This window comes from Undibacterium sp. GW821-FHT07F11, assembly GCF_059418665.1.
The window spans coordinates 115,344-173,014 of record NZ_JBWKQH010000012.1 but is presented as its reverse complement, the minus strand read 5'-3'; the positions used below and the strand labels follow the sequence as shown (position 1 = coordinate 173,014).

Here is a 57,671-nt window from a genome sequence, read left to right as displayed (position 1 = left end):
TGCCTGCTTCATTTTTTCCTGATGGTCTTGCGGCGCATGCCGGAATTTCCTGTGCAAGACCTGAACCGCCCTCTCTACTTCAGACTCTTTCAAGTCTTCCTTGACGTTTTCTATATCCTGCGCATCCAGACCATGGCTTTGCAGCTCCGCCAAAATACGGTTATTACCAAACCTAGCTTGCCGCCGGTTCACCAGCGACTCAGAAAATCGTTCGCCAGACAAATACTTGGCCGCCTCCAGAAAATCCAGCACGGCAGCCACGTCATCGCCTTCTTCTACATAGCGTGCCAGCTTGCGTTCCAGCTCCATGCGGCTATGCTCACGCATGGATAAGTAACGCAGGGCACGGGCTTTCAGACTAATGGCAGGTTTTTTCATACTTTAAAAGCAAAAAATGCCGGTTGGCAGCGACCAACCGGCATGATACAAAACTATGGTGCTGACAGTGTCGCAGCTTGGTGCTACAACTTAGTGCCTCAACTCAGTGTTTCAACTCAGTGTTTCAACTTACTCAGCCGTCGCCGCTGATGGCATCAACAAAGGTACGCCCAGATGTTCACGCACTTTGTTTTCAATTTCAAATGACAGTTCAGGACGCTCTTTCAGATAAGTACGTGCATTGTCCTTACCCTGGCCAATACGCTCACCGTTATAGCTATACCATGCGCCTGCTTTTTCTATGATCTTGGCATCGGCTGCCAGATCCAGAATCTCGCCTTCGCGTGAAGTGCCTTCGCCATACATGATGTCAAAGTGCGCTTCTTTAAATGGCGGTGCCACCTTGTTCTTGACAACCTTGACCTTGGTTTCATTACCCACCACTTCATCACCAGACTTGATAGAACCGGTGCGGCGGATATCCAGACGTACGGAAGCATAAAACTTCAGTGCATTACCGCCTGTCGTCGTCTCAGGGCTACCAAACATGACGCCAATCTTCATACGGATCTGGTTAATAAAAATCACCAGGGTATTGGTACGTTTGATACTGCCTGTCAGCTTACGCAAAGCCTGAGACATCAGACGTGCTTGCAGACCAGGCAAAGAATCACCCATGTCGCCCTCAATCTCGGCACGTGGCGTCAAAGCTGCGACCGAGTCAATAACCACCAGGTCAACACTGCCTGAACGTACCAGCGCATCGGTAATTTCCAGTGCCTGCTCACCTGTATCAGGCTGTGAAATCAGCAAATCAGACAGATTCACACCCAGTTTTTGAGCGTAACCAACGTCCAGCGCATGCTCAGCATCGATAAACGCACAAGTACCACCCAGCTTTTGCATTTCAGCAATCGCCTGCAGCGTCAATGTGGTTTTACCAGAAGATTCAGGGCCATAAATCTCAACAACACGGCCACGTGGCAAGCCACCGACGCCCAGCGCAATATCCAGCCCCAGAGAGCCAGTAGAGACAACCTGCACCTCTTCCACCACTTCACCGTCGGCCATACGCATGACCGAACCTTTACCAAACTGCTTTTCTATCTGTGCCAGCGCTGCTGCAAGTGCCTTTGCTTTTTCTGAGGCATTTTCTGGTTTCTTATCGTCCATACATTCTTTCATTCAATAAGCGGCGGGTGGAAAAAGGAATACAGGCTTAATTTCCTGCGATTTGCAGTACTGTATAAAAAAACAGTGATTTATGCAAGCGACTTTTTGCATTGATTGCTGAACGGGGGATTTTACAGCGAAGTATTGGCAATCATCCAATTATTATTCATTTGGCAAAATTTCTCGGCAGTCGATTTTGACAGCCGATAGATAAATCTGATCAAAAGAATAAAGTTACTGTCAGTTTCCACGCTCGCGTTCAACTGACGGCACCTCTCACTTGCGCTTTTGCACCTTGCACCCGCTAATTATGCTGCTGCAGCCTGTAACGAAGGCAAAGGCTGTGCTGTCTCATCGCTCACACTGACCATATTGACTACTGCTGCATCAAACTGGTAAGTACTCGCCTCATGCAGCTTCCATGCGCCGTCACCTAGCAAGTGCAGAACATGAGTGTGGTGCTTCAGCACGGCGGGGCGGTGGGCGATACTGATCAAGGTGACGCCGCTCTCACGCAGGCGTGCGTACAGGGCTGATTCGTTGGCACTGTCGAGTGCGCTGGTTGCTTCGTCGAGAATGACAATGCCAGGTGTATGGACCAGGATGCGGGCGAATGCCATGCGTTGCTGCTCGCCGACGGACAGCAGCTTTTCCCAGTCCTGCACCGCAGACAGGCCGCCTACACGCTCAGCCAGTTGTGGCAGATACACTTGATCGAGAATCTCCAGTAACTGTTCGTCGCTTAGTTCTGAGTCAGCGCTAGGGTAGATCAGTTGGCTACGCAGCGAACCCATCTGCAAATAAGGTTGCTGCGGCAGGAAAAAGAAATCTTCCAGCGGCGGATGATGGATGAGGCCGCTACCGGTGTGCCACAATCCGGCAATCGCCCGTAATAGCGAGCTTTTGCCGCAGCCGCTGTCGCCGGTAATGAGCAGTGCCTCACCTGGTTGCAATGCAAGGCTCAGTTCCTTGATCAGTACGCGTTGTGATTGCGGTGGATGCAGTGTGACTGATTCCAGTGCGAGCCGGGTGCCTGGGCGTAACTGGATGCGTACGGGCTCGACCTCTGCAGTCGGTTCGGATTTCGTCTTCGGTAAAACCAGGTCGGACAATGTCTGCAGCCGGCCTACGCCCGCCACAAAGCGGCTCAGGCTCTCGAAGTTTTCAACGATCACGCCCACTGCGCCGAGTACGGCAGCAAATGCCCCGACCGCCTGCGTCGCGCGCCCCACCTCCAGCTCACCTGACAGGACTTGCTGGGCAAGTATCGCCACTGGCAATACCAAAGTGAGCTGGCTGAACGTGCGCTGGTACAGATTAAGAGAACGCTGTTTCTTGATCAGCTTGTCGTAGTTCTGGATGACGCGGTGAAGCTTGCTGTCTATATGCGCGCGCTCCTGCGCTTCGCCGCGGTAGAAGGCGATTGATTCAGCATTTTCGCGTACACGCATCAGACTGTAACGGAAGTCGGCCTCGCGCCGAAGCTGCCAGAAATTCAGGTGTATCAAGGGGTTGCCAAATGCATACAGCGCTGCACCAGTACCGATAAGGGCGTACACCACCAATACGCCGACCAGCAAGTGGGAGATTGACCACAGCACGGCGCTGAACGCCACCAACTGCATGGCAGCCCCCAAAAAAATGAGCAGGAAGTTGATGGACCTGCCTGTAAAGGTATTAATGTCTTCGCTGATGCGCTGGTCAGGATTGTCGAGTTCGCTATTGGCACCGAGTGCGTAGTATTTACGGTCTTTAAGATAGCCGTCGAGAAAGCGCCCGCTGAGCCAGCGTCGCCACTGGTTGGCGAACAGGTCACGCATGTAATAGTAAAACGCATAAGTCGGCACGGCAAAGGCCAGCACCATCAGGCAGGTTCGCACGGATTCCCAAAAGCGCTCTCCTTCCTTAGCGGCCAGTGCCGACGTCATTTCTCCGGCCTGATCGTTCAGCATGACTGCAAACTTGGTTTCAAACAGCATTAACACGATCAGCAGCACCAGGAGGATCCAGGCTCTCTTCCATTCTTCGCCCAGCCAGTAAGGTTTGGCGACATCAATGAATTGCCGCCACGCAGAAAGTGAGAGAAAGGCAGTACGACGCCTCTTGGGTGGTGGGGGCACACCATCAGTTTCCTCGTTGGGACGCGTGTCGCTTAAGATAGTCATGATCAGATTCTGTGGATATAGGCTTTTCTTCAGTATGGGATCTGACGCGATATCGTTCTGTGCGGAAACAGACATAATCCTGCAAGGCAGGATGAAAAACTGAGAAATTGACGATACGAGGCACCGATATGTCCCACCCGTGCTACATGGCACGTCTGACTGCGGTCGAATGCAAATAGACGTGATTAGTAATTTGAAACCATAAAGTCAATCCGACTGTTGATGGGACATGCATGCTTCATATTTTCAACTTGCGATAGGAAAAGCAATGGCAGGGGAATTTTTAATCAAGGAATTGCAATCTTAAGATCAGAGCTGGTATAGCCACTATCTCCCCGAAAAAAGTGGTATAGCCCTTCAGCCAATTCAATAATTGACTCGAATATCCCATAAATTCTAACGCCGCCGGTACCTGGCGGGGGTTTCGCCTACAAGACGTGTAAATAAGCGGGAGAAACTGCTGACATCAGAATAACCAACCTCTGTAGTAATACGCGCGATGCTCCAGCTTGTGCTGTTCAACAACTGCTTTGCTTTTTCAACCCGTGCGAGTTGCAGCATACTTAGGGGTGATTGCCCTGTTTCGACTTTGATCCGCCTCAGCAAAGTACTTGGACTTATATGAAAAGTGAACGCCAGGCGATTAAGGTCATACTCGTCGGTCAATCGATCACTGAACCAGCGCTGCAATTGTTGCGAAAAAGCGGGCAGACCTCTCTCCATCAAAGCGCTATCGATAAATGGCGATTGGCTGGCACGCTGGTTGGGCAATAAGGCAACCCGTGCGGTGGCAGTTGCCACGTCAGCACCCAGCGTGCGCTTGATAAGCTGAATGGCAAGATCAAACGATGAACTGACTGCGCCGGTGGTCATGACTGCGCCGTCCTCCAAAAAAACAGCATCAGCCTGTAGCCTGGTCGCCGGATACCGCCGGGCAAGCTCTGGGGCAAACAGCCAGGCAGTTGTAGATTTGCGGCCATTTAAAAGACCAGCTTCGCCCAGCAGGAATGCTCCGACACATGCGGAAGCAACTGCAGTTCCCGCAGCAAAAGTCTTTTTGATGAAAGCAAGCTCGCGTGACAAAGAAGCCAGTTTTCTGTCCCAGTCAACATGGCGGTTTATTTCAAGCCCCGGCACAACGAGTAAATCGTATTTACCCGCAGGTCGCTTAATTCCAATAGAAATTCCACCAGCAATATTGATGCTTTTCCCCGCAAGACCAATCAGCTCTATATCGAACGCTGGCCTCTTGCGCGACTTGATACCCAGACCAAGATCCATTCCTATCCTCAGGACATCGGTGATGCCAAACACCTGAGACCCCATGCAGGCTTCGTACACCAATATAGCTATCCGCAAGGATGTTGAATCTGTCATGACGAGCATTCTGTAATTTTGACGAAATTGACCATAAAACAGCTGATATCCGCATGGTACGTGAAGGTGGAGAAGATAGACAATAAGTTTATCTGCAAAGCAGGAGCTGGCAGAACACCATTCATCTTCAAGGAAAGTATCGCCATGATTTCGCCTCAAATTATTCGGATTGCCATTGCCCCCTTCGGGATGATTAATTGTCACCTCATTATTGGTGAAACTGGCTGCATTCTGGTGGATGCTGGTCTGCCAGGATCAGAATCAAAAATAGAGCGTGCACTAAAAAAACGTGGCCTTTCATTTGGCGACATTAAACTCATCATCATCACCCATGCTCATGTAGATCATGCGGGAAGCGCTGCACGGATGCGCGAATTGTCAGGTGCTCCGATTCTTGCGCATGAGGGGGATCTTGATTATTACCAGCAAAAGAAGAAGATGACTTTTTGCGCGACTGGATGGTTTGGCCGGATATTTCTAAAGACAGGCCTAATTTTGCAGCCTTACCTTCCCTTTACGCCTGACATTCTATTGCAAGCTGGTGAAGTACTGGACTTAAGCTGCTTTGGAGCAGCTGGCACCGCCAGGCACACTCCTGGACACACAGCAGGTTCAGTTTCAGTCCAGCTAGATACCGGGGATGCAATGGTTGGAGATTTACTTGCATCTGGTGTATTGCTTGGCGGGCTGATCAGGACTGGTCATGCAATGCGCCCGCCATTCGAAGATAATCCAGAAACCGTATCTGTTGAATTAAAAAAAATGCTGGTTTCAGGCAGCAAGCGTTTTTACATGGGACACGGCGGACCACTGAATGCCCCGGAAGTTCATCGGCACGCGCAATGCTTGCAGCCATTGACAGCACTGAAAATTAATTCGGCAGGCTGATAGCTATTGCTAATCAGTTGGTGAGCAAATCAAGTATTTGCATTTGAGGCGATTACTGGTTTTTGTTAGTTTTCTCTGGATGATAAGCAGATGCTTGCATCAAATTCTGACACCATGGTTTGCATATGTTTTGAAGATCAGCTTGAGGCGAGTTTGACCTCTCTTTTTTTCTTGTTCACTTTTTCTTGTTCACTTTCTTGCTGCCTTGACTCTGCCAGTTTGATCCGGCTGTCACCAGGTCATACGGCTTTTCAAATCTTGGCCCGATCAGATCCGGATGAAGCTGTTTCAGTCTGCACATCAACAAGATCTAACTGCGCTTTACTCTGCAAATGCGGCAATGGCGCTGCGACTGGATGCGCTCTGTTTTGCTTTGTACATGGCGATGTCGGCTTCTTTGAGGAACTGCTCGGCGTTCGTCGTGGAATCATAGATACTGATGCCGATGCTGGTTGACATCATGATCGCTGAACCGGGCAAGGGCAGTTCCAGTGCAGAGACAATTTTCCGTGCAAGAACCTGGGCATGTTCCAAAACCCGTACGCCTTCGGCAAGCACCACAAATTCATCCCCACCAAGGCGGGCCATGATGTCATTCCCACGCAAGCAGCCAGAAACTCTTTTTGCAAATTCTTTCAGTACTTCATCACCCGTATCATGGCCGTTGGTATCATTGATTTTTTTAAACCCGTTCAGGTCCATGAACAATAAAGCCAGGCCATTGTTTTGCCGCAGTTGCCGGACTATCGCCTGATGCAGTACTTGCATAAAGTGCCTGCGGTTCGGGAGACCGGTCAGGCCATCTGACAAGGCCATTTCATTCAGTGTGGATTCCCATTTTTTGCGCTCGGAAATGTCGTGCAAAAAAGCCGTGAATTCGAATTGGCCCGCAATATGATTGACGTTCAAACTTACTTCGACCGAGAGCTCTTTACCGTCCCGGTCAACAGCGAGAAGCTCGCGCCTTGCGGTCGTAGATTTTTTTCCAAGCTTATCTAAATGCGTCAGGATATTGACAAAAGAACTTCTGAAAGCGGGTGGCACGATCAGATCCACAATATTGCGGCCCATAGCCTCGCTACAACTCCAGCCAAACAGGGATTCAGAAGAGCGGTTCCATTGCGTCACAATGCCAGCATTGTCGATTGATATCACCGCGTCGTTGGCATGCTCCAGGATTGTGCGTATTCTTTCTTCACTCGCACGTAGCTGTGCCTGCACACGAAACATCTCGTCAAAAGCTACCTGCTTTCCAAGAGCGGCCCCCAGTGCTGATCCCATCAGTTCCAGTGTTTGCAAATCTTCTTCGTCAAATCCATACGCCTGTTCCGACATGACTTTAAGGACACCAACTGGCAGACCACGTTCAAAAAGTGGCGTGCAAATCATTGAACGAACGCCCACTTTTTGGCAGGCATTTGCATCAACGCGTGGATCGGTTTCTGCATCATCACATTGAAGAATTTTTGCGCTACTAACACATAAGCCTGACAAGCTATTCGCTCTCAGCAGGCGCAGACCGACATGCTGGGATATCGCACCGCTGGCGGAGCGGTAAACCATGTAGTCGCCGTCGACCAGTTCGACTACCGCACCTTTGGCCTCTGTGAGTTCTTGCAGTGTATTTACAACAAGTTGCATGAACGCCACAAGATCCAGATCTGCCTGGGCGAGAAGTGATTGTGTTTCAATTATTCGCTCTAAGCGGTCAAGCTGTCTTTTATTTTTTTTCATTTTTCTATCCCTGACAGCTTTATACGTTGCATTTATTTTAGAGTATTTCTGATTGATGTCTCTTTCAATATATGGCGGATTCATCCTTTTTTTTGTTAATTATTGCGGCTTGATATTGAAGGATTTTTAATATCTATCTCATCAATGACAATAAGCGAGTGAGCCCTCAGCCAGCGCAAGCAAACCGAAAATCGGTATTGCGATTTCATTCTGCGATTTCCTGATTCTGAGTATCCTGGATTCCATAAAAATCGTGGTTACCAATTGTAGATTTTGGTAACAAAAATTCATTACGATTGTGAATAAATGCTAAATCTGCCAGCATTTGCTTTGCATTTTTTAACATGAAAACGCCCTGCGCATTCCTCCGGAAAACACTCTTACAAAAGGCAAAGTGATGTATAAAATTCGCAAGTCCGGATGGATTTCCTTGCTGCTGCAAGCCAGCATTGTCACGCTGCTATCTGCATGCGGTGGTGCAAACGACAGAGCTGGTTCAAATGCTCCGCAGGTACTCACATCAAGCCCGCCAGCTCTGGCCCCGGCAAAAGCAACGGTAACCAGCACCAGCCAGGCACCGCAAGTCTTGTACACCGATACACTCAGCGGGCCGACCACAGGCGGCGAGAACAACCAGGGTGCCTATCTTTCCATTTTTGGGAGAAATTTTGGTGCCGCCAGTGACCTGGGGACAAATACCAAGGTCTACATAGGCGACAACGAAGTTGCCAATTACCGCTATCTGGGAAACGCAAAATCAAGCGCCAGGACAGGCTTGCAGCAAATAACAGTGCAGGTAGGTTCACTTGCCGGCGCGCCTGCAGGTGGAGCGCTACCCATCAAAATCGTCTCCAACGGCGCATCGTCGAATACGGACAATAGCTTCACGCCAAGTTCAGGGCGCATCCTTTTCGTTTCACTGTCCGGCTCCGATACCAGCGCGGTGGCAAATAATATTGCCAAGCCCTGGCGCTCGCTGCAAAACATGAGCACCTTGAAAGGTGCCTACTTTGCCATGCAGGCAGGGGACCAGATCGTGATACGTGGCGGTGCCTGGCACGACACCAACGGCCAGGATAAAACATGGATGCGTTTCGGCAGCGGCACCTATGCCAGAAACGGCAGCCCTTCTGCGTGGATACATATCACTGCCTACCCTGGCCCCATCAACGGCAACGCCATAGAAGATGTTCACTACACGACGCCAGCCGGTGCATCAGGCGGTATCGCCGGGCCCTGGTCTGCCATTGCCGGTTCTTCAGGCGAGTTCATCTCGGTTTCCAATTTAAGGATGGATATCGCGGGCGGTGCCAACCGGGATGCTGCGCCTATCAATTTCCAATACACTGCAGGCCCATGGCGCGTGGTCAACAATGAGCTTGGCCCCTGGATTGCAGGCAACTCTGCCACGCTCAATGCAGCAGGGATTTCTGGTCACGGTAACGGCAACAAAGTTCTGGGCAATAACATCCATGATATTGCTGGCACGTCTGAACTGCAAAACCATGGCATCTACGCAGACACCACGGCACAGAACTGGGAAGTAGCCTATAACTGGATACACAATATCACTGGCGGTTCAGCCGTGCAGTTCAATGATAATGAAGGCGGTGCAGGCTCGGTGACGCTGCCTCACGGTGGCATCTGGCAGGGCTTTACCGGCATACGCATACATCACAACTGGCTGGAAAACGCCGCGAAATACGGCATCAATTTCAATGACCAGGGCAGCACGCACAAGGGCACTTATGAAGCGCAGAGCTGGAACAATGTCATCACCGGCACCAAGCTGTACCCGATACGCATCAACTCAACCGCCACCACACAAAACATGTGGTTTGCCTACAATACCGTGTATAACGCCATGACCGGGCCAGCCGGAAATAAAGCCTACATCATGGATGAAGGCTTTGGCAGTGGTGCAGGCATACGCAACAAGTTCTACAATAATATTTTTGCGTTTGGCCCTGACACACAATCTGGCACCACATGGTTGATTGATTACAGTACACCATCAACGACCACCAGCTACGACTTCAAACAGAACCTGTACTTCAGCAACGGTCAAACTGCACCATCGCCAGGGACGCTGGGCGACAACCTGGCAATCTCAGGTAGCCCTCAGTTCAGGAATGCGTCAGCGGGAGATTACACTTTGCTGGCGACCAGCCCGGCGGTTGATGCGGCTACCCAACCAGGGCTTTTTAGTGTCAATGACGACATGGTCAACGTCTCGCGCCCACAAGGCACAAGCAAGGACATCGGCGCTTTTGAGTTAAGCGGTGCCACCGTGCCCATTCCCACACCTGTCAATGGCATGTGTGGCAGCGCCAGCGGTCAGTCGTTCAGCACAGCACCGAGCAGCCAGCTTTGCTCATCCGGTATTGCGTCATTGGTGTCATTTACCGGCAACACTTGGGCATGGAGCTGTGCTGGCAGCAATGGCGGAACAACGGCAAGCTGCAGCGCGAACCTCGCTAGCAATCCTGACCCATCCACCCCGCCCAGTGTGCGCCAGCAATACTCTGGTGTCATTACAGCGGGAACGAGCAGGCATCAATTGTCCAGCGCTGTATCGGCAGGCAACTGGATACTGGTGACCGTAGGCGTGAACAATAATGCGCTTGGCGTGTCAGGCACATTATCTGACAATCAGGGGCATGCCGATATCAGTTCTTTCACCTCTCTGGGACGCATCTATGTAGACGGAATGGGTACTGATCTGTATGCGGCAAAGGCCACGACATCTGGTACATACGCATTGACCGTAGGCATTCCCAACCAGGGCAGCATACACATCGTGGAAATCCAGAATGCAGACGCGGTGAATTTGCTGGACGCTCCTTTAACAACCAGCTCAGGCCCACGCTTTGCATCTACGGCTCTGTCTTCACAAACGCAGACGAGCACAAGAGCGAATGATCTCGTGCTTGCACTGGTTGATTTGGGCATAGGCAATGCCATTCCATTCAGCCCGGACGGAACCTGGCAACTTGTCAGCCCGGCGGCGGGTACCTACATCACTTCGCGTATTTATGAGCAGCACCCAGCCGCCACTGGCACATTTGGAATTTCTGGTACGGTCGGTGGTAGTGGTGCAGGTTATCCAGGCTGGGAAGCGGCGCTCATTGTGATCAAGGGGCAATAAAATCGGCTTTGTCAGTCATTGATTTTTGAGGGACACCATGAGTGCCAGCCTGAGCACTGGCACTCATGGTGGACAGGACATCTATTTTTTTGACACCGTTCCATCTCCGTATTCTTCTACTGCAGGGTCCAGATTTTCCGGCGCATGCAGTATCGAAGGGCCTCTGGAACATGCCTGCCGGGTCAGGTATTCCGTCAAACCTTCGGCTAACACAGCGGGTGGAATAGTCGCCTGCATTTCGCTCAATAATTCTTCAGTGGCCCTGACTATCCATTCTACAGAGCGATACTTTGGCGAAACGATCTGGATGTTTTGCGAATCGGTCTGATCAAAGAAGCCATGCTGCAGTTTGTGCCTGACATAAGAAAGAGCGGTGATACCAGGAATGGTGCGCTGTTCCAGATAGGCTTGTTTTCCCTCCTCATCATAACGCACGACAATATCCGGAAACTCGTATCCCTCATCTTCCAGAAGTGCTTCGCTGACGATGTTTGGCAGCAGGGGCCTCGCGTCTTCGTGACCAACTTCAAACAAGAGTATCTTCTTGAGCTTCTTCATTTCCTTCTGTTCTTCCGTATCCGTCTTTTGAATCGCGATAGTCGGGAAGTAATCGCGGATGAAGGTATTGGATTTGTCGATCAGTTCATCCCTGCTGATCTCTGGCCTGTGCTGGAAAAACCGGTCGTCCATGTCCATCATCTTCCAGGCATGGTTCAGGTCGTGAATGAGAAATTCGAGTGGAGACTGCCAGAATTCATCCACATACACAGGCTCTGTTGATACCCCGATAAAATAGACTGGCGTGCCCCTTATCTTCATGAGGTCAGTCGCAGAAATATTATCGAAAGTCGGGATGATGATGACTTCAGGAATCCGGCGCATCAGCTCTTCATAACGGTACCAATATTTCTTTTGAAAATGGGTACTCAGGTTTTTGTCGGTACGGCATGCCACATCAAAGAAGCCGACAGCCTCAAACAGAATACGCAAGGTTGGCGCATACGGGCACATCGCACCGTTCTGTATGGTGACGTGATGAAATTTATGCAGCAGTTGATCACGCATAAAGGAAAGTGCTGCATTATCGCGGCACTTATCGTCCATCGCCGGGAGCATCATCTGGCTGCGGATATACTCGACCACGGGCAGCAATTCCAGCACTGCGGTATCCAGATTATTGTCATTGAACTCAAATCGCGAGCGCAATTCACGGTATAAGTCCACCGGGTTCCTGACCCACTCCCGTATCCATTCGTGATGGGAAATACCCTGTGTTTTTGTAAAATTTTTCGCAAGCAGCGCAGCGGCAATTTGTTTGTGATGACCAAAAGCAAAAGAGCCTTCTTTCGCATACGGTGTCATCATCACGCTCTCAGGCAGCCACCTGCCATGAACGTCTTCGGTGTCGGAAATTTCTACGAGAAATCCTATCGTATCGACGATGTGACGCGGGTCTGATGGGACGGCAATTTCTTTGAGATGGTCGCGGTATCCGTGAGTAACGGTTCTGTCCATGTAGATGCGGGCTTCGTTTTTGGCTTTGCTTTCTGCCTTGCTCCGCACAAAATAGTATTTGCGTCCGCCTGCTTCTGCAATCCCATATTCTGGCGCTGCAGATCCGAACACTTTGCTACCGGTTACCCGGAGTGCAGCAAAAATATTGGCTGGAATTCCAATTTCGTTTTGTTCATCTTCATCTTGCAGCAAGCCACCCGGCAGAGCGATGCCCTCAGGAAATACTGTTCTGTCCAGAGCCAGAAATTCCCTACCATTCTGCCCATCGCGCATCACAAGCACATCAACCGTCTTGCGAACCATGACACCCTGGTCAATGCGCTGCTTTGCCTGTGCTTTCAGCGTCTGATCCGACAATAAGGCTTTCACTACTGCTGATTGGCTGGTTACGTCCAAGTATCTGGCTACACAATCCTCAATGCTATTCTTTCGAACGGGATCACGCAGGCGATGGAACCAATAAATCATGTACAGCAACGATTCTGCATACAGGCTGGCTGGATAACTTTGCGTATTCAGGTTTACAGAGTACTCATTCAATATCTCAAAAACCATATCCGCTGCGTTATCTGCCTGCACATCTGAGCGCGGAGACGAAATTTTGTTGCTCATTCCTGGGGGCGGCACAGAGTCGTTCAATATCATGTTATTTTCCGTAAGGATTTTTCAGGTGTTGAGTATTTGCGTAAAACTTGACAGTCATTTGTAAAAATCTGCCAGGTATCAGCATTCCAATATTGCCAGTAAATTGCAACTGAAACCAGCTATCATACTCTTGATAAAGGTTCGCCCTGAATTCGCAGCATATGCTCGCAAGCAGATGGACAATTGCCAGCAAGTTCCGTCGTGGGTAGCTTGTACTGGGCTTCTGTTCTCTTGAATGGCAGAGACAACGCGTATACGCTGGCGTACAATAATGAAAAGCGCTCGCAAGCTTGTCTCGGGCTAAAATCGAACCAGGATGTTGCGCTAAAAAATATAAAAACGGGGGCAATACGTGACTTGTTTCGTATTGAATATCAAAAGCGCAAGATACCTTCTTCTGCTCGCGGCCTCCTTGTTATTTTTTGCCGGGACAGCCAGTGCACAGAGCCTGATCAGGACAGCGGCGCAAGAAGCGTCTGCCCCCAAATTCATCGCTATCGTACAAGATGGCAAACCTGCTGTTGGCGGTATATGTATTGACATCATGCGGGCCATAGAAGCGGTGGAGCCCGGCATCAAGTTTGTTGGCGATCAAAACTGGCTGCCACTGGTCCGTATCACTTCTGGCCCCATGGATGCCATTTGCGGCGTGCTGCATACCAAAGAGCGCGCCCTGCTCTATGACTATATCGATACCCCCATCTTCTCGGTCAATTATCTGCTGGCAGTGCGCGCTGACGACGATGTACAGGTGACCAGTTGGGATGACGTACGTAAGCTGGGCAAGGACGGCATCATCTTGTCCATGCACAACTATGCCATCAATGATCGCTTGAGGGACCAGGGCGGCTTGCTGGTAGATGCCAGTGCGGTGTCGTCCAAATCCAATCTGAACAAACTGCTTGCGCGCAGGGGCCGCTTTTATTGTCACCGCTCGCCTGGCATCGCTGCAGAAATACGGCAGGCAGGGCTGGAAGGCCAGATCAAACTGCTGCCCAAGGTAATGCTTAAAGATGAGCTTTACATGGTGCTGTCAAAAACCCTGGCAGTTGAAGATGCAAAGAAACTGAGAGCTGCAATCGTCTTGCTTGAGCGCCAGGGTACGCTGGCAAAATTATTTGAAAAGTACCAGGAGTGAGGCTATGTCTGGGCCAGCCTGAATAAGCTGGCTGACTCTGCTCCCCATCGCGCGCAGGTCTGCACCCGCATGCGCCATCATCTGACCCACTATCATTCCTGCGCATTACAAAAACCCTAATACCACTGTCGCAAATCGCCATGGCTGGTCTGATCATTGCCCGGCAAAAGCAGGGGATGTGCTGTTTACCTGATTCTTATTTCCATTGCATCTTGTTGCCTGTCAATTAAGTGGTATTTAAGTGGCAAGATAAAAACAAAACCAGTTGACGTCCAAATTCAAGGCCTACATGCTTGATTCCTGAGCGCTTGTTTGCAGCAAGGGCAAGCGTATCAAGAATGTATCTGGGGGAATAAACACATTTTCTGAATTCACAAAATCATGGGGGAGACAGCAGTGGAAAATACAACTTTAAGAAATCTGATTCAAAACATGCTGGTGTGTGCGACCAGTGGCAGTTTGCTGGTGGCATGCGGCGGTGGTAGCAGCGCGAGCACAGGCCAGGCAAACACACCACCACAAGCCCCGCCAGCAGTGGCTTCTACAGCCTGCTATGCGGCATGGGATGCAGCAACAGCCTACAACGGCGGTGCCTTGGTCAGTACAGGGGGCAATAACTATGTGGCGAACTGGTGGACGCAAAATGAAAACCCTGCGACCAATAGCGGCGCATCTGGAAGTGGCAAACCCTGGACAGGCAAAGGAGCTTGTGATGCCACGCCAACGCCCACTCCTACTCCTACTCCAACGCCCACACCAACGCCGACGCCGACGCCTACTCCGACGCCTACTCCGACGCCAACACCTACCCCAACACCCACACCTACACCGACTCCGACTCCGACGCCAACACCTAGCTGCTCTGCCTATGTCGCCGGCACTCAATATGCCGCTGGAAGAGTAGTCAGCAATGCGGGTGGCTTTTATCGTTGCGATGTGGCGGGCTGGTGCTCAACCGGTGCATCGGCTTATGAACCTGGTGTAGGCTGGGCCTGGACAAGTGCGTGGACATCAGTCACATCAAGTGCCTGCCCAACGCCGACACCTACCCCAACGCCCACTCCGACACCAACGCCGACGCCTACCCCCACACCTACTCCAACACCAACCCCGACTCCTACGCCAACGCCGACTCCTACGCCAGTCCCTGGCCTGGCCAAGCATGCGCTGGTCGGTTACTGGCATAACTTTACCAACCCTAGCGGTAATACTTATCCTATCGCGCAGGTCAGCAATGACTGGGATGTCATCGTCGTCTCGTTTGGCGATAATGCTGGTGGGGGCAACGTGAGTTTTACGCTGGACCCAGGTGCAGGTAGCGAGGCGCAATTCATTGCAGATATCAAAGCCAAGCAGGCACAGGGCAAAAAAGTGGTGTTGTCACTAGGTGGCCAGAATGGTTCAGTCTCGGTGGGCTCTGATGCAGAGGCGACCAACTTTGCCAACAGCCTGTACGGCATCATCAGCAAATATGGTTTTGACGGCATCGACCTTGATCTTGAAAACGGCGTCGCGCAGGGCGCATCTATCCAGACTTATCTGCCTATTGCCGTCAAAAAACTGAAGGCCAAAGTTGGCTCCAGTTTCTATCTGTCGATGGCGCCAGAATGGGTCTATGTGGAAGGTGGCTTTACCTCATACGGCTCGATCTGGGGTGCGTATATCCCTATCATCAACGCGCTGCGTGATGAGCTGACCATCCTGCATCCACAGTATTACAACAATGGCGATATCTATACACCTTATCAGTCTGCACCACTCAGGGCTGGGTCGGCAGACCAGCTGGTGGGTACGGCAAAAATGCTGATTGAGGGCTTTACGTATGGTGGTAACACTTTTGCCGGTTTGCGTCCTGACCAGGTTGCTTTTGGTGTGCCATCCGGGCGCAGTTCAGCCAATTCAGGCTTTACCACTTCGGCAGATGTCAGCAATGCGCTGAACTGTTTGACCAAGCTGCTGAACTGCGGCACCATCGTCCCCAAACAGGCTTACCCTGGCTTCAGAGGAGTCATGACCTGGTCTATCAACTGGGATAAACATGATGGCTATAACTTCTCGGCACCGACCAAGGCTGTCTTGAAAACCTTGCCTTAATGTTGAAATGCGTTGTCTGTCAGATGACAGGCAACGCATGGATAGCTGATACAAAAAAACTGCGCTCCGGCATACGCTGGAAGCGCAGTTTTCTTTTTATGAAAGACTGTTGCTCAGAAGTCGTGATTAGCCGGGTAATTGCTGAAGAAGTCATTATCCCAACGGAAATTTGTCGCAGCGATGGTGACAGAAATATCCAGTGATTCTACAAAATGCCACCAGCCCACAGGCAGGAACAATATCTCACCCGGCTCCAATATACATTCCAGTACAGGCACATCCCGCATCAGGGGGAAGCATGTCAGGTCGATGTTGCGCCCATCTACCGGCGTAAAGCAATGACGCTCATTTTGCAGCTTGGCGAGGTGGCATGGCGCGATGAGCTTGACGCGCTTGCGACCCATGATCTGCATCATGAAATTATTGGTCAGGTCATGGTGGAAAGGCGTAATCGTCCCCGCCGGACCAAACCAGAAAAAGCCTTGCTTGCCCTGATCTGTCTTCAGGTATTCGGGCAATGAGGGAACGTCTTCCCACAGTTCATTGAGTGCTTTGCGGTTGCTGGAATCATTATTGGCAGTCATGTACATGTCATTGCTATGGCCGCTTTTTTCCACCAGATCGACATAGTCACCAAAGCGCATCTGGCGCTTGTGGGCGATGCTGTTCATTTCATAATTGGCGTCGCTATTGCGGCCAAATTGCACTTCTACCTGACGTTCAGAAAAATGCTCACGGAACCAGGCCAGATTCCAGCGGCTGCGCGCCGGGCAATCATCCAGCACGCCGGTAATGATGACGGGACGGTTTTGCTGGTAATAGTCATGCAAAAACTGTTCGCCGGATAATTGATGTTGACGTTCCAGTGCAAGCGGTTCTATCTGATCGAGTTTGGCAGTGATGGCCAATACCCAGTCACGCTTGTCGAGCCGGTTCTTGAGTCTTTGCACCCCTTGAAAATAGGGGCTGGATAAAGCTGCACTGATTTCCAGCCTGGCTGTATGCAGGCTGAAGGAATTTTTTTGCAATACATTTTCCAGGGTTGCCGGATGTGCGCCGAGTAGCAGATTTTCTGCGATCCAGCGACGCCAGTCATCGCTCATGGACTGAGTTGCTTGCTTTACTTGTGCATGCAAACCAAGTTGTGCATTCATTTGCTTTCCTCTCGCTGAAAAAACTGCGGATGTGATTTCGTGTACTCATCACATCCGCAGCCCTACACTATTAGTGAACTATACCATTTCACTAATCAGGCTTATCGCCCTTTCCAGACTTCGCTACCCAGGGCACCGCTGGCATCGCCATCAAGCTCCCAGGTAAATGCGCCACGCAAGTTCTGGTCACGCACATACTTCATTTTAATGGCAATGACAGCCGGATCGTCATAACTCCACCATTCGCCATTATTGGTCATCAACATCAACTGCTTGGTCACAGGATGCAGGGTGCGCGTACCGGTCTTGTTCTTCAAGACCTTGTAGTCTTCTATCCCTGCTTCATAAGTGGCCGGTGCTGGCCCACCCGTTGCTTGATACAAGCCGTTTCCATTTGGCCCGGCACTGACGCTCTTCCAGCCACGCCCATAGAACGGGATACCCAGCAAGATCTTGTTGCGTGGCATACCGGCTGTGACCAGTGCCTGGATGGCGTCATCACTATTGTACTTGGCAAGCACACCCGTGGATGGGTCTGCACTGTCATGGTACAACGGTGAATGGAAGTTGGTGGTGTTTTCCCAACCGCCATGGAAGTCATAAGTCATGACATTCACCCAATCCATGTACTGGCTATACAGAGAAGGCTCAGTCTGAGCGATCTTTTCAGTACCCGCACCAATTGCCGCAGTCAAGGCATAACGCTTGTTATCCAAAGCCCCTTGTGCATCAAGTTGCGCGCGGAACTCTGCCATCAGCAAGGTGAAGTTATGCTTGTCATTGACAGTATCAAAGGTATTGTATGACTGCCCGCCACCGCCTGGATATTCCCAGTCGATGTCGATGCCATCAAACACGCCTTTGGCTGCTCCTGGCCCACCACGTCCATCCTGCACCGGCAAATCACCCGCGATAAATTGCTTGACGCAAGACCTCGCCAGTTGCTTGCGCAGGGCATCGGTTTTCGCCGCCGCAGAGAAATACCTTGACCATGTCCAGCCACCAAGTGAAATGAAGACTTTCAGGTTAGGGTGTGCCGCCTTGAGCAATTTCAGTTGCGCAAAATTACCGGTGAGCTTGGCGTCCCATGGTATGGTTTTTCCATCCACGGTGCGGGCGGGCTGACGCTGGTAATCGGCAAAGGCATCACCACCGGTACCGGCATCGGCTGGAGGTGGGTTGTTATTGCCTGTCTCTGCCTTGGTGACCATATCGCACTCATAGCCGCCGTTTTTGGCATACACATTGCCAAAGGCATAGTTAATGAAGGTCAGTTGATCAGCGATGCTGGTCTGCACGCCATTCACCGGCGTCTGCGTAGTGTGGATATCTGCTACTTCATAGCCACGACCGTAAACGCCCCACTGTGCAAAATACGAACCAACTTCGCGGCCACCGACAGGCGTTGGTGTCGGAGTAGGCGTCGGTGTCGGTGTCGGTGTCGGTGTCGGTGTCGGTGTCGGTGTCGGCGTTGGTGTCGGCGTTGGCGTCGGCGTTGGCGTCGGCGTTGGCGTCGGCGTTGGCGTTGTGCAGGAACTGGACGTTACCGCAGTCCATGCTGTGCTCCAAGCCCAACCTACACCAGGTTCATAGGCAGATGCGCCTGTCGAACACCAGCCCGCCACATCGCAACGATAAACGCCACCCGCATTGCTGACGACACTGCCTGCCAGATAGCTGGTACCGGCAACATAAGGAGCGCAAGCTGGCGTAGGAGTGGGCGTTGGTGTTGGGGTAGGAGTCGGCGTTGGTGTGGGGGTTGGTGTCGGAGTTGGTGTAGGTGTTGGAGTTGGCGTGACCGCGCTCACTTCCCAAGGGCCCCACTGTTCTGCCCCTGGCACATTCCCCTGTGTCCACCACTTGGCCTTGTATGTTGTGCCTTGATAGGTGACGCAATTACCTTGTGTATACACTTGCGTGTTACTCCATGCAGCACAACTGCTATCAGCCATCTGTGCCGGCGGCATTGCCATGTGCGCGCCAGTCTTGGGTGTGTCTGTCAGATTGCTGGTACTACTTCCACCGCCGCAAGCCGCCAGCATACTGCCGACCAGACCTAGCATTAGATGGTTAACGCGATTTCCAGTTCTTTGTCTCATCCTATTCCCCCTGAGGTGTGAATAAACGAATGCCCCAATTGTTCGGGGTCATTTTCGTGATTTAGGCTTCATTCTGAGTAGAAACCTTCGACAAAGATGTTGCTTAAATATCAGGCGGTCAAGTGGTTTTTTTGGAAAGAAAATATTGTTACAAAAGAAGAGTCCAATTGCGAAAGTTGAGCTTTGGAAAGGAAAAACTGAGGGGCGTGATGATAAAACAGGCATCAAAATTTAAATACCATAACAATACCAATTATTACAATTAACCAAAGTGGTACTATTACTGACAGCAGGGTTTTGGTCAAAAACTTTTAGCCTTGATGAGTAAATGACTGGTGTGGCAGCCATCGCATTAAAGGGGTCTATCCGACACAGCAGATTCGCAGCATGCTGACGTGTAGAAAACACTGATTTAAAAACTCACCCAATAAAACTGATCAGGCTCACTGCCCCTGAATAGCGTCCCCTCGCCATAAAACCCTGCAAATGATGCCGCATTCAGTGCTGGTCTGGGCAGCCATGCAGGTGCATTGATCAGCACATCCTCAGGTTTCCAGCCATAGAAAAAATACCAGCCTGAACATCTGGCATGGTGTACCTGGCCACATTGAAAACCGCTGGTGACAGGATCAAAGCGAAATCCCGCAGCTTCATACGCCCGCACATTAGCACTGTCATGGCGACTTGTACTGCCCAGGTCATTACTCAGGCGTGGGTCTCTATATTCAATATACAGGTATCGTCTGACAAGGCTAAGATCAGTCTCGCCCTTGCAATCAAGGAACTGGGTATGGTTATAGATACGGTAACTCTCGCGCGACGAGCCAGTTTTATGCAAGACATCACCAGGCAAGCGGGAACCGTCAGCTCTCAACAGGCCGGTCGCCACACCATCGCGCATGATATCGGTCTGACCGCACTCGTCCGGAATACAGATGTAGCGCCATACAAGACCCATGATCAAAAACAAAGCGATCAATATGAAAGTGCAACGTTTTAAAAACATCAATGGCATATTCGTAGCTTCATCAATCATTAAAGAAACTGATGCCGATCAATTGCAGATCAGCTTGCCACCAGCAAAAGCCAGCCCGGACCACATAGCCAGCACCAGTATGATTTCTGGCATGTGCGCTCGCACAGGCAGGCGTCGCACCAGCATCACCATGGCCGCCAGCATGGGCAAGAGCAGGCATGCTTCCATGATCAGGTTGCGCCAGAACGCGTAACTGATCAGCCCGGTGTGCGATGCCCCTGGCAACAACACCAGACGTAGAGAAAATTCGACAGGCATGAAGGGCCACAACAAAGGCAAAGACCGCCCCACCAGCATATCAAGCAAGAGATGCGAGCATGCAGCCAGCAGCAATATCCAGAAACCTGGCACAGCAGAGGATTGCCACCCCATGCGACGTACAAGGTAATAAGCCATACCGCTTGTCATCAGGCAAAACAGCAGCGAATGCGTGAAACGCTGTTCATAGCGCAAATGAAAAAACCAGATACCAAAATAATCAAAGTCAGGTGCAATCGCCAGCAAGACTGTCAAAGCCATGCTGACATGCAGCCGTGGCGGCTGACCCTTGCGGCAATAATACAGCGTCAGGCCAGCGGCAACATGGGCCAGCAAAGAAGACATCGGTGAACGTGGCCAAATGGCAGCTAGTGAAGATGCGCCAGCTTAGCCTTGCAATGTGAAGTGTGTATGCGCTGAGTGTGAAGTGCCAGTTCCTGAGGATTGCTCACACTTCAAATTTCCAAAAAATGTCAATTCAAAAAATAGGCATGAGGTAAATCAGAATCAATCTGCATCACGCGGCCCCGGCATGTCGCGGCCATTTTGATGCAGAACCAGGCCGCTGATCTTGCCATCTGCCTGGCGCTGGAAACTCAGTTGGGCATCGACGACTTTTAAAAAGAATTTATCTTTTGCCTCGGCAAAGACAGGGTTGCTGCCCTGGCCTGTGGCCTGGGCATACAGTTGTCCAGCCTGTTCGCTGATGATGAGTTTGAAGCCGGGTGCCAGAGTGTAGCTGCCTGCATATTGTTTGAGTTGTTCAGCCGGGATTTGTATTTCTGTACGTTTGGCGGCCTCGGGTGCGGTGTCGCTTATGCGTGGGGCGGGTGAGGCGTGGCCGTTTTGATGCAGTGTCAACGACTTGATCTTGCCATTGGCGTCGCGTTCAAATTGCAGGCTGGCTTCGACTACTTTGTAAAAGAATTCATCTTTCTTGCGCGAGAAAATTGCGGCCTGTGACTGCCCTGTCAATTGTGCCAGCAAACCATCTGGCCCTGCGCTGATGCTGAGGATGGCACCGGGTGCGAGTTGATAGCGGCCTGTGTATTCTGCCATTTCCTTGCTGGTCAGGCGCATGTCTTTGGCTTTGCTGGTGTCGCTCTCTGATGTGGCTGATGCGGCTGGCAGCAACGCTGTCATGCCTATGTCGTCAACGCTGACACTGGCATTTGCCAGTACCACGACACCACGCTGGCCATCAGCAGTGAAGCCGATGAAGGATGCATAACCGCCCGTCATGCCGTTATGCCAGACCACGGTTTGGCCGCGCACGCTTTGTATATGCCAGGCCAGGCCTATCTGCAAACCCGGCATGCCAGTGGGACGTTGTGGCTGTTGTACCAGTTGCAAACCTGCGGGCGTTTTCACGTCTGCACTACGCATGTGTGCCTGCAGATAGCGCAGCATGTCCTGTGTGCTGGAACACAGTGCACCTGCACCGGCCAGGGTGGGCATGTCCCAGTTGGAGGCTGGTTTTCCTTGCGCATCGTGACCTGTCGCCAGATTGCTTTGCATGGTGGCAGTCAGGGCGATGCCGGTGTCGGCCATACCTAGCGGTTTGGCGATGCGCTCCTGTACCAGTTCTGCATAAGACTTGTCTGCACGTATGGACAAGGCCTGGCCGAGCAAACCATATCCCAGGTTTGAATACTCATATTTTGCGCCAGGTGCGCGTGTCAGTTGATAGCCGCGCAAGAAGTCGCGCAGATTATTTTCTGTGTAATCGGCATAGGGATTATCAGCTTGCCTGGGGGCGAAATTGGCGGGCAGACGCGGCAAGGCTGAGGTCTGGCTGGCCAGGTCCAGCAAGCTAATGGCACGGCCCTGGTATTGCGGAATTGTGTATGTCGGCAGCAGCGTTGCCACAGCATCATCAAGCTTGACCTGGCCACGCACTTGCATGTCTGCCAGCAGTAACGCGGTAAAGGTTTTGCTGATTGAACCAATTTCAAAGACGGTATTGGCATCTGGCAGATGCGCTGGCGATTTACCATTCGAGACCAGGCCAAAGCCCTGCACTTTTTGCGATTGTCCGTTGATGGTTGCCACCACCAGGCCAGGAATAGCACCACTGCTGACGCGGGCGCTGGCGGTCTTTTGTACTGATGAAGTGACATCTTCTGCGGCAACTACTGGCCCCAGCACGAGGAGGCCACAAACTGCGAGCAAGGCTGAGGATATTTTCATCTGTAATCCCGAAAGGCTAAATGAATGACCAGCGGTATATTACACGAATCATCATGCAATTATCTAAAAAGCATGTTACTCCAGCGCTGCCAGACTTTACATATAAATCGCCTGCCAGCCAGTCGCCGGCATGATCAGGTTGCCTTTTTCTTTGGCGGCATCCTTGGCAGCAAATCTGGCGCAATGGACTTTGTTTTTAAGAGGATCAGTAGCGTCGCTATTTGCTGGCAGTTGTTGTTCTTCATTGCCTTTCACCAGTACAGTCTGGTTTTGCTCTGCATAACAAATCCCTATGCCATTCACCGATGGCATGAACAGGCGCAAGTACCAGGGCACGAGTTCTTTGATGGCCATTTGCGCGGCTTCGATGCTCTCGCTGATGTCGGCATATTTAAAGACATCTTGTGGCAGCTTGGGCAAGAGCAGGATATTGACTTCCATCGAGCCTTTTTTCTGATTGGTGACGAACTCTGCGCCATCGGCATAGGCGGCCTGATCCAGTGGTACGTTGACGAAACCGGTTGCGGATATTTCCAGTTGCTGATGGGTGTTTTTGCCGTCAAGGTAGATATTCAGGTTGGGTACCGGTGCATGGGTTTTGGTCGAGGTGATGCGTATCAATATCTGTACCTTGTCCTTGCTTGCTGTACGCACTTTGGACATCAGTTCATACGCCACTTTATACGGCATGATGGCGGGGTCCCGGATGGCTTTGACTTCTACACTTTGCAGCTCTTCGGCAGCACTTGCCGATGCGCTGGCGGACGCACTTGCAGGTGAGCTTGCTGATGAATTTGCAGATGAGCTGGCTGGCGCATTTGTCTGAGTCTGGGCGTGCGCCTGACCAGAAAACGTGGTTGCTGATGCCAGCATGATTGCCAGCGCAGCGATATATCTTGTGGGAGTAAAAGTAAAAACGAGCGTAGAAGCAGCAGGCATAATGAGCATTTCCTTGAATTATTATTCTGCTGGGCAGGAATAAAATTACCTCCTGCCCATCAGGCTATGCTTGCCATCCCATATAACCTTGATACTGAACAAGGAAGGGAGGGGCAAGCAAAACAGTATTTCAAAGTGTCGTCACTTTTGGTGATTGGTGCCATATTTTTGGACAAAGTACTGAAATATCATCCTCAAGGCGCTACATGACAGTACTAATTTGCAAATTTATTACTCATTATCAACACATAACCAACTCACTTTACCTCGATCGCCTCTACCCGGATCAATTCACAGGCACCTGCCCCGGTATCTTCGCGGGTCAGGGATGAGCGCCAGCGCCAGCCGTCGGCGGCCTTGGCCTCAACCAGCTGGCCGCGTATCCTGACGACCTGGCCGACGCGCACGTCTTTCATGATTTTTTCCAGCGCCGGTGTAGTGGGAATCAGATGCATGTTGGCACTGTGGGTAGCAATTTCTGCCGGTGGCCGTGGCGGTTCTTTTTCCCAGCGGTAGAAATAGAAACGGTTGCTCTGCCCTATCGATAACTGATTCAGCACGGCCGTATCTGACATGGAACCCCAGCCCAGGGCCAGGTCAACGGGGGCAAGTTCAGCTTCGCGGTCGGATGAATACGTCTGTTTGGACAATACCCGCGCTTCTACCGTAAAGTCTGCCAGCGCGGTCAGCTGGTAATTGTTTTGATCGTAAGTCTTGCCTGAGCCGGACGTGGTCTGAACTGGATCATTGGGCGCAATACTGCCCGGCGGCACCGGCAAAGGCCGGTTGCGCCAGTGTTGAACAGCAAAGATCAGGATGATTGCTGCGAACAGCCATTTCCATGAAAACATAAATGCCTTTTTCTATAAGTTGAATATTTCAAAAAATATTTAAGGCTTACATCTTATTTGAATTTGTTTCTCAGGTATATTCTTTGCATCTGAACTCACGCGGCGTCATCTTCCATGCGCGCCTATTTTTAATGCACCATGATGCAAGCTATTTATTTTTGCGGTGACACCCACGGCAATTTCCAGCATGTCATTGACGCCGTGCTGGAAAAGCGCCCTGCCGCCATTGTTTTTTTGGGTGATTTGCAAGCCCGCAAGCCGCTGGAAGTGGAACTGGCCGCCATCGTTGACCTGACTGAAGTGTGGTACATCCACGGCAACCATGACACCGATACTGATGCCGATTATGACCATCTGTTTGGCTCAGCCCTGGCCAGCCGCAATCTGCATGGGCGGGTAGCAGAGATTGCCGGTTACCGAGTCGCCGGTCTGGGTGGCGTGTTCCGTGGCCATATCTGGATGCCACCGGGTGCCAGGAAGTTTCAGACACAAAGGGAATACACGCTCAAGGCTGGCAAAGAGAACCGCTGGCGCGAAGGTTTGCCGCGCAAACATTACAGCTCCATCTTCCCGACTGACTATAATTATCTCGCCAGCCAGCGTGCCGATATCCTGGTCACGCATGAGGCCCCCAGTGCCCATCCGCATGGCTTCATCGCCATTGATGAACTGGCACGCAGCATGCGCGTGGGCCGCACTTTTCACGGCCATCATCACGACCGCATTGATTACAGCAAGCACCAGGAACGCCTGGGCTTCACAGCCCATGGCGTGGGTTTATGCGGGGTGACGGATATCGAGGGCAATGTCGTTGTCGCTGGCAAACATGATCATGAAGTGCCTTGGGCGACGTTGCACCGGCGTTAATGAACAGGCGCTAATTTCCCGAAGCCGCCAGCCTCTGCCTGACAGCATGCCACGACCAGTTCAAATTAACACCCAGGCTGGCCAGCACGATCAGCATCAGCCCAGCCATTTGTACCGGGCTGATACGCTGCCCATAGACCAGGTAATCCACACCTACCGCCGTTGCCGGATAGATAAAGGTCAGTACGGCAATGGCGCTGGTTGGCATTTTTGGTAGTGCGCCGTAGATCAATACATAGGCCAGCGCCGTGGGCAGCAAACCCAAACCGGCCAGCCAGGCCCACTGCTGCATCTGTATGCCATTGGTTGGCAAGCTGATGAAGGCCGCCAGCAAGAGCAAACCGACCAGGCAATGGATGAATGCGATCAGATGTGGCGGCATACTGAGCATGGCGCGGGTGGTCAGGGTGACGCCTGCATACGCGCATGCGCCTGTCAGTGTCAGCAGCAAACCTGTCAGGTATTGCCCACTCATATTCACTCCGCTCACTTGCAAACCGCAGGCCAGCACCAACCCCGCAAAGCCCAGGCATATCCAGGCCAGTTTATTGGCAACGATTTTTTCACGGAACAACACTGCCCCCAACAACAAAACGATAAACGGCTGTACATGAAAAACGATGGTGGTAACAGAAATGCCTATGCGCTGTATCGCCGCAAAAAAAGTGACCCAGTTCAAGACCATGAGCAAGCCACCAAGCACTGCCAGCGCCAGATTCTTGCGCGAGAAATTGGCAGCGACAAACATGCCTTTATAAGCGCAATACAGTGCCAGCGCGACGGCGGCAAACAGGCAACGGAAGAACACCGTGGTCACCGCATCCAGACCGGCTTCATGAATAAAAATACCCAGCGTCGCCAGCATCAGCATGGCGGCAATATAAGCCAGTGTGGCGCTGCGGCTATATGGAACGGTGACTGGTGATGCAAGCATGTTTTGCTCTCTGGTTGATTATTGCGCTATCATGGATTTTATCCATACATCAGACAAGCTGATTAAATTGAAGTCATACTTTCGAAAATATGAATCATGAGCTTCCCTGAATTAAACCTTAGCCAATTGCGCACCTTTGTGCTGGCCGCAGAACGCCTGAGCTTTGTCAGCGCGGCAGAAGCTGTGCACAGATCACAGGCGGCAGTCAGCATGCAGATCAGCAAACTTGAAGCCAGCCTGGGCCAGCCCCTGTTTGAACGGCATACCCGGCGCATAGTCCTGACGCTGGCAGGTGAAACCCTGCTGCCCTATGCGCGCCAGCTATTGCAGACAGAACAGGCCGCACTAAGCGCCTTGCGCACGCAAGAAGTAGTGGGCAAGGTGGTGCTGGGTTCCCCTGATGATTATGTGTCCTCGTTACTGCCAGCCGTGCTGGAGAGGTTTTCAAAAAGGTTCACCGGTGTTGAAATAGAACTGGTGTGCCTGCAGAGTGTCTTGCTGAAACCCTTGTTGAAGAAAGGTGTGATCGACCTGGCTTTTGTCACCCGCGATGAAGATCTGGATGGGGCCTTCATACGCCGTGAATCCATGGTCTGGGTGGCTGCAGAAAAACATGCCGCATGGAAGAAAAATCCGCTACCGGTAGCCTTATATGAAAAAGGTTGCGTCGCCCGCGAACATACCCTGGCCGCGCTGGAAAAAAGCACCCGCCCCTATTACTCAACCTATAGCAGTCCCAGCCTGCTGGGCATACTGGCGATGGTGGAAGCAGGCCTGGCGATTGCGGCCCTGGCTGAATGCAGCGTGCCCGCGCATCTGGTGCGACTGGGCAAGGCGGAAGGTCTGAAACCCATAGCGCCGCTGGATATTGTACTCATCAAGGGGCGAAAAAATAATTCGCCTGCGGCGGAGTGTCTGGCGAATGAGATTATGCAGGCATTGAGCGCAAAGCGTGGAGTGTAGTGCGTGCTAAGTCATTGCTGCGAAGTCATTGCCGCGACAACGGTGAGACTATCAACAAACTGCTCAAAGCGAATGATCTTGTCATCCTTTAATTGCCATAGATGGGCGACTCTGGCTGTGAAGGATTTCTGGCTCGCCTTGTGCATGCCGCTGTACGTACCATAGGCCACCACCTTGTCACCGCTGGCGACATAATCTTCTACTGTGAATTTGTAGTCTAGCCATTCTGAGGCGAGACGGTAGAAGACATTTTTTTCTATGTCGGCAAAGCCTGTGTAAGTTCCCGCATAGGGGAAGCCTTTTGCTTCTGTCCAACGGGCGTCCGCAGCCAGATAGTGCTGGAGGTTCTTGCCGTTTTCTTCCGAGCTCTTGCCTTCGTATGTGCTTTTGATGATATCGAGGTTACTCATATTTTTTTACGCTTCGCAGGTAGCAACATGGCGAACCATCGTTCGCCATGCTTAGAGACTGTCTAGTGAATTAAATAAACAAACTCACCACTTCATCTCGCCCTTATTTACCTTGGCACCGATATCCAGGGACAAGCCAGGTGGCGCATCAGGATAGGCTTTTTTCATGGCATCAATCAGCTCTGCACCTGTCTTGGTGGCCGCTGCATTTTTCTCAAACGACAGCAGATAAGCCTTGGTATAAGTGATTGCGCTGATATCAACCGCAGTACCAGACTTCATATGACCAGGCACGACGATTTTAGGTTGCAGGGCCGCCATCTCATCGAGTTGCGCTACCCAGGCGCTGCGTTCTGCTGCGGTTTGGGTGTCTGCTGTCCACACATGCAGGTTACCAAATACGCCTATGTTACCGACGATGGCTTTGATGGAGGGTATCCAGAAATAAGGGCGGTGTGCCAGCAGGCCCTGGTTGCCGCGTAATTCGACCACTTGACCATCAACGGTCAAGCTATTGCCGCTCAGAGCCTTCGGCAAGACCGGTGTGCGTGGTGCATTCGCACCCATTTTTGGGCCCCAGAAGGCGACTTTGCCTGCGACTTTGGCTGTCAGTTTTTCCAGCACGGCTGGAGTGGCGACAACATCGGCTTGCGGGAAGATTTCTTTGAGGGTTTCTACACCGAAGTAATAATCAGGGTCAGCCTGGCTGACGAGTATGGTTTTGAGTTGCTTGCCGCTATCGAGCACATTGGCGGCAATACGCAAGGCATCGGCGCGGGTGAAACCGGCATCGATGACCATGGCTTCTTTTTCGCCGTAAACCAGGGTGGAATTAACGTTAAAGCTGTTGCCGTCAGCGTTATAGACTTTGACTTGCAAGGGCGTTGCTGCCTCGGCAGAGGCGAAAGTGACAGCGAGGGTAGTGGCCAGGATGGTAGTGCGCAGCATGGTGGGCTCCAGATTTTAAGGGGTTTTGAATCTGTATTGATTCAGTGCTTGCAGTGTAATTTCATTTTTTAGTCAGATAAACCAGCTAAAATGCACATAACTGTTTCAATATTCGGGCAAATGGCATATAAATCATGGACAGACTGACAGCAATGCGAGTGTTTTGCGAGGTGGCGACCAGTGGCAGCTTTAGTGCCACGGCAGACAAGCTGGACATGTCGCGTGCCATGGTGACGCGCTATGTCAGTGAGCTGGAAAGCTGGCTCAATGCCCGCCTGCTACAAAGAACCACACGCAGCGTGACGCTGACTGATGCGGGTGAACAATGCCTGCGCCGCAGCCAACAAATGCTGGCGCTGATGGAGAATATTGAAGAAGAAACCCGCAGCGATGACGCAGAATTGCGCGGGCAATTACGCCTGACTTGCAGTACCTCGTTTGCCTTTGGTCACCTGGCGCGTGTCATCAGCAAGTTCCTGGCATTGCACCCATTGCTGAAGATAGATTTGCATGTCGGTGATGGCACCGTCAACCTGGTCGAAGCGCGCATAGACCTGGCGATACGCATCAGCAGCGAACCTGACCCGCTCTTGATCGCGCGGCCACTGGCGATTTGTGATTCGGTATTGGTGGCTGCGCCTGCCTATGTGCGGCAGGCGGGTTTGCCGCAGCATCCACAAGACTTGCCCACGCACCGCTGTTTAAGTCATGCCAATTATGGCCGCAATACCTGGCGCTTTGTGCGTGGGAATGAGCGTGGGGATGAGAGAGTGCAAATCGATATCGCCAGCCACTTCAGTGCTAACGACGCAACCGTGTTATTGCAGGCTGTGCTGGCCGGCTCAGGCATTACCCTGTTGCCGACTTATCTCATGGGTGATCATCTGGACAAGGGTGATTTGCAAATCATCTTGCCGGAATGGACGGCACCGCCCATGACCATCTACGCCCTCTTCCCATCACGCCGCCACTTGTCGCCTGCAGTGCGTGCCTTGCTGGATTTTTTGGTGGAGGAATTTTCCAGCCAACCGTGGTGAGTAACTGAACGACAAAGACTTGCGCTATGACGTTTCTTAAATCAGCATCACACTCCGCATACTCTCAGCCATTCGGTAAAAAACAAGCGTGCCTGATGTGCCAGGTCCAGCGCATGGGCAGCGGCCTGCTGGCGCATCTGTGTTACCGATAAATTCTCATGTGCCATTTCATAGGCATGACCAACATACCAGGCCTCCAGCCCTGATGCCGTGACTTCAGGGTGGCATTGAAATGCCAGCCCATGCTTGCCCCAGCTATATGCCTGGTTCTGGCAAGCCTCACTCGATGCCAGCAATTGCGCGCCCTGCGGCAAATCAAAGGTATCGCCATGCCAGTGGAACATATTGCAATGCCTTGCATCAAAATGCCGCACTGGTGTGTCCTTGCCCTCGTTCGTCATCTTGAGCGGCAACCAGCCTATCTCTTTGTCAGCCGCAGGATAGACACTGGCACCGAGCGCACGCGCCATGATTTGCGCCCCCAGACAAATACCCAGCGTGGGCAAGTCTGCATGCAGGCGTTGCTGCAAGAAATACACCTCTTGCAGCAAGAAGGGGTAATTGTCATCTTCATAGGCTCCGATGGGTCCGCCCAGCACGATGCAAACATCGGCCGCCAACGGATCCAGCGCGGCCCAGCCCTGGGTGCAGGCATTGACTTCCTGGATGGCAAAATCCTGCTCTTTCAGCAGGGCAAGAAAACTGCCTGCATCTTCAAAAGCGACATGGTGGATGATCAGGGCGGTTTTCATGCTGGCTCCTCAATATGACCTTGCTTACATTGTTCCTGCTGGTGCAGCTCCCATTTTAGCGCCACCTGATACTTGCGCTGTGGACACCTGTATGGACAAGTTAGTGTAAGTCCAATAAACAATATAGTCTTGAATTTGGTAAATTCAAAATGCGCTGTGTCATATTGATGCGTCGGGATGAGAGAAATTTCGCAGGTTGGGCCGGGCCTCGTTAGGCTATGCGTTGTAGGTTGGGCTACGCTTTACCAGCCCAACACTGGGCGCTTAAATGATGTATACCTTGGTTGAGGCCGAGTGTTGGGCTGATGAAGCGTAGCCCAACCTACAGTTCCCCCTTCACTTTCCCTTCATCCCCATCTTCTCCAGTGTCAAGGTCTCGTCCGCCCGGCCCCAGCCACCATCGGCCACCTCTTCCACCAACACCATGGAGTAAGGCCGTACGCCTTCGCCGAAATACTCGACAAACATGGCGGTGGTGCGGTGGATGATTTCTTCTTTGCGGCTGGCATCGATGATGCCTTCAGGGAATTTAAAATTAGCAAATGGCATGATTTTTTCCTTTAAAAATAAGTGACTATTGTTTAAGCGAAGCCGCCGTTAACACGCAATACTTGTGAATTTACCCAGGCACCATCGGGCCCGGCCAGAAAGGCGACGGCAGAGGCAATTTCGGCCGGGGTGCCTATGCGTTCCATCGGTGCCATCTTGGCGATGTTGCTGACCTGCTCTTCGGTCTTGCCATTGAAGAACAATTCCGTGCCGACCGGGCCAGGAGCCACTGCGTTAACGGTAATGTCACGCCCGCGCAATTCATTGGCCAGTACATGTACCAGACCTTCGACACCTGCCTTGCTGGCGATATAGGGGCCATAGGCAGGAAAGGATTTGGCAATCACGCTGGTGGACAAGGCGATGATACGGCCGCCTTTTTCTATGTGCTGTGCCGCCTGCGCCAGCACTAAAAACGCGCCGCGCAAATTAGTGGCGATGACTTTGTCAAACGCATCCAGGTTGCTGCCATTGATGGTAGTCATGGTCATACTGCCAGCACTGTTGACGACCACGTCTACGCGCCCAAATACTTCTTTCGCCCTGGCAAACAATTGCGTCACGTCTTCGGGCTGGCTGATATCGCCCTGCACCGCTATCGCCTTGCCCCCGGCTGCCTGTATGGCGCTGACGGTTTCTTGCGCCTTGGCAGCATTGCCAGCGTAATTGACGACGATAGCAAAACCATCCGCTGCCAGACGCAGGGATATGGCCTGGCCTATGCCGCGTGAACCACCGGTGACGATGGCTGTCTTGGTTGCTCCCTTGGTTGCTTCCTTATTTATTTCTTTGTTCATGATTCTCTCCTTGATCCAGTTAGTCCAGGCTAGCTCGCCTGTCTGGAACACACTTTAACCATTCAACCCAACAAGATAAATACTGATAAACTCAGAACATAATTCAACCCAGCTCAACAATCATGGACAAACTGGACACCCTGCAGCTATTCACCCGTATCGTTGAAACCGGCAGTTTCAGCCGGGCGGCGGATATGCTGGACATCCCACGGGCCAGTGCCACTCATGCCATCAAGCAACTGGAAACCCGCCTGGGCACGCGCCTGCTGGAACGCACCACGCGCCAGGTGCGAACTACCCTCGACGGTCAGGCTTTTTATGAGCGCTGCGTGCATATCATCAGTGAACTTGATGATGCCGAAGCATCGATGCGGCATGTGGCCGCCAATCCGCGTGGGGTCTTGCGAGTGGATATGCACGGCACCCATGCGACACAAGTGGTGCTGCCACGGATACATGAGTTTCGCGACCGTTATCCCGGCATAGACCTGGTGGTCAGCAGTGGCGACCGCCTCGTCGATCTGGTGCGCGAAGGTGTGGATTGTGTGATACGCGGCGGCAACCCACGTGATTCAACTTTGGTAGCGCGCCGTCTGGCGATGATGCCGCAAGTGATTTGCGCCAGCCCGGCTTACCTGGCCAAGTTTGGCACACCGCATCATCCGGATGATTTGATGCTGCACCAGGCTGTCAGGTTCTTTTCCAGCACGACCGCGATAGACTATCCCATCGTGCTGAATATCGATGGTCAGGTAAAAGAATTTGATGTCGGCGGCTGGATGACAGTCAACGATGCCGAGAACTATGTCACCTGCGCTGAAAGCGGCTGCGGCCTGATACAACTACCCCGCTTCCATATCGCCGACGCCTTGCACGATGGCCGCCTGGTAGAAGTGCTGGCCGACTGGCACAGCCCGCCCATGCCAATTACTGCGCTCTATCCCTACCGCCGCCAGTTATCACCGCGCGTGCGGGTGTTTGTGGACTGGTTGGTGGGTTTGTATGAGGAGAAGTTTGGGGTTTTGCAAGCATAACGATAATGCAGATTTCAGACCTTCAATTCGCATATTCTTAAAAGTGAAAAGATGATTTTTGGGATCTGTTCTGAATTGCCTGCAAACAGCATTTGAGATTATAGGTCGGGGGTAGCCCGACAGCTACTCACTTTTCTTGTCTCGCCAAGAAAAGGAAGTAGCCGCTGGTCTACCACCGGCCTGCAATCCTAAATACTGCTTACAGGTATTTAAAAGCAGGATTCAGCACCGCAAGTTGGGATACGTTTCATCAGCCCAACACTGTGCATTTAAAAGACGTATACGTTGGTTGAGGCCGAGTGTTGGGCTGATAACCCGTAGCCCAACCTACCAAGCGCGGCTCAACCTACGCGTTCAACCTACATGCCCTATACCGAACATATTCTGAACCCGGCATCAACTCAACAAATCACAACTCCACCATCACCTCAAAGCCGCCATAAATCATGCGCTTGCCGTCGCAGGGCATGGGGTTGGCTTCCTGGCTTAGGCGTGGGTCCGCCATGGCTTTTTCCCATCCGGTATTGCGCGCTTCTTTCGATGGCCAGGTCATCCAGGAAAAGACTACGGTTTCATCTTCCTTGCATTGCACGGCCAGTGGGAAAGAAGTCAGCTTGCCGGGTGGCACATCGTCGCCCCAGCATTCGACGATGCTGAGCACGCCGTATTCCTTGAAAACCGGTGAAGTTTTTTCCGAATACAGACGGTAGGCTTCACGGTTGGCATTGGGGACAGCGAGTACAAATCCATCGATGTATTTCATGGCAAAACTCCTGGTCTGGCGAGGGTTGTTGAGAGTATGGAGCTGATGGATTCCTGGGCTATCCACAGCTACAAAATGCGCAGCGGCATTTGTCGCTGTGGCTGAATTCTAGTCCAAAGTTTTCGACCGATGTTAAGTTTTTTTGACATCAGACGATCTGCATTTTTTACCGGACTTGCCCTGCGCAAATATCCTGTTAATCCCGTTCAAGCATCAGATCAGTCTGGTGCAAAACTGGTGCCAATACTGTACCAGCACTGACCTGGCATAGAACTGGCCCGGCTGATTCCCTTAACCTGATTCCTGATTCCCTTAACCTGATTCCTGATTCCCTTAACTTGATTCCTGATTCCCTTAACTTGATTCCTGATTCCCTTAACTTGATTCCTGATTCCCTTAACCCTCTATCCCGTCGCAACCCATGCGATGATGCGTGAGATAAAAAAATTTGGCGATTTTCAAAATTTGCGGCAAGATGATGCCTTGCGAATTTTGTCGTCTGTACCAAACCCACCGCGGGCGAATCAACACCACACAGCCCACCCCGATTTGAAAGAAACCCCATGCGTCTCGCCTACTCCACCTGGCCCGAAATCACGGCATTTCTGGCTGACTCCAAGACCGTCATCATTCCCATAGGCTCGAATGAGCAGCACGGCCCCATGGGCTTGCTTGGTACAGACTGGATGTGTCCTGAGATCATCGCCACCGCTGCCGAAAAAGTCGCCCGGCAAAACGGCCAGGCCATGATGCTGGCACCGACCTTCAACATCGGCATGGCGCAGCATCACCTGGGGTTTGCCGGTACGATTTCGCTGCGGCCTTCGACCTTCATGGCAGCGATTGAGGACTGGGTCTTGTCGCTGGCGCGCCATGGTTTTGACCACATTTATTTTTTGAACGGCCACGGCGGCAATATCGCCACCATCGAAGCGGCTTTCTCGCAAATTTATTCGCACTACTCGTACAACAACAAGACCTGCCCACTGACACTGAAACTGAAAAACTGGTGGGACTTGCCCGGCGTCATCACGCTGTGCAACCAGATGTTCCCGGTGGGCCATGGCTCGCATGCGACGCCATCAGAAATTGCCGTCACCTATGCGGCTTACCCGGATCAGGTACGCCAGGTAGAGCTGACACCAAAAATCCCGCCGACTGGCCCTATCCTTGATGCCCTCGATTACCGCGCCCGTTTCCCGGATGGCCGCATTGGTGCCGACTCCAGTCTGGCGACGATAGAGCTGGGGCAGCAGATCATCGATACTGCCGTGGCGGGATTATTGAGCGATATCAAGCTGTTTAGTGCAGAACAAAAACCTGCCTGACAGCTGTCACATTGATTCACAAAGCTGCTGAAAAAATCATCAACATTTCCGCACGGAAATCTGGTATTGTTTTCCTCGTGGCTGAGTGCTGATGGAAAAAGTGTGGTCTTTGCATTGCAAAACCTGCCTGCAAAGCCTACTCTGGATTCGTTGTTGCCTAATGTCAAAAATTTGATCAAACACTTGGTCAAAAATTTGATCAAACACTTGGTCACGCATAAAAACACCTACCGGAGACATCATGAGACACTTTTTCAAAAGCATCTTCCTGGCTTTATCCTTGTCCCTGCTAGCTCAGGGCGCAGCGTTCGCTGCTGAACATGCCACAGCACAAGAAGCGACTGACATGATCAAAAAAGTCATCGCCTACTATAAAGCCAATGGCCCTGAAAAAACCTATGCCGCAGTCAACGACCCAAAAGGGCAATTCATCTACAAGGATTTGTATGTGTTTGCCGGCACGGTCAAACCCGGCGGCGTGACCCTGGCCCATGGCGGCAACCCTAAATTGCTGGGCAAACCCCTGGGTGAATTGCGTGATGGCGATGGCGTTTTCTTCGTCAAGAAAATCAATGAAGTGGCGGGTAGCAAAGAAGGCAAAGGCTGGGTTGACTACAAATGGCCAAATCCTGTGACCAAGGCGCTGGAACAAAAAAGTACCTATGTAGAACGGGTAGACGAGATTTATTTTGCCTGCGGCATCTATAAATAAAAGACAGCAGCACCGTTTTTATCTTGCCGCTGTTCTGCTTTTGTTCTGTTTTGCATTTGCGCCGTGTTTGTATTACCAAGCTTCCTGCTGCCAGACTGGTCGTGATATTTTGCGGCGCGACCAGTCGCAGCAATCAAATCCCCTTCGCTGTGTGATGGTAAAATATGGCCCGGCCAAGCCACGGCCCGATTGTTTGTGTTCTTTTACCTCTCTGTTCCATCCTGGTCTGCACGCGCTTTGACTGCGTATATCCAGTCCAGATTTACGGGACATATTTACCCTCAATTTTTTTACCATTTATTTTTATGCCATATATCGGAGCAGGTTTTCATTTTCTCATCGCCCTGTTTTTTGCAGTACACGCAATGCGTAACAGACGCGAGATGTACTGGCTGATGATTTTATTCATGTTCCCCTTGCTGGGCAGCGTAGTGTATTTCTTTGCGATCTATCTGCCGGAGTCACGTCTGGAGCGCGGCATGCGCAAGACCGTGATCGCTGCCGCTAAAAGCTTGAATCCTGGCCGCGAACTGCGTGAAGCGCAGCAAGCCTTTGATCTGGTGCCGACAGCACAAAACCAGATGCGTCTGGCAAATGCCTATCTGGATGCCGGTGATACTGCCAAGGCAGTGCAACAATATGACATCTGCCTGCAAGGGCCTTTTGCCAGTGACGCCGTCATCCGTATGAATGCCGCAGAAGCAAAGATCCTGCATGGACAAGCTGATGAGGCCATCACTTTGCTCGAGGCAGTACGCAAAGACCAGCCCAATCACAGGCCAGAACAGCAAGCGCTGTTGCTGGGCAAAGCCTATGCCAGCGCCAGCCGCCAGCAAGAAGCTGGCGCTACCTTTGCCGACGCCGTAGCCCGCTTTGGCAGCATGGACACCCGTGTTGAATATGCAGTCTGGGCCTTGCAGGCAGGTGAGCAAGGTATCGCCGATGCGCAATACGCAGAAATCCAGCAAAACATGAGACACTGGAACAGCGATACCAAAGCCATGAACCGCGACCTGGTCAAGCGCCTCAACAGCGCTTTTGCTGGTCGCAAATGATGGGTGTCAGGTACGCCGTGCGCACCATTTTTAAAAATACGATTGCTGTTTATCAAAAACCGCTCGCACGGCGCAACCTGCCAGACTACTCACCTCAATAAAATTACACTGACAGCCAGCATCAGCATGACCCACACCAGCCTGCTGCGGCCTGTGATGAGGCTGAGTGCGATCAGTGCAACGCCAAAGGCCAGTGGATAAACACTGTGCAGATTGGCTGAGAATATGGCGCATAAAAAGAGCTGGAAGGCTGCGCTGAATATTTTGCCGTAACGGCGACCGTTGACTTTACTTTGCTCTGCGATGGTGTAGTTGTTTGCGTCTTCATTGCTGGCGGCTTTTTGCTCTCTGGCCTCTTTAGCGCCAGATGCAGCAGCTTTCTTTTCTTCTTTCGCGGCTTGCTTGACAGCCTTCTTCTCTTCCGCCACTTGCTGTGCCGTTTGCTCCAGAACAGGTGCGGCGGCTTCCTGCACCTGCCACCAGTCGAGGCCGTTTGCTCTTTGCGGCGTCTTGCCGCTGGCAACTTGCTGGCGTAGCGTTGGTCTTGCGGTGCGTGCAGGTGAAGATGCTTGTGCTGCGTGTTGCGCACGCAATGTCTTGATGCGTTGCAACCATGGCTTGCCTTTTATCGGGTTGACCATGCAGACATAGCGGGCATAACCTTCCAGCGCACCCAGCACATCGGTATTGCCGTTCCAGTGGTAACCAGCCGGACCATTCTTTTCTACCTGGTGCAAGGTGGCGCGGAAGCGGTGCAGGGTCTTGGCATCGATAGTCGGGCTATGATTGACGACGATGCCGGTGACCTCCTGCTTTTGACTGTGCCGCATGATGTGCTGCTTGTCAGGATGCAGGGTGAAACCTTCATCAGCGATGATTTGCTTGACGCGCCACAGGAGTTTGCCAACAGGTGGGCGTTCTTTTTGCTTGCTGGAAAACGTCAGGTCATCGGCATAACGGGTATACACAAAACCCAGCTTGGTCGCTGCGGCATGCAGGCGTTTATCGAGGGTGTGGCACAAAATATTCGTGATCATGGGGCTGGATGGCGCGCCTTGTGGCAGGCTGCGTTTTTTACCCGCGACAAAATATTTTTGCTTGTCTACCCGTACTTCTTCCATCGCCTGTTCAGTACACAGCAAACCCAGCAGGGTCGCAATCTGGTCGCCATAACCCAGGGATTTGAACACGCCTTTGACGCGTGGATATTCTATGCTGGGAAAAAAATCTTTCAAATCCAGATTGATGACCACGGCTTGCCCCACATGCGGCAAGGCATTGCTGAGGATGGAATGTTGCGGCAAGAAACCATGTGCAGCAGGATGGCAAGGCACCTTGGCAAGGATATGATCCAGCACCCAATACTGGCAACGCTTGAGGCGCGGCATGGGGGCAGAGATAAAACGCTGGCCGCCGGTCTTTTTGGGAATCGCGAAGCGTTGATAGTGGCTGACCTGGCTGACCTTGCGCTGGAAACTCATGAAGCGTAATTCCGCCAGCGGTATGCCGATCGCCGTTGCCAGGTCCAGGGATTTTTGCAGTGCCGGCAATTGATAACGGGCCAGCTTGTCCGTGTTCGTGCTGGTGTAGTTCAAGCCAGTGGAAACACCTTCACCCAGATAGCCAATATCGTTCTTGCGTTTTTCTTGCCAGGCCAACGCCCTGGCATGGCGCAATTGTGCATGCTTTTGTTTGGTCAGTTCGCGTTTTTCTTTGGCAGCCGCCATGCGTTGCTTGCGCATGTCGCGCAGGGCAGCCTTGGGGTCCTGGACACGGCGTAACTGGGCTGTCAAGTCATTCAACTCTTTACTGAGCTCTGCTTCACGCGTGATGAGTTCGTCGGTCACAGATGGCTTGCCACTGTCGGCAGGCCAGAAGCCAAGACGGCGCATCTCTTGCAAGACCACGGCATCTTTGGTGGTCGTGCGCAGGTGGGCATACAATTCATCGCGCGTCATCTGTGACAAGGGTTTGTCAGATGCGCTCTGTGCAGACGGTTGCTGTTGTTGTGTCATGACGCTGGTCTCTGTTTTCTTTTTGCCCGCTGATATCAACAAATATCAGCAAGTGCAAAAAGAATTCACGTTTTCCAAATAAACCAAAAACGGTGAGCCAGACAAAAGAAGGGAAAGCGGCAGGAAGCTCATCGAAGAGCCTTCAGACTGAGAGGCTCCACTCGACGCCGGAAACGACTACCGGCGTGATGGGGTTCACGGAATCCACATCGTCATCACGCCGGTAGTCGTTTCCGGCACAGTGAAGAGAAACTCAGTGATGCATAGCTAAGCAAAAAACATGGATGGCGATACACCATCCGGATTGCAAGAGCCTTCCTGCCTGCACTTATTCTAATGTCCTGCTCACCTCCTGTAAATAACTACGATGTAAAAACTTGTAATCAACAACTCACTTGCTATTGGCCACTTGCCTGATCGCCAGCATATGCTCACAAGGCCCGCGGAACATGCGGTTGCGCACGTAGTAATCGCAACTGCAATTGCCGTCCACCAGTCTGTCATCATTGTCCAGCCTGATCATGGTCTTGCTGAGTTTCTTGGTGTTCGTGATACTGGCGCTGACGCTGGCTTTCCATTCGATGCCACCACCGGCTACACGGGCAGACTGCAAATCGAGCAAGAGGTTTTTGTGTACGAGCTGCGCGGCCAGGGCTTCACGTTCGCTGGCGAAGCGCAGGCTGGCGACATTGATGGGTTCGCGCACCAGATCGCGCCAGCGGGCTACCTGATCAACGGCGTCATACACCACGCGGCCTGCCTGCATGAGGCCGGTCAGGGCAGATGCCACGAGCTTGCTGTCGAGCTGTAATTGCTGTGCCAGGCTGGCGGTGCTGGCTGACCATTGAGACGACAAGGCATGTGCCACGGCTTGTGCCGTCGTGTCATCAACATCAAGACGCGGTGCCAGCAAATCAAATTGCCCGGCACGTGACCAGTCATTGGCTGTCCAGCCGGATAATCCGAGTGTGTAATCCATGTCAGGCAGATGGGCGATCCAGAAGCTGGGCAAACCTGTGCCCATGAGCATGACGCTGAACTTGTCGGCAACAGCAATCAGGCGTTCCAGCGTCAGCAAGCGGCGACGCCCCCATATCCTGACCTCGGCTGCTTCTTTGCCGGTGAAGACAGAACGCTGGCACGCTAGCTTGATGCCCCAGGGCTCAAACAGCATGGTGATGGGCTGGCCTGGCTCAAGGATGAAACGTATCGAGCGTGGCCCTACCCGCTCAGTCTTGCGGCGCAGGATGTGGCAGATGCTGTGCACATCCATGGGGTGCAGCTCCAGCTTGTGGGCAGGCATGGACATGGCAGTGCTGACTTGCAAGAAGCCGCGCATCCAGCTGTCAGGCAAATCTATCTTGGCTTCATGGTATTGCTCATCATGGCCGGTCTGCACTTTGAAACCATCTGACTGGATTTCAAAGCGGGTTTCTTTATAGGCGCGTATCTTCTGGAATTCATCATACAGGGCTGACGAATAATCGATATTCGTAGTACCGCAGGCAAATTCACCCAGATGCTTGAAGACATTGTGGCGGCAACTCAGGCTGGCATAAGTCGATTCATCACGGCTGAAGCATTCAAAGAAAACCTTATCGGGATGCACGGTGATGACAGGGTCAAGCACTATCCACATGTCGCGGTTTTCTTTGTACAGGTAATCAAAGTATTCACGCTGGGCCTTGTAGAAAGGCTGCATGAGACCGTACTTTTGATTCTGCACCTTGGTGAGTTCTGCGCGCAGGGGCGTGATCTTTTCACGCAACTCTTTTTCTTGCGCCATGAAATCTGCCAGCAAGCTGGCTTCATTTTCTGCCAGCCAGGCGAAGTAGGCTGCCCTGTCCTTGGGTTGCGTACGCAGGTCAGACACCACCACATCATGCATGGCACTGATGGCTTCACGGTAAGCCAGCGCCAGCGTGGGTTGCAGGGTGGCGGCAAAATACGTGGGTGTGCGTAAAGTATCGGGCGCGAACTGCATGCTGGTGGCAGTGGCGCTGTCATTCACCTGGCTATTGCCAAAATAGCGGTATTCAAACTTCATACAGACTCCGCAGAAATAGTGGCTGCATCCTTGTGCAAGCGTGGGGCAACAAGTTGCATGGGCCAGTCATTTGATTCAGCCAGTGCCGGATATACGGCCTGCAATTGCGTCAAACCCAGGATGTATTGCGCCTTGTCCTGTATCGCCACGGTCAATACCTGACGCGTGAAAATCTGGGCAACAAATTGTGCATGGTCTGCGGACAGCAAACCCTGGTCCTGCAAGAAGCGGATCACGCGGTTCTTGACCGTGCGCGCCTTGTTCACATGCGACAACACACTGAGGAAGTAAGGACGCAGTTGTTGAAGATGCTGAAGTGCTGCCTGTATATCAGCATATGTCTGCACACCTTGCTCCAGCCACTGGCTGACAAATAACTGCATGTTGGCTGATGGATGCTGGGCGAGGCTCAATACATATTCGGCGGCATCTTCCACGCGGAAGTGACGGGTGATCAATTGCCTGCCCAGTCTTTGTATCGCAGCTTGCTGATGGTCGCACAAGGCCAGCAACTGGCTCAGCGACCATTCCTCAGCACTGATATGGCGGGCAAAATAATCTGCCGCAAAAGAACGGGTTTCTGGCCAGCGGGTATCAAGTATGCGCAGTGCATCATTGAGGTTTGCACGCACCTCAGGCACATGCTGGCTGAAGTAATGTTGGGCACGCAGCCGCACTTGCAAGATGGTGTGCCTGCCCAGCAAAGCCCATTGCAAAACTGACAGACTGCTAGCCAATGCACCATTCACCTGTATCAGCAACATGGCACCCAGTTCCTGCGCCCCCTTGCTGCGTGCCTGCAACAGACGCCATTGCATATCCACAGGCTGGGCCAGTGTCGCCGCCTGCAAAGGGCCACTGCACCAGTTGATGATGTCAGCATGCACACTCTCTTCACCATCGGCATTATCACTACGGAAAATGACGTCGATAAAGTGTGCCAACAGCTTTTCGGCAAAGACGGGGTCATTAGCGAGTTGCGTAATCACCGGCGTCATGGCTGCCCGCACACGCGCATCCAATGCTGTTGCCAGCGTGGCGACGAGATCAGGTTGCTGGCGCAATACATCGGCGGGCAAGGCAGCAAACAAACGGCTGCCCAGGCTTTGCCTGCCGGAGTCCGCATCCTGCAATAAATCCCTTAGTGTCAGCGGTGATACATGGGCGATGCCAGCCGGATGGGCCAACAAGATATCTGTCGCGAGTGCCTGCTGCCAGAAGTTGGTCGCCTGCAGCAAATCACACCAGACAGCAATATCCTGGTCCGGCAATTGTGCGACCTGCCCGGCCAGCACATTCTGGATCAGCCATTGCAAGTCATCGCGCAGGGCATCGACCTGGCTTGCGGCCATGGTAGTCTGCCTGACCCAGATGGACAAACGACTCAGGACGACCTGGCGTGTAGCAGCAGTCGTACCATGTGCCAGCAAGCGGCAGGTTTCACGCACGCGTTGTGACGGACTGGTGATCATCGCCACGATCAAGCCTGCTTCTTGCGCATACAGGTCCGGGGTTTTACTGATAAAGCCCAGCGCAAATTCAGCGGCAGGCACATAGTCTGTTGCCAGCAAGATCATCAACCAGTCAAGGCTTGGCACTTGTTCGGCAAAGCGTTGTTTGACGACGCTGAAAGCAAATTCCCTGGTCGGCAGGTAAGCGCTTTGCAGCAAGCCTTGCAATTGTTCCAGGCTTAGCTGCTGGCAGTACGCCTGGTTATCCACCAGCGCGCGTGCGGCAAACACATGCACGCCGTGGCACTGGCTGTGCTGCATCAGGTAGAGCAATTTTTCTGGTGCGGCATCCCATAGTTCAGGGAAGGCTTCCTGCCGTTTTGTGCGAGGCGGATAATCGAGATTATCTGTCGTCGCTGGTATCCACCACTTGAGTGCAGTGCGGCTGGTCTTGACTTCGCTATCATGCTGGTGCACAAGCTGGTTGAATACCATCCAGCTGGCATAGGGAGAGAGGTAACGCAGTTCTGTCGTGTAAGAACGGCTCTGGTAATTCCAGTTAACCAATCTTTGCATGTGCGCCTTTTCTGCATGCGTATCATCGCAGGCGAGCAATACACCGGTTGCCATGCTGGTGAAATCGGCACTTTCCAGCTCACCCAGACGGCGCAGTGTGCGCCAGGTACGACGGCGCAGGTAATCGCGGGTCAGGCTGGAATAGGCGACCCTGGTATTCGGTTTTTTGACTTCATCGGCATAGCTGACGTAACGCCTTTCCAGATACACATAGCTGGTATTGGAACTGAGCAAAAACAGCGGCCAGGCTTTTTCAAAGCGCTGGTGCAGAATGCCAAACATCTCAGCGTCAGCCCTGAATTCTGCAGTCTTGTACAGATGGCGGAAGGCGCGGAACACCAGCAAATTCACAGGCAGGTTGCGCAACTGTTGCAACAGCAAAGGCCGCGCCAATGGCGAGATACTGGCCTGGCCTATCATGTCCAGTTGCTCCAGCCAGTCATCATGACGCCAGTCCTTCCAGGCTTTGGCTGACAGCAAGGCCAGCAAGACTTCATCCATGCCTTTTTGCAAGTCTGCCGCCTGCTGCGCTTTTTGCCAGGCAGTTTGCAAATCAGTTGGCCACTGCACGAGCAAACCCTGCGCATATTGCTGCGCTTCTTCTGTTGTTGCCAATGTCAGCCAGGCTTGCCGCGCCATGTGCTTGACATGCGCATCTTTGGAGCGCTGGCTCAGCTCAAGCATGGCCTGTTTGGCACCGGCATCACCGCAACGGCCTATGGCATAGGCGATGCAGTAATCGAGCATGGCATCGGCACTGCCCAATAATTCGACCAGGCGTGGCACGGCAGCAGGCAGGCGACGCTCGGCTATGCGCCAGACGGTACGCGTGCGCTCTGCCCGCGACATGCCAGACCAGGCACGTGCTTGCAAACGATCAAGCAGGATTTTTTCTTGTCCAGATACCGACGCTGGCTTGCTGATTTTTTGCACCAGGGTTTGCGAAGAATGGCCCCATTGCATGGCATCGCCTTTGGCTTCATCCTGCGTTGCTGGCGTTGCTGGAGTGGCTGATGTAATTGGAATAGCTGGTGGTGCAGACATATCTGCAAAGCCCTGTTCCAGTTTGCTGGCCAGCACCTGTGCATACAGAGTTTCTGCCTGCCCCAGGATGACAGGGAAAGGTGTCCTGGTGCTTTCCTGCCATTCGGCATCGGGATGGCCTTCACGCACATTAACCAGGTATAAAGGGACTGACCCTTCACTCTGCGGCGCCTCAGACAACTCGATTTCGCAATGCCGCTCTGTGGGCTGCATGCGCACCAGCTTCACCAATTTAATCATGCCCTGCATAGCCATGCTCCGGAAAATGTCGCCAGCCGGAATCGTAAACCTGGTTCAGCATTTCCGGCATCATAAAGCGAAGCATTATGACATCGTTTATATTGCAGGCAATACATACTTACGTTTAGCTACAAAGATGATTTTTCGCTTTTTACACTATGTAATATGCATACAAAATGCACATGCTAGAATGAGTTAAAAGATATCAAAACACCACACAATACTCTTTCCACGAGGAACTTATGCACTATCGTCTGATCAGCCGCAATGAACAAAAAGAAATCGTCAAATCCACCGAAGCAGGTGATGATTTTATGGCCGCAGTCAGCCAGGGTGCGCATTTGCGCCATGAACTGAATGCCGCATATCAAGTCGACCTGATCTCTGTCACCCATGACGGGGAAGAGCACAAACTGGTACAACTCGGCGGATTCATCTGAAGCCGCGCATGAGCCATCAGGATACCGTATTGATTTTGCAGGGCGGCGGCGCCCTGGGTGCCTATCAGGCGGGTGTGTACCAGCAATTGCATGAAGCACAAACGCCACTGGACTGGATCATAGGCACATCCATCGGTGCCATCAACAGCGCACTGATTGCGGGCAATCCACCGGAGACGCGCATCGCCCAATTGCGTGCCTTCTGGGATAGCCTGGCACCCGATGCTGTCAGCCGTGGCAGTTTCTGGCCGACCTTCTCGCCATGGATGAATCTCACCAATAACCTTAATACCCTCAATGCCATTACCCAGGGCGTGAATGGTTTTTTCAAACCACGTTTTGGTGCCGCCTGGGATATCAATGCCAGGGTGCCGATAGAAGAAGCCGGTTTTTACGACACATCTCCCCTCAAGGCCACGCTGGAAAAATATGTGGACTTTGATTACCTCAACGATGGCCCGATACGCGTCAGCATTTGCGCCGTCGATATCGACAGCGGCCAGGGCGTGGTGTTTGACAGCAAGCGCGGGCGTCTGGGGCCAGAACACATCATGGCCAGCGGTGCCCTGCCACCCGGTTTTGCACCGGTAAAGATAGGCGAGCGTGCCTATTGGGACGGTGGCGTGTATTCCAATACACCGCTCGATGTCTTCCTGGATGAAGAGAGAAAAGAAGATGCCCTGTGCTTCATGATTGATCTGTGGGACCCGTCAGAGACCCGGCCAGAGTCAATCTCTGCGGCCATGACGCGCTATAAAAGCATACAGTATGCTAGCCGCTCGGCAGAACAGTTATTGATCTACCAGCGCATACAAGACCTGCAGCGTGCCATACGCACACTGACCGAACACCTGCCTGCAGCAGAGCGTAAAAAAGAAGAATTGAAACCGCTGATGGACATGGGTTGCGACCACACTATCAACGTTGTCCATCTCATCATGAAGGCGCTGCCGGACGATAATTATTTCAAGGATGTAGATTTCAGCATGGCCACCGTGGAAGCCCGCTGGGCCGCCGGCATCCACGATTGCAAACGCGCATTGCGCCACAAGTCATGGCAAAAACCGTTGCCACCGCATGCGGGGCTGGTGATCCACGAATTGCCGCAGAAGTAAATTGATTGATTGTTTGAATAATTTGAATAAACAGATGATGCTTCTTCACACTCGCAAAGGAGTCACACATGTCTGCAAGCAATCGCACCACCTGGGATTTTCTGGCTGATACTTATTGGTATGTGACTTACCCTGATCTGCCAGCTTTGCAGTTCTCAGCGGACGACAATGTATTGAGCTGGACGGGTGACCAGACCGTCTGGCATATCTCAGGCTACAAGAACGGTTATTTTTGGGGTGTATCGTCGGCCCTGATGTTTGACCCGGAATCAAGCGGCAGGACGGGGGCACCGCAACAGCGCAGCCTGGTGGGTACAGTAACCGCGAATGGACAGGTGCAAATCAGTTTTATCGGCAATAACCGCTTGCAGGAAACCGTTACCGGTTTTGGTCATATGAGCAAACTCGAAGGGCAATGGGTATTCCAGATGCAGATGACAACATCATCTGGCAACCCGACCCTGCATTGGGCCAACATGATGCAAACCACGGAGACTGATCCAAGCTGGGAAAATTTACCGGGTGTGAATTGCTCAGTGCCAGACATGCTGGAAGGTGCCAGCTATCCGCAATTTGATGATGCTTAAATATCCCTGCCACATTTGCAGTGGCAGGGATAAATCTTACACCGTACGCTTGCGCAAATGATGCAGGGCCAGTGCCAGTTGTGTGCCGACGACCGCATTGTTCTTGACCAGCGCGATATTGGTTTCCAGGCTGCGGCCTTCTGTCATTTGCTTGATACGGTTCAGCAAGAAAGGCGTGATGGCTTTGCCTGTAATGTCCATCTCATCAGCCAGCTTCAGCGCCTGCCGGGTGATGCTTTCGATTTCTTCTTTGGGCATGGCAGATTCAACCGGCACCGGGTTGGCAATGACGATGCCGCCGTTTAATCCCAGGTTCCATTTGGCATGGATAAACTCGGCCTGTTGTTCTGCCGTGTCGAGCTGGAAATCTGCCTTGTAGCCGCTGTCAGCCGTAAAGAAAGCCGGGAAGGATGGCTGGCCTACGCTGACGACGGGTACGCCATGGGTCTCAAGATATTCCAGCGTCAGGCCGATGTCGAGTATGGATTTGGCACCGGCACAGACCACGGCAACCGAGGTGCGTGCCAGCTCTTGCAAGTCGGCAGAAATGTCGAAGCTGGTTTCAGCACCACGGTGCACACCACCTATGCCGCCGGTGACAAACACTTCTATGCCTGCCAGTGCAGCGCAGATCATGGTGGCGGCAACAGTGGTTGCACCGAGTTTGTTATTGGTCAGTGCAAAGGCCAGGTCACGACGGCTGACTTTCATGGCGTCGGGCGAGTTGCCCAGCAGTTCCAGTTCTTCGTCATTCAGGCCTATATGGATTTTGCCATTCATGATGGCGATGGTGGCAGGCACAGCACCACCATCACGGATGATTTGTTCGAGCTCACGCGCAGTCTGCACGTTTTGCGGATAAGGCATGCCGTGTGAGATGATGGTGGATTCCAGCGCCACCACGGGCTTGGCCGCCAGGCGGGCAGCGCGGACTTCATCGGATAAGACCAGGTAAGATTGCATGATGTTTCCTTTTTTTTGAATATGGAATGAGTCCATATTTGTCACGTACTAAGCTTCTTCAAAAATAGTCGGGCTGATCGTTGCTGCCACTGTCGCATCGCTTTCCAGCGTCAGTTTGGCCAGCTTCAAGCCATATTCACAGGCCAAGCCCAGATCACCTGGCTGGCGGCATAAAGACCATGCTACACCAGCGGCAAAGGCATCACCTGCACCTGTGGCATCGCGCACGCTGGTTGCTGGCGCGGGCATATGCTGCATGCCATGTTCCGCAGCGCTGGTGGTAAAAGTTACGCCTGCCATTCCCTTGGTGACGATAATGTCCTGCACGCCACGCTGCTGTAGTTGTTTGCAAGCAGCGTCCAGTTCTGCCTGGTTTTGTATGCTGCGTCCAACTGCGGCTGCGAGTTCGCCCTGGTTCAATAACAGCAGGCGCAAGCCATGCAAATCCTGCGGCAGGCGCGCCATCTTGGGTTCAGACACGGCCACCACCATCAGGGGCATCGCCTGTTGATGCGCTTCTTGCAATAATAAGCCTATGCTATCTGTCGGTAAATTCAAGTCGATGATGGTAAACGCAGCATGGCCGCGCTGGGTCTGGCGGCTGTGCAGGTAATCTGGCGTCAGGGCATCACAGCATTCCATATGCGCCAATGCCAGCACCATATCCCCCTCATCATTGAGCAAGGCAGTATAGCTGCCGCTGTGCATGCCCGTTGCCTGCAGGCTGGCTTTGACATCGATGCCGACGGATTGCGCATGGTCGAGCATGCTGCGCCCGGCAGCGTCGTCACCGACTGCGCACAACAGGCGTGTTGGCATGCCCAGGCGTGCCAGATTCTCGGCAATATTGCGGGCAACACCACCAAAGGCCTCATGCTGGCTGACGGGATTCGAGGTACCCATCTGCACCGGCCCCAGGGTACGCAATTTGCGGTCTATATTCGCCCCGCCTATGCATACAACAGGACGCTGGTCAGGCAAGACATAGGCACGGCCCAGCAGACGTTTTTCGCGTATCAGGGCCGCAATATGCCCGGCCACGGCAGAACGTGACAGACCCAACTGGTCAGCCAGTTCTTGCTGGGAGATAAAAGGCTGGGCTGCGATGAGCTGGTAGAGCTGCTCTTTTTTACTCAGTGCAATAGACATAAAGGTGAAATGCAAATCAAAAAGATTACAAACAATTGTTCTCAACAATAAACAATTGTACATTTCAAGTCAACAACTGTTTGTATTCGTCTGAGATCACCTGGGCTGGAAAGTATCAATAAAATAACAATAATTAACATTAAATATAATCTTTTTTATAATTTTAGATAAAAAAATGATAACCTCGCAGATGCAGATACTTGTTGCTGTGCGAGTACCTCTGCAAACCCCGCAATGCATTATTGAAATAAATCATCAGCTTTTAGCACTCGCACATCAAAACAAAATCCAACGAGAGGGAAACCATGAACACGTATGATCGCAAGCAGCGCAAGCCTGCCCACGCAGTGAAACTGACTACCTGCATTTCTTTGCTAGCTACGGCTTGCCTTGGCCCGCTGGCACAGGCGCAAATCCTGCCGTCTGATGCCAAACCAACCTGTACTACCGCTACCCCCGCCAGCCCCGGAGGACCAGCGCCGACACCATTCGCGCAATGGTTTGAACCAGCCGGCGTGCAGCTTAATGGTCTGGTCAAGGCTGCTGATAGTGTGAATTTCCCTGATGCATCGGCGTGCAGCTTTTACCAATGGTCGGAACAGATGTTTTTATGGCTGACCTCACCCACACCCAAGGGGCTTTCCGGTGGCGACTATATCTTCTCTTCTTCGGCTTTCTACGGTGTATCGCCATTGGTCGGCAAAACGCGAAGCTTCATACCGCAACTGACTAAACAGGCGATGAATTTCAGCCCTTTGTTGCAGCAATTGGGGCCGAATAATTTGCCTGTGGCATTTGATAAATCAGGCAAACTGTTTGAAGTCCTGCCACCCAAACTGGCCCCCAATGGCAAGGCCACCACGCTCAACAAGGCTGGCAAAACAGTAGAAGTAGATCATGTTGAGGTTGGTGCGGCTGGCAAGGTCAATCTGCTGACCAAGGCTGGCAAGCAAATTGAGACTGATCTGGTAGCAAACCTGCGGGCACGCCTGCCAAAAAAGCAAACTGCCCTGCTGACTGCGGCAAGTACAGATGGCAATATCGTGCAAAGCTTCAAGAACGGTGCCAAGGGCGGCCTGATTTTCCTGGACGCAGCTGGTAACCAGGTCGACATGACCATAGGCCAGGCGGGCGGCAGCAATGTACTGGTCGCACAAAACGGCTCGCTGGTGTATTACTCGATTGCAGCCAATGATTTGTTTGCCTACTTCCTGACGCAAAGAAAACCAAATGCACCAGCGGACCTGATGTATCCGACCACCGCACAAGAATTGGCCGACGTGGTTGCCTATGCGAAGAAAATGGGCCTGCGCGACCTGGCTGCACCAGAGGCACTGGCAGTTGAAGTCAAGCTGGCATGGATAGAAACCACGGGTTTTGACGAAGCGACCAAAAAGAAATTCATCATCATTGATGCGGAAGTACCTGACATCAGCATCAACCAGCCAGCGTCGCTGAAACAGGGAACAGTCAAAAACAAAAAAACCAAACTGGCGCTGGTTGGCGTACATGTGGTCGGTAGCGCAAAGGGTAATCCAGAGTTGATCTGGGCGAGCTTTGAGCACATGGACAATACGCCCAATGCCGAATACAAATACATCGATGTCAATGGCGCAGAAAAACTGGTGCCGCAAAACACCAAGGGCAAATGGCTATTCAGCCAGGACGGCGCAAGCGGTCCTTTCAACCAGGCCCTGTACAAGGCATCCGGCAATACCATCACCTGCAACGACACAAGCGTGAAACCTTGCGTTGTCAAACCCAATGACACCATACGCTGGAAACCCTGGGGAGCTGCCGCTGACCAGAACCCGCGCCAAGCTGACCCTACGCACGCTGGCCCGGTTATCACCCCGCCTGAATCCAACACTGACCTGTTATCCATCAACAGTAGCGTCATTTCACAACTGGCAGCAGGTGATGTACGCAAGAATTACCTGATGATAGGCTCAACCTGGACCACCGGTGGGCGCGCCCCGGATTCAGACAAACCACCAGCCACGGCAATCAACCAGGTGGGCACCAGCAGGCTGGCCAATACCACTATGGAAACCGTGCATCAGGGCTCCAACATCAACTGGGCAGGCGGTACCAATTGCTTTAGCTGCCACAAGAGCAATACTGTCACCGTTAGTCATATCTGGCCTGATCTGAATCCTTTGCCAAAAACTTTGTTGAAGACCAAAACCAAGTAAAAACCAGGCAAGCTGATTAAGCCAACAGTAGTTACCAACAAAAAAACCGCAGACTTTAAAGGTCTGCGGTTTTTTCTTTCTTGATCTATTTCGCTTTGATCTATTTCAACCCCGCCAGCCACACCAGCTTGCTTTGACAGTGCAGGCATTCTGAGATTTGTACTTCACTTTGTATTACCGGTATCGCCAATATAGGTCAAATAAACTGCTCCGTATGTTCGTCAGCGTACGGATGCACCGCTTTATTGCGCGCATGCTGTGTCTGCATTGCGATATCTGTGCTGGCGCTGCCTGCATGTAGGTGGGTGTCAGCATCGCTCCTGAAGCTATTGTAATTTCCGAATGTTAATCAATTTTTTTAATCACCTAAGGCACCCCATGAAATTTTCCATACTCATTTTGACACTCGCTGGCGTAATGGCAACAAGTGCCTGTGACCGTCAACCTGCGCAAGTTGCTGTGCCGGTTGCAGTTCCAGTACCGGTCGCTGTCCCTGGCCCTGCTGGTGCACCCGGTGCCACTGGCGCTACTGGTGCCACTGGCGCAACAGGCACGCCTGCTTCTGTAGGTGCCACTGGCCCCGCAGGTGCTGATGGCATGCAAGGCGCAACGGGTGAAAAAGGTGCGCCAGGCTATGACGGCCAAAAAGGTAAAACGGGCGAACCCGGCAAACCAGGCGACACTATCGTCGTCTTGCCACAGAAGTAAATCCGCAGGCAAGCATGTGCTCGTCTTTGCTATGGCATTGATGAACACATGTTTGCCACCTCATCGTCTTTTTTAAAGGTAAATCATGGTTCAGCTCATCAATCTTATTATCTACCTTGTCGTGTTCGGCCTGGTGTGGTGGCTGGTAGGTTTTCTGCCCTTGCCTGCTCCGGTGGCACAAGTAGTGCGCGTGTTGTTCATCGTCTTGCTGATCGTGATTGTACTGTCTGCATTTGGTATCTTGCCTGGCATACATATGCCACAGTTACGCTGGTAGAATTCATCAATCGCCCTGCTCTGCTTATTCTTTTTTTTCTGCGACACGAGCGCGCTGCCATTCAATCGCTACTGCCACCAGAAAAAAGCCCACAGTGACCGCCAGCAATTTGAGCATGATATCCACATCAAACTGCTTGCTGCGGTAAGAGGCAGCCGCCGCGATCATGGCAGCGGCGCAGAGTATGCGCATGCCTTGGCGCTTATAGGCTGCCCGGCATAAAGATAGAAATTTATTACCTGTATCGTTGCTCATGAATTTGTTGATGCAAGTCGTGGGACTGCGATTCTAACAGTGCCAGGCAAACGGCAGTTGAGAGCTTGCGTGCTTGCTGGGCAAGCGCCGTCTTGCTTCCCGCTATCTGGCAATTGCCTTTCGCAACGCTGCCCGCGCCAGCAAGCGGGTAGAGTCCAGTGTCGGCAGGCTGGAATTGTCGTCATTGACGATCAAGGGTAGCTCTGTGCAACCTAGTATCACTGCATCGCAGCCATTGTCTTTGAGCCTGTCTATGATGGCGAGAAATTCGCGCACACTCTCTGGCTTGATGATGCCGCGCACCAGTTCATCCATGATGATGCTGTTCAAACGCACCCGGTCTTTTGCATTTGGCAATGCAAAATCCAGGCCCTTGTCACGCAAAACGGCTGGATAAACCTCACTGCCCATGAGCCAGTTTGTGCCTGTGATACCCACACGGCGATAGCCACGGTGCACCGCTGTGGCCGCGACTTCTTCGGCGATGTGTAACCAGGGTAAAGGTGAAGCAGCCTGCACCAGATCAAAGGCCAGGTGAATGGTGTTGTCAGGACATATCAAAAAATCTGCCCCCGCCCCCGCCAGTTTGCGTGCTGAAGCCAGCATGAGATCGGCCACACCTTGCCTGTCGCCACGTTCAAGACAATCCACATACAAAGCCAGCGAAGGCGTATGCATGCTGACTTCTGGATGGGCGTGCGGCCCCATCAAGGCAGCCCCTTCTTCACAGATGGTACGGTAACAAAGCGCCGCCCCGGCGGCGGAGCAACCGACTATTCCTATGTGCAAGCTCATGCTGATGTCTCCTGTGTTGATCATGAATCACATAGTGCCGGAACCAGGTTTTTGCAAGCCTGGACAGATGCTTTCTTTCATGCCCGCAAAGCCGTTCCCTTGTGCTTTAGCCAGACGCGGCGCATGTCGCGGGCGGAACCAAAACCGGCGATGTCGGCGATCTGTTCCATGGAGCGATTGGCTTGCGCCAGCAATGGTTCGACCTGTGACAATTGCATTTGCTGCCTGTAATCCAGCGGGCTGATGCCGACATGGTTTTTAAACAGGCGTGCCAGATGACGCTCACTGAGGCAGGCAATGCGCGCCAGTTCCTGCATGGGCCAGGCTTGCGCCGGGTCTGCAGCAATGGCGTCCTGCACGCGGTGTATGGCAGGATGCAAATGATTGCGGTGCGACAGATAAGGTGACAATTGAGGCGAGGCGGCGTCACGGCGCATCCATACCACCATTTCACGCGCTACATCCAGCGCCAGCCTGGGGCCGGCACTCTGGCTGACCAATTCCAGCACCAGGTCTACACCCGTGGTGACACCGGCAGAACTGGCGACATTGCCATCAATGACGAAAACCCGGTTCTCTGCGACGATGGCTGCAGGTGCAACTGAGCACAGACCCGCTACCAGGCTGTGATGCGTTGTGCATGTCCGGCCATCAAACAACCCGGCACGCCCGGCCAGCAAGGCGGCTGAGCAAATAGTCACCAGCATGACTCCGGGATGCAGCACCTCGCGCAACCAGCGCATGGCGGCAACGGCTGCCGGGGTTTGCAGGTTCCTGTCCGCATCAGACAAGCCTGGTATCACAAGCCATGCACCGTCTGGCAATTCAGCGGGCAATGCAGCCAGGCCAGGCGTGGACATGCCCAGTGAATTGCAGGGCGCGGATTCAGGGCCGATGAAGTGCAGATCAAAACTGAGACGGAAGCGATTCGCCAGCCGCAAGGCTTCGGCTGGCCCGGCAAATTCCATCAGTACAAAGCCGGGCAAAAGCAGGAAGTAGACGGGGATGGGGGTAGTAGCTGTTTTGTTCATGCGGCAGACATCTTTAAGGTTAATGTATGTTCCATGCCAATTGACTATCATCTCATCAGCTTGATGCAAGCTGCGCCGCTTCAAAACCTGCCAGCACTTCATCAACTGTGCGTATGCGGGCAAAGCGCTGATGTAGTACCAGCTCAGTCCTTTCCCTGATTTCACTGGCGGAATACAGCCTGCCACCAGTATGCCGGTGTGCCGTGGTATAGCTGGCCTCGGTGACGAAATCAATTTCAAAACCCAGATCGCAACCATGCCGGGCCGTGGTTTCACAGCAGCGTTCCATGCGCATGCCTGAGATGATCAGGCGACGGATACCCTGCTCTGCCAGCCATTCGCGCAATGCTGGTTCCATCAGCGCGCTGTTGACATGCTTCTCTATCGTCAGGTCTGCATAAGGATCACTCCCCTCCATGCAGCGCACCAGGCCAGAGGCCAGTGAAAAATGGGCATCACCTTCCACATGAAAAATGCGTATGACCGGCACACCAGCTAGGCGCGCCCCGGCAATCAGGCGATTTTGCGCCTGCAGATAAAAGGGCAGCTCATCCTCTGACCAGTTGAGGGTATGACGAAATGATTCCTGCACATCGATCACCAACAGCACCTGGGACATATTTTACCTCCTTCATTTATAGTGAAGTCGGTATTTAATCATTGGTGGATGTGGCAAACACTGCTGTTTCCGGCTCAATATAGGACGGATACGGACATCATGCCCGACTACCCTTGAGCTCGCATTCAGTATGGGTGCCTGGGTATCCAGTGAGCAAAACCCCTGGCTTTGGATAGTACTCCAGCAATTCAGGCATCCCTGAATCTCATGCTTCATTTGACAAGCCCAAGGGACAGCCCCACAATCAGCGCGCTTTAGCATATTTGCGCCTTATTTGTGTCCCGTTTGCGTGCCATTTATAGCCAGCATGACAATTTTTAATGATTGGTCAATCTGGTGCAATGCAGCAAATTCTCACTCTGAAGATGCCAATAAAACAGACTTAAAACAATATTCATACTATGGTTGCCTGCCCGCCGCGATTTTGCACAAATTTTGACCAAAAAATCAGATTGCGCTTGACGTTAAACAGGCTCCATAGTTAAATACGAAATCGATTGCGCAAACGATTGCGCGACAACTTTTTACCGAGAATAAGCATCATGAAGCCACGCATTACTGTAGTCGGCAGCGTCAATATGGATCTGGTTTTTCGCACGCCGCGCATGCCGGCTGTGGGTGAGACCCTGCATGGTCATGAATTTTGTCAGATTCCCGGTGGCAAAGGGGCCAATCAGGCCGTAGCCGCTGCCCGCCAGGGTGCGCAGGTCAGCTTTATCGGTGCGGTAGGTGATGATGGTTTTGGCAGTTTTTCGCATGATTGCCTGGCTGCCGAGGGCATGGACCTGACCCACCTGGCACGCGTAGCTGGCGTTGCTACAGGCGTGGCTGGCATTCTGGTAGAAGATGGCGGCGACAATAGCATCGTCCTGGCAGCAGGTGCCAATGCCACACTGACGGCAGCGCAGGTCGAAGCTGCTACCGCCGTCATCGCTGGCGCACAATTGCTGGTTTGCCAGCTTGAAACCCCACTGGCCACGGTCACCCGCGCAATAGAAATCGCCCGCGCCCAGGGTGTCAAAGTGATTTTGAACCCGGCCCCGGCACAAGACCTGACAGATGCCTTGCTGGCCCAGGTCGATTACCTTATTTTGAATGAAACTGAAGCTTCACAACTGAGTGGCATCACTGTGACAGACCAGGCCAGTGCCAAAACCGCATCGGAACAAATCTTGCAACGCGGCACAGGCACAGTCTTGCTGACCATGGGTGAGCATGGTGCCCTGATCACTGAGAGCACTGGCAGCCAGTTCATCCCGGCAGTCAAGGTTGATGTGGTAGACACCACCGCTGCAGGCGACACCTTTGTAGGCGCTTTTGCGGTTGGTCTGGCAAATGGCCTGAGCGTGATCGATGCCAGCCGTGAAGCGCAATACACGGCAGCGCTGACTGTCACCAAACTGGGTGCACAGACATCCATACCGCAGCGCCAGCAAGTGCTGGACTTCATGGCGGTCAGGAAAGCCGCTTGATAAGCTAAGAGGCTAAAAAAATACGAATTACGACCAGGTCGCCGTCAAAAACGGCACCAAAATTGGGCGCAGGCAGCAAATCATGCCCGGCCACCAGCACGAACACTGTTTTTGATAAAATTTCGCCCGCGTGGCTGAAACGAAATGTCTGCACCATGTTAGGCTTGCACAGGCTTTCAAGTCTGGCTTTGATTTGTATCCGGGTCAGGCTGTGGCAGCAAAAGAAACATGGTTTTTAATTTGGGCGCTGCATGCTCTTTGTGAGCACAACAGCACAACGACATCTGATGAAGGAAATTTCATGAAACTCAAGCAAATCTGCCTGTCCCTGGCGACCCTGATGGCTGTCGGCGGCGCGGCCAGTGCTTATGCTGCAGACCTTAAATTTGCAGTAATCTATGACGCAGGCGGCAAGTTTGACAAGTCCTTCAACCAGTCAGCATCCGAAGGCGCAGAGCGTTTCAAGAAAGAAACCAAACTCAACTACATCGAAGTGCAGGTCGCCAGCGACACCCAGACTGAGCAAGTCTTGCGTAATCTGGCCCGCAAGAATGTAGACCTGATCGCCGCCATAGGCTTTGCCCAGGCGCAGGCAGTACAGAATATTGCCAAGGAATTCCCAAAAACCAAGTTCGTCCTGATCGACGGTATTGCTACTGGCGACAACGTCAGCTCTGTCCTGTTCAAGGAACAGGAAGGTTCTTACCTGGTGGGCGTGGCAGCAGCGATTGCCAGCAAATCCAAAAAAGTCGGTTTTGTAGGTGGCATGGATATCCCGCTGATACGCAACTTTGCCTGCGGTTATACGCAAGGTGCCAAAGCCACCGAAGCCAAGATTGATGTCGTACAAAACATGGTCGGCACCACCACTGCGGCCTGGAATGACCCAGCCAAAGGTGGCGAGCTGGCACGCGCCCAGTTTGAACGCGGCGTTGATGTGATTTTTGCAGCAGCCGGTGGTAGCGGGATGGGCACTTTGCAAGCCGTCAAGGAAAAAGGCAAGCTGGGCATAGGTGTTGATTCCAACCAGAACTATATGCACCCAGGCAGCATGCTGACTTCCATGGTCAAGCGCGTAGACCAGGCCATTTATGACAGCTTCATGCAGTTAAAAAATGGCAACTGGAAAGGCGGCACCCAATACAAGGGCCTGAAAGAAGGCGGCGTCGATTGGGCACTGGACAAGGATAACCGCGCTGTCGTCAGCGCTGACATGGAAAAACGCGTCAACGCAGCCAAGCAAGACATCATCAGCGGCAAGGTCAAGGTTGTTGATTTCCGCGAAGGCAACAAGTGCCCGGTCTGATACCGGGTAGTCATTGACCAGATTTGTTTTGGATTTGTTTTTATCCAGGGCGCAAGTGTCTGACATGGATACGATGCGCCCTGATTGATGTTTAAGCCCTTGCACACCGCCATTTAAAGAAACGCTCAAGTATGCAGCCAGCAGTCGAATTTCAGCAGATCTCCAAACGTTTTGGCGCGGTACAGGCCAACCGTGATGTGAGCTTTTCCATTGCGCCGGGTTCCATCCATGGCGTGATTGGTGAAAACGGCGCAGGCAAGTCCACGCTGATGAGCATACTGTATGGCTATTACCGCGCCGACAGCGGCAAGCTGCTCATCAATGGCGCAGAACAGCATATCCGCAACAGCCAGGAAGCCATCAACCTGGGTATAGGCATGGTACACCAGCATTTCATGCTGGTCGAGAACATGACGGTGCTCGACAATGTCATGCTGGGCACGGAAGGCGGCTTT

50 protein-coding genes (2 of these 50 cut by a window edge) are annotated in these 57,671 nt (G+C 52.4%); 20 read left to right on the top strand and 30 right to left on the bottom strand.

Features of this window, described 5'->3' with window-relative positions; all coding sequences use genetic code 11:
* From recX to AC07OI_RS26745, 4 genes are all read right to left on the bottom strand, one after another.
* Nucleotides 1-378, bottom strand: partial view of a recombination regulator RecX gene (gene recX, locus AC07OI_RS26760; RefSeq protein WP_492705577.1) — the 5' portion only. Its footprint begins 81 nt before the window's first position; only the first 378 of its 459 coding nucleotides appear in the window; the start codon lies at nt 376-378; the stop codon falls past the left edge of the window.
* 129 nt (nt 379-507) lie between these two features.
* Complete coding sequence (gene recA, locus AC07OI_RS26755; RefSeq protein WP_492705575.1) at nt 508-1,551, bottom strand: recombinase RecA; 1,044 nt, start codon at nt 1,549-1,551, stop codon at nt 508-510.
* 308 nt (nt 1,552-1,859) lie between these two features.
* Nucleotides 1,860-3,716: an ABC transporter ATP-binding protein/permease gene (locus AC07OI_RS26750; RefSeq protein WP_495259288.1), complete on the bottom strand. Its 1,857-nt coding sequence runs from the start codon at nt 3,714-3,716 to the stop codon at nt 1,860-1,862.
* Between the two features lie 396 nt (nt 3,717-4,112).
* The gene (locus AC07OI_RS26745; protein ID WP_495259287.1) at nt 4,113-5,093 is read right to left on the bottom strand and encodes a GlxA family transcriptional regulator; all 981 of its coding nucleotides are present in this window, start codon (nt 5,091-5,093) and stop codon (nt 4,113-4,115) included.
* Between the two features lie 18 nt (nt 5,094-5,111).
* Between AC07OI_RS26745 and AC07OI_RS26740 the strand changes: the two genes are divergently transcribed.
* On the top strand, nt 5,112-5,981 hold the full coding sequence (locus tag AC07OI_RS26740) for an MBL fold metallo-hydrolase (RefSeq protein ID WP_495259286.1): 870 nt from the start codon (nt 5,112-5,114) through the stop codon (nt 5,979-5,981).
* Nucleotides 5,982-6,302: 321 nt separating this feature from the next.
* Here AC07OI_RS26740 and AC07OI_RS26735 read toward each other — a convergent pair whose 3' ends face one another.
* The gene (locus tag AC07OI_RS26735; protein WP_495259285.1) at nt 6,303-7,715 is read right to left on the bottom strand and encodes a diguanylate cyclase domain-containing protein; all 1,413 of its coding nucleotides are present in this window, start codon (nt 7,713-7,715) and stop codon (nt 6,303-6,305) included.
* A gap of 205 nt (nt 7,716-7,920) precedes the next feature.
* On the bottom strand, nt 7,921-8,061 hold the full coding sequence (locus tag AC07OI_RS26730) for a hypothetical protein (RefSeq protein WP_495259284.1): 141 nt from the start codon (nt 8,059-8,061) through the stop codon (nt 7,921-7,923).
* A gap of 51 nt (nt 8,062-8,112) precedes the next feature.
* Between AC07OI_RS26730 and AC07OI_RS26725 the strand changes: the two genes are divergently transcribed.
* Nucleotides 8,113-10,863, top strand: coding sequence for a choice-of-anchor Q domain-containing protein (locus AC07OI_RS26725; protein WP_495259283.1), 2,751 nt, complete (start codon nt 8,113-8,115; stop codon nt 10,861-10,863).
* An 81-nt stretch (nt 10,864-10,944) separates the two neighbouring features.
* Here AC07OI_RS26725 and AC07OI_RS26720 read toward each other — a convergent pair whose 3' ends face one another.
* A complete protein-coding gene (locus AC07OI_RS26720) occupies nt 10,945-12,774 on the bottom strand; it encodes a hypothetical protein (protein WP_495259282.1) in 1,830 nt (609 codons plus the stop codon).
* Between the two features lie 661 nt (nt 12,775-13,435).
* On the opposite strand from AC07OI_RS26720, the gene AC07OI_RS26715 reads away from it, so the two are divergent.
* Both AC07OI_RS26715 and AC07OI_RS26710 read left to right on the top strand, forming a co-directional pair.
* A complete protein-coding gene (locus AC07OI_RS26715; RefSeq protein WP_495259281.1) occupies nt 13,436-14,161 on the top strand; it encodes a substrate-binding periplasmic protein in 726 nt (241 codons plus the stop codon).
* A 396-nt stretch (nt 14,162-14,557) separates the two neighbouring features.
* Nucleotides 14,558-16,255, top strand: a complete 1,698-nt coding sequence (locus AC07OI_RS26710; protein ID WP_495259280.1) for a chitinase — start codon at nt 14,558-14,560, stop codon at nt 16,253-16,255.
* A 113-nt stretch (nt 16,256-16,368) separates the two neighbouring features.
* Here the strand turns inward: AC07OI_RS26710 and AC07OI_RS26705 are convergent, their stop codons facing one another.
* The 7 genes from AC07OI_RS26705 to AC07OI_RS26675 all read right to left on the bottom strand — a co-directional run bounded on the left by AC07OI_RS26705 (nt 16,369) and on the right by AC07OI_RS26675 (nt 24,782).
* Complete coding sequence (locus AC07OI_RS26705) at nt 16,369-17,409, bottom strand: cupin-like domain-containing protein (protein WP_495259279.1); 1,041 nt, start codon at nt 17,407-17,409, stop codon at nt 16,369-16,371.
* Nucleotides 17,410-17,510: 101 nt separating this feature from the next.
* On the bottom strand, nt 17,511-19,508 hold the full coding sequence (locus tag AC07OI_RS26700; protein WP_495259278.1) for a glycosyl hydrolase family 18 protein: 1,998 nt from the start codon (nt 19,506-19,508) through the stop codon (nt 17,511-17,513).
* A 412-nt stretch (nt 19,509-19,920) separates the two neighbouring features.
* Entirely contained in the window at nt 19,921-20,466 is a 546-nt protein-coding gene (locus tag AC07OI_RS26695; protein WP_495259277.1) for a hypothetical protein, read from the bottom strand.
* A gap of 96 nt (nt 20,467-20,562) precedes the next feature.
* Nucleotides 20,563-21,147, bottom strand: coding sequence for a metal-dependent hydrolase (locus AC07OI_RS26690; RefSeq protein ID WP_495259276.1), 585 nt, complete (start codon nt 21,145-21,147; stop codon nt 20,563-20,565).
* Between the two features lie 162 nt (nt 21,148-21,309).
* Nucleotides 21,310-22,992, bottom strand: coding sequence for a serine hydrolase (locus tag AC07OI_RS26685; protein ID WP_495259275.1), 1,683 nt, complete (start codon nt 22,990-22,992; stop codon nt 21,310-21,312).
* 96 nt (nt 22,993-23,088) lie between these two features.
* Nucleotides 23,089-23,931: a hypothetical protein gene (locus AC07OI_RS26680; protein WP_495259274.1), complete on the bottom strand. Its 843-nt coding sequence runs from the start codon at nt 23,929-23,931 to the stop codon at nt 23,089-23,091.
* Between the two features lie 257 nt (nt 23,932-24,188).
* Entirely contained in the window at nt 24,189-24,782 is a 594-nt protein-coding gene (locus tag AC07OI_RS26675; protein WP_492705545.1) for a hypothetical protein, read from the bottom strand.
* A 138-nt stretch (nt 24,783-24,920) separates the two neighbouring features.
* On the opposite strand from AC07OI_RS26675, the gene AC07OI_RS26670 reads away from it, so the two are divergent.
* The gene (locus tag AC07OI_RS26670; protein WP_492705543.1) at nt 24,921-25,649 is read left to right on the top strand and encodes a metallophosphoesterase family protein; all 729 of its coding nucleotides are present in this window, start codon (nt 24,921-24,923) and stop codon (nt 25,647-25,649) included.
* A gap of 10 nt (nt 25,650-25,659) precedes the next feature.
* On the opposite strand, the gene AC07OI_RS26665 is transcribed toward AC07OI_RS26670, so the two are convergent.
* Nucleotides 25,660-26,583 (bottom strand): DMT family transporter, encoded by a 924-nt coding sequence (locus tag AC07OI_RS26665; protein ID WP_495259273.1) that lies wholly within the window; start codon nt 26,581-26,583, stop codon nt 25,660-25,662.
* 96 nt (nt 26,584-26,679) lie between these two features.
* On the opposite strand from AC07OI_RS26665, the gene AC07OI_RS26660 reads away from it, so the two are divergent.
* Nucleotides 26,680-27,546 (top strand): LysR family transcriptional regulator, encoded by an 867-nt coding sequence (locus AC07OI_RS26660; RefSeq protein ID WP_492705535.1) that lies wholly within the window; start codon nt 26,680-26,682, stop codon nt 27,544-27,546.
* Between the two features lie 11 nt (nt 27,547-27,557).
* On the opposite strand, the gene AC07OI_RS26655 is transcribed toward AC07OI_RS26660, so the two are convergent.
* Together AC07OI_RS26655 and AC07OI_RS26650 are read right to left on the bottom strand one after the other, a co-directional pair.
* On the bottom strand, nt 27,558-27,956 hold the full coding sequence (locus tag AC07OI_RS26655) for a nuclear transport factor 2 family protein (protein ID WP_492705533.1): 399 nt from the start codon (nt 27,954-27,956) through the stop codon (nt 27,558-27,560).
* Nucleotides 27,957-28,040: 84 nt separating this feature from the next.
* Nucleotides 28,041-28,904: an MBL fold metallo-hydrolase gene (locus AC07OI_RS26650; RefSeq protein WP_492705532.1), complete on the bottom strand. Its 864-nt coding sequence runs from the start codon at nt 28,902-28,904 to the stop codon at nt 28,041-28,043.
* A 134-nt stretch (nt 28,905-29,038) separates the two neighbouring features.
* Between AC07OI_RS26650 and AC07OI_RS26645 the strand changes: the two genes are divergently transcribed.
* On the top strand, nt 29,039-29,941 hold the full coding sequence (locus AC07OI_RS26645) for a LysR family transcriptional regulator (protein ID WP_495259272.1): 903 nt from the start codon (nt 29,039-29,041) through the stop codon (nt 29,939-29,941).
* Nucleotides 29,942-29,988: 47 nt separating this feature from the next.
* On the opposite strand, the gene AC07OI_RS26640 is transcribed toward AC07OI_RS26645, so the two are convergent.
* From AC07OI_RS26640 to AC07OI_RS26630, 3 genes are all read right to left on the bottom strand, one after another.
* The gene (locus tag AC07OI_RS26640) at nt 29,989-30,693 is read right to left on the bottom strand and encodes a glutamine amidotransferase (RefSeq protein ID WP_492705529.1); all 705 of its coding nucleotides are present in this window, start codon (nt 30,691-30,693) and stop codon (nt 29,989-29,991) included.
* Between the two features lie 336 nt (nt 30,694-31,029).
* Nucleotides 31,030-31,242, bottom strand: coding sequence for a tautomerase family protein (locus AC07OI_RS26635; protein WP_495259271.1), 213 nt, complete (start codon nt 31,240-31,242; stop codon nt 31,030-31,032).
* 32 nt (nt 31,243-31,274) lie between these two features.
* Complete coding sequence (locus AC07OI_RS26630; RefSeq protein WP_495259270.1) at nt 31,275-32,039, bottom strand: SDR family oxidoreductase; 765 nt, start codon at nt 32,037-32,039, stop codon at nt 31,275-31,277.
* 122 nt (nt 32,040-32,161) lie between these two features.
* Here AC07OI_RS26630 and AC07OI_RS26625 point away from each other — a divergent pair, with 122 nt between their 5' ends.
* Nucleotides 32,162-33,073 (top strand): LysR family transcriptional regulator, encoded by a 912-nt coding sequence (locus tag AC07OI_RS26625; RefSeq protein ID WP_495259269.1) that lies wholly within the window; start codon nt 32,162-32,164, stop codon nt 33,071-33,073.
* A 409-nt stretch (nt 33,074-33,482) separates the two neighbouring features.
* Here AC07OI_RS26625 and AC07OI_RS26620 read toward each other — a convergent pair whose 3' ends face one another.
* The gene (locus tag AC07OI_RS26620; protein ID WP_492705521.1) at nt 33,483-33,836 is read right to left on the bottom strand and encodes a DUF1428 domain-containing protein; all 354 of its coding nucleotides are present in this window, start codon (nt 33,834-33,836) and stop codon (nt 33,483-33,485) included.
* A gap of 563 nt (nt 33,837-34,399) precedes the next feature.
* On the opposite strand from AC07OI_RS26620, the gene AC07OI_RS26615 reads away from it, so the two are divergent.
* The 3 genes from AC07OI_RS26615 to AC07OI_RS26605 all read left to right on the top strand — a co-directional run bounded on the left by AC07OI_RS26615 (nt 34,400) and on the right by AC07OI_RS26605 (nt 36,931).
* The gene (locus AC07OI_RS26615) at nt 34,400-35,164 is read left to right on the top strand and encodes a creatininase family protein (protein WP_492705519.1); all 765 of its coding nucleotides are present in this window, start codon (nt 34,400-34,402) and stop codon (nt 35,162-35,164) included.
* Between the two features lie 241 nt (nt 35,165-35,405).
* The gene (locus AC07OI_RS26610) at nt 35,406-35,876 is read left to right on the top strand and encodes a cache domain-containing protein (protein WP_495259268.1); all 471 of its coding nucleotides are present in this window, start codon (nt 35,406-35,408) and stop codon (nt 35,874-35,876) included.
* A gap of 365 nt (nt 35,877-36,241) precedes the next feature.
* Nucleotides 36,242-36,931: a tetratricopeptide repeat protein gene (locus tag AC07OI_RS26605; RefSeq protein WP_492705517.1), complete on the top strand. Its 690-nt coding sequence runs from the start codon at nt 36,242-36,244 to the stop codon at nt 36,929-36,931.
* A gap of 89 nt (nt 36,932-37,020) precedes the next feature.
* Here the strand turns inward: AC07OI_RS26605 and AC07OI_RS26600 are convergent, their stop codons facing one another.
* The 3 genes from AC07OI_RS26600 to AC07OI_RS26590 form a co-directional block, all read right to left on the bottom strand.
* Nucleotides 37,021-38,946, bottom strand: coding sequence for a reverse transcriptase family protein (locus AC07OI_RS26600; RefSeq protein ID WP_495259267.1), 1,926 nt, complete (start codon nt 38,944-38,946; stop codon nt 37,021-37,023).
* A 391-nt stretch (nt 38,947-39,337) separates the two neighbouring features.
* Complete coding sequence (locus AC07OI_RS26595) at nt 39,338-40,993, bottom strand: SWIM zinc finger family protein (RefSeq protein ID WP_495259266.1); 1,656 nt, start codon at nt 40,991-40,993, stop codon at nt 39,338-39,340.
* Nucleotides 40,990-44,304, bottom strand: coding sequence for a hypothetical protein (locus AC07OI_RS26590; RefSeq protein WP_495259265.1), 3,315 nt, complete (start codon nt 44,302-44,304; stop codon nt 40,990-40,992). The genes AC07OI_RS26595 and AC07OI_RS26590 overlap by 4 nt, the downstream gene beginning before the upstream one ends.
* 242 nt (nt 44,305-44,546) lie before the next feature.
* On the opposite strand from AC07OI_RS26590, the gene AC07OI_RS26585 reads away from it, so the two are divergent.
* The 3 genes from AC07OI_RS26585 to AC07OI_RS26575 all read left to right on the top strand — a co-directional run bounded on the left by AC07OI_RS26585 (nt 44,547) and on the right by AC07OI_RS26575 (nt 46,446).
* Entirely contained in the window at nt 44,547-44,744 is a 198-nt protein-coding gene (locus AC07OI_RS26585) for a hypothetical protein (RefSeq protein ID WP_492705509.1), read from the top strand.
* An 8-nt stretch (nt 44,745-44,752) separates the two neighbouring features.
* Entirely contained in the window at nt 44,753-45,859 is a 1,107-nt protein-coding gene (locus AC07OI_RS26580) for a patatin-like phospholipase family protein (RefSeq protein WP_495259264.1), read from the top strand.
* A 68-nt stretch (nt 45,860-45,927) separates the two neighbouring features.
* Nucleotides 45,928-46,446, top strand: a complete 519-nt coding sequence (locus tag AC07OI_RS26575) for a hypothetical protein (protein ID WP_495259263.1) — start codon at nt 45,928-45,930, stop codon at nt 46,444-46,446.
* A 36-nt stretch (nt 46,447-46,482) separates the two neighbouring features.
* Here AC07OI_RS26575 and AC07OI_RS26570 read toward each other — a convergent pair whose 3' ends face one another.
* Both AC07OI_RS26570 and AC07OI_RS26565 read right to left on the bottom strand, forming a co-directional pair.
* Nucleotides 46,483-47,409 (bottom strand): pseudouridine-5'-phosphate glycosidase, encoded by a 927-nt coding sequence (locus tag AC07OI_RS26570; protein WP_492705505.1) that lies wholly within the window; start codon nt 47,407-47,409, stop codon nt 46,483-46,485.
* A gap of 48 nt (nt 47,410-47,457) precedes the next feature.
* Nucleotides 47,458-48,558 (bottom strand): PfkB family carbohydrate kinase, encoded by a 1,101-nt coding sequence (locus AC07OI_RS26565; protein WP_495259262.1) that lies wholly within the window; start codon nt 48,556-48,558, stop codon nt 47,458-47,460.
* A 305-nt stretch (nt 48,559-48,863) separates the two neighbouring features.
* Here AC07OI_RS26565 and AC07OI_RS26560 point away from each other — a divergent pair, with 305 nt between their 5' ends.
* The 3 genes from AC07OI_RS26560 (at nt 48,864) to AC07OI_RS26550 (ending at nt 51,738) form a co-directional block, all read left to right on the top strand.
* Nucleotides 48,864-50,753, top strand: coding sequence for a hypothetical protein (locus AC07OI_RS26560; RefSeq protein WP_495259261.1), 1,890 nt, complete (start codon nt 48,864-48,866; stop codon nt 50,751-50,753).
* A gap of 378 nt (nt 50,754-51,131) precedes the next feature.
* Entirely contained in the window at nt 51,132-51,461 is a 330-nt protein-coding gene (locus AC07OI_RS26555; RefSeq protein WP_492705500.1) for a collagen-like protein, read from the top strand.
* 85 nt (nt 51,462-51,546) lie between these two features.
* Nucleotides 51,547-51,738, top strand: a complete 192-nt coding sequence (locus AC07OI_RS26550) for a Thivi_2564 family membrane protein (protein WP_492705498.1) — start codon at nt 51,547-51,549, stop codon at nt 51,736-51,738.
* Nucleotides 51,739-51,762: 24 nt separating this feature from the next.
* On the opposite strand, the gene AC07OI_RS26545 is transcribed toward AC07OI_RS26550, so the two are convergent.
* The 4 genes from AC07OI_RS26545 to AC07OI_RS26530 all read right to left on the bottom strand — a co-directional run bounded on the left by AC07OI_RS26545 (nt 51,763) and on the right by AC07OI_RS26530 (nt 54,438).
* The gene (locus AC07OI_RS26545; protein ID WP_495259260.1) at nt 51,763-51,993 is read right to left on the bottom strand and encodes a hypothetical protein; all 231 of its coding nucleotides are present in this window, start codon (nt 51,991-51,993) and stop codon (nt 51,763-51,765) included.
* A gap of 102 nt (nt 51,994-52,095) precedes the next feature.
* Nucleotides 52,096-52,788: an aspartate/glutamate racemase family protein gene (locus AC07OI_RS26540; RefSeq protein WP_495259259.1), complete on the bottom strand. Its 693-nt coding sequence runs from the start codon at nt 52,786-52,788 to the stop codon at nt 52,096-52,098.
* A 77-nt stretch (nt 52,789-52,865) separates the two neighbouring features.
* Nucleotides 52,866-53,819, bottom strand: a complete 954-nt coding sequence (locus AC07OI_RS26535; RefSeq protein ID WP_495259258.1) for a GlxA family transcriptional regulator — start codon at nt 53,817-53,819, stop codon at nt 52,866-52,868.
* 55 nt (nt 53,820-53,874) lie between these two features.
* Nucleotides 53,875-54,438, bottom strand: coding sequence for a cysteine hydrolase family protein (locus AC07OI_RS26530; RefSeq protein WP_492705491.1), 564 nt, complete (start codon nt 54,436-54,438; stop codon nt 53,875-53,877).
* A 542-nt stretch (nt 54,439-54,980) separates the two neighbouring features.
* Between AC07OI_RS26530 and rbsK the strand changes: the two genes are divergently transcribed.
* The 3 genes from rbsK to AC07OI_RS26515 all read left to right on the top strand — a co-directional run.
* Nucleotides 54,981-55,910: a ribokinase gene (rbsK, locus tag AC07OI_RS26525; protein WP_492705489.1), complete on the top strand. Its 930-nt coding sequence runs from the start codon at nt 54,981-54,983 to the stop codon at nt 55,908-55,910.
* Nucleotides 55,911-56,211: 301 nt separating this feature from the next.
* Nucleotides 56,212-57,216: a BMP family lipoprotein gene (locus AC07OI_RS26520; protein WP_492705485.1), complete on the top strand. Its 1,005-nt coding sequence runs from the start codon at nt 56,212-56,214 to the stop codon at nt 57,214-57,216.
* Between the two features lie 131 nt (nt 57,217-57,347).
* Nucleotides 57,348-57,671: the start of an ABC transporter ATP-binding protein gene (locus tag AC07OI_RS26515; RefSeq protein WP_492705484.1), read on the top strand. Its footprint extends 1,206 nt past the window's final position; the window shows 324 of its 1,530 coding nt (coding positions 1-324); its start codon is at nt 57,348-57,350; its stop codon lies off the right edge, out of view.

Excerpts from the sequence above, each read along its gene's own strand:
- AC07OI_RS26560 (WP_495259261.1), top strand. The coding sequence starts at position 48,864 with ATGAACACGTATGATCGCAAGCAGCGCAAGCCTGCCCACGCAGTGAAA.
- AC07OI_RS26670 (WP_492705543.1), top strand. The coding sequence starts at position 24,921 with ATGATGCAAGCTATTTATTTTTGCGGTGACACCCACGGCAATTTCCAG.
- AC07OI_RS26725 (WP_495259283.1), top strand. The coding sequence starts at position 8,113 with ATGTATAAAATTCGCAAGTCCGGATGGATTTCCTTGCTGCTGCAAGCC.
- AC07OI_RS26630 (WP_495259270.1), bottom strand. The coding sequence starts at position 32,039 with ATGAACAAAGAAATAAATAAGGAAGCAACCAAGGGAGCAACCAAGACA.
- AC07OI_RS26550 (WP_492705498.1), top strand. The coding sequence starts at position 51,547 with ATGGTTCAGCTCATCAATCTTATTATCTACCTTGTCGTGTTCGGCCTG.
- AC07OI_RS26615 (WP_492705519.1), top strand. The coding sequence starts at position 34,400 with ATGCGTCTCGCCTACTCCACCTGGCCCGAAATCACGGCATTTCTGGCT.
- AC07OI_RS26640 (WP_492705529.1), bottom strand. The coding sequence starts at position 30,693 with ATGAAAACCGCCCTGATCATCCACCATGTCGCTTTTGAAGATGCAGGC.
- AC07OI_RS26595 (WP_495259266.1), bottom strand. The coding sequence starts at position 40,993 with ATGAAGTTTGAATACCGCTATTTTGGCAATAGCCAGGTGAATGACAGC.
- AC07OI_RS26645 (WP_495259272.1), top strand. The coding sequence starts at position 29,039 with ATGGACAGACTGACAGCAATGCGAGTGTTTTGCGAGGTGGCGACCAGT.
- AC07OI_RS26675 (WP_492705545.1), bottom strand. The coding sequence starts at position 24,782 with ATGTTTTCATGGAAATGGCTGTTCGCAGCAATCATCCTGATCTTTGCT.
- AC07OI_RS26565 (WP_495259262.1), bottom strand. The coding sequence starts at position 48,558 with ATGTCTATTGCACTGAGTAAAAAAGAGCAGCTCTACCAGCTCATCGCA.
- AC07OI_RS26610 (WP_495259268.1), top strand. The coding sequence starts at position 35,406 with ATGAGACACTTTTTCAAAAGCATCTTCCTGGCTTTATCCTTGTCCCTG.
- AC07OI_RS26750 (WP_495259288.1), bottom strand. The coding sequence starts at position 3,716 with ATGACTATCTTAAGCGACACGCGTCCCAACGAGGAAACTGATGGTGTG.
- AC07OI_RS26625 (WP_495259269.1), top strand. The coding sequence starts at position 32,162 with ATGGACAAACTGGACACCCTGCAGCTATTCACCCGTATCGTTGAAACC.
- recA (WP_492705575.1), bottom strand. The coding sequence starts at position 1,551 with ATGGACGATAAGAAACCAGAAAATGCCTCAGAAAAAGCAAAGGCACTT.
- AC07OI_RS26650 (WP_492705532.1), bottom strand. The coding sequence starts at position 28,904 with ATGCTGCGCACTACCATCCTGGCCACTACCCTCGCTGTCACTTTCGCC.
- AC07OI_RS26745 (WP_495259287.1), bottom strand. The coding sequence starts at position 5,093 with ATGACAGATTCAACATCCTTGCGGATAGCTATATTGGTGTACGAAGCC.
- AC07OI_RS26585 (WP_492705509.1), top strand. The coding sequence starts at position 44,547 with ATGCACTATCGTCTGATCAGCCGCAATGAACAAAAAGAAATCGTCAAA.
- AC07OI_RS26680 (WP_495259274.1), bottom strand. The coding sequence starts at position 23,931 with ATGCCTGCTGCTTCTACGCTCGTTTTTACTTTTACTCCCACAAGATAT.
- AC07OI_RS26695 (WP_495259277.1), bottom strand. The coding sequence starts at position 20,466 with ATGGGTCTTGTATGGCGCTACATCTGTATTCCGGACGAGTGCGGTCAG.
- AC07OI_RS26685 (WP_495259275.1), bottom strand. The coding sequence starts at position 22,992 with ATGAAAATATCCTCAGCCTTGCTCGCAGTTTGTGGCCTCCTCGTGCTG.
- AC07OI_RS26575 (WP_495259263.1), top strand. The coding sequence starts at position 45,928 with ATGTCTGCAAGCAATCGCACCACCTGGGATTTTCTGGCTGATACTTAT.
- AC07OI_RS26735 (WP_495259285.1), bottom strand. The coding sequence starts at position 7,715 with ATGAAAAAAAATAAAAGACAGCTTGACCGCTTAGAGCGAATAATTGAA.
- AC07OI_RS26580 (WP_495259264.1), top strand. The coding sequence starts at position 44,753 with ATGAGCCATCAGGATACCGTATTGATTTTGCAGGGCGGCGGCGCCCTG.
- AC07OI_RS26660 (WP_492705535.1), top strand. The coding sequence starts at position 26,680 with ATGAGCTTCCCTGAATTAAACCTTAGCCAATTGCGCACCTTTGTGCTG.
- AC07OI_RS26635 (WP_495259271.1), bottom strand. The coding sequence starts at position 31,242 with ATGCCATTTGCTAATTTTAAATTCCCTGAAGGCATCATCGATGCCAGC.
- AC07OI_RS26620 (WP_492705521.1), bottom strand. The coding sequence starts at position 33,836 with ATGAAATACATCGATGGATTTGTACTCGCTGTCCCCAATGCCAACCGT.
- AC07OI_RS26545 (WP_495259260.1), bottom strand. The coding sequence starts at position 51,993 with ATGAGCAACGATACAGGTAATAAATTTCTATCTTTATGCCGGGCAGCC.
- AC07OI_RS26605 (WP_492705517.1), top strand. The coding sequence starts at position 36,242 with ATGCGTAACAGACGCGAGATGTACTGGCTGATGATTTTATTCATGTTC.
- AC07OI_RS26530 (WP_492705491.1), bottom strand. The coding sequence starts at position 54,438 with ATGTCCCAGGTGCTGTTGGTGATCGATGTGCAGGAATCATTTCGTCAT.
- AC07OI_RS26690 (WP_495259276.1), bottom strand. The coding sequence starts at position 21,147 with ATGTCTTCTTTGCTGGCCCATGTTGCCGCTGGCCTGACGCTGTATTAT.
- AC07OI_RS26570 (WP_492705505.1), bottom strand. The coding sequence starts at position 47,409 with ATGCAATCTTACCTGGTCTTATCCGATGAAGTCCGCGCTGCCCGCCTG.
- AC07OI_RS26535 (WP_495259258.1), bottom strand. The coding sequence starts at position 53,819 with ATGAACAAAACAGCTACTACCCCCATCCCCGTCTACTTCCTGCTTTTG.
- AC07OI_RS26705 (WP_495259279.1), bottom strand. The coding sequence starts at position 17,409 with ATGAATGCACAACTTGGTTTGCATGCACAAGTAAAGCAAGCAACTCAG.
- AC07OI_RS26700 (WP_495259278.1), bottom strand. The coding sequence starts at position 19,508 with ATGAGACAAAGAACTGGAAATCGCGTTAACCATCTAATGCTAGGTCTG.
- AC07OI_RS26665 (WP_495259273.1), bottom strand. The coding sequence starts at position 26,583 with ATGCTTGCATCACCAGTCACCGTTCCATATAGCCGCAGCGCCACACTG.
- AC07OI_RS26590 (WP_495259265.1), bottom strand. The coding sequence starts at position 44,304 with ATGATTAAATTGGTGAAGCTGGTGCGCATGCAGCCCACAGAGCGGCAT.
- AC07OI_RS26730 (WP_495259284.1), bottom strand. The coding sequence starts at position 8,061 with ATGTTAAAAAATGCAAAGCAAATGCTGGCAGATTTAGCATTTATTCAC.
- AC07OI_RS26555 (WP_492705500.1), top strand. The coding sequence starts at position 51,132 with ATGAAATTTTCCATACTCATTTTGACACTCGCTGGCGTAATGGCAACA.
- AC07OI_RS26520 (WP_492705485.1), top strand. The coding sequence starts at position 56,212 with ATGAAACTCAAGCAAATCTGCCTGTCCCTGGCGACCCTGATGGCTGTC.
- AC07OI_RS26655 (WP_492705533.1), bottom strand. The coding sequence starts at position 27,956 with ATGAGTAACCTCGATATCATCAAAAGCACATACGAAGGCAAGAGCTCG.
- rbsK (WP_492705489.1), top strand. The coding sequence starts at position 54,981 with ATGAAGCCACGCATTACTGTAGTCGGCAGCGTCAATATGGATCTGGTT.
- AC07OI_RS26600 (WP_495259267.1), bottom strand. The coding sequence starts at position 38,946 with ATGACACAACAACAGCAACCGTCTGCACAGAGCGCATCTGACAAACCC.
- AC07OI_RS26540 (WP_495259259.1), bottom strand. The coding sequence starts at position 52,788 with ATGAGCTTGCACATAGGAATAGTCGGTTGCTCCGCCGCCGGGGCGGCG.